Below are 57671 nucleotides of genomic sequence, written 5' to 3' on the forward strand. Positions count from 1 at the left end.
GCTAAGCCCGCCAGCGCCGATGGTACTGCACCCGCCAGGGTGTGGGAGAGTAGGACACCGCCGTCACCCACACCCCGGGTGGGAACACGCAGACACGCTCCCGCCCACCACACAAACCGATATGACGCGACGTATCAGGCCGCACGGCGAAAAAGGGGGGGCTCCCCCCGATTCCGTGCGGCCCAACCACATAAAACAACAACCCGATAAGGCCATATACCCTCCTCTTGCCTCGGCTGATTGTGCAAACCGGTACGAAGTGCGCACAAGGACCCTTCCATACTACGCAGCTCTAGCTCGCGCGCAACGCCGCATTGCGGGCGTCTTTCACTTTCCCGGAATTCCTAAGATTGCGTTTTGGGTCTGCCGCCTTCGGCCGAGGCCCTGCAAGTCCGCCCGATCGCCCACAAGCAAGTAGACTTGACGACGGAGAGCCTTCGCCTGCTGGTTCTGTCAGCGTGGGAACTCCGTTTTGAGCACACGGGTGCCATTGCACCGAGGCGTCAACAGAGAGGAGTTCCTTTTTCGGTTTCACTCATCGTCTCAGATAAAGGATGAGATTGATGGAGATTTATTTCGATATATCGAAATGTGAAGATGCAATGTCGAAATGCGCTTTTAGTCTCCATTTCGTGGATTGTTTTCTCTAGAATTTTCACAGAAAAATGGGACATAGTATGCCTAAATCATCAGTGATTTCTCCTCGTGGGCGCATTGACACTCGTGTTGTGGCTTTTATGCGTGTGGCAGTGAGTTTGTCCACCGGAGCTATACTTGTGTCGGTCGTTCACTATATAGCTGGTGGCAGTGGGTGGATGTTTTCTCTACTTGCCATGCTGTTCGCAGGGTGTGCGAGTTTCTTTGAGATATGGTATGGCGGAATGGCGGCGAGAAGGGAAGAGCGCACTATGCGACGCCGATTGCTCCAAGCGGTTTTCGCTTCGAGTTCTTCTCGGGATGATGAATCTTCGGAATTCTCATCCGGCAATCTAGTCGCACTTCATACCGATAACGTGGAACGAGTTGCGGAATACAGGCAAGCATACTTTGGTTCAGCAATGGCAGCGATAATTATACCTTTTATCGTGCTTTTCTACGTTTCAATTTCTATTGATCTTTTACTGGGAATAACAATAATATTGTTATGTTTCCTAATACCGATATTCCTTTTCCTTTTCATGAAGTTTTTCCGTAAAACTTCGGCGCATTCACGTCGCGAACGCGCCGCGCTGGCCGATCGCTATCTGGATGCGATACGAAATCTGGAAACGATTCGCCTTTTCGGCGCCGGAGCGCGAATTGAGGCCCAGTTACGCGAACAGGGAGAACGCAATCGCGGTGCGGTTATGCGGCTCCTCGCAGGAAACCAATTGGTCATCGTCGTCGTGGACGGGCTTTTCTCACTCGTTCTCATCTGCTGCACCGCTGCGTTGACGATCGCTCGGTTCCGCGCAGGAGCCATCGATCTGCCGGACGCTCTGACAACGATGTTCCTAACGGTGCTCCTCATAGAACCTCTCACCCAGGTGGCTGGATTCTTCTACGTCGGCATGGGCGGACTGGCTTCACAGAAGGCGATTGCAGCCTATCTGGCGTCTCGGGGATCTATCGCATCGCATGGGGGGCTGCCGTCTGGAAGCCGCGAAGGTTCCATTGTCGTCGACAGTCTGAGTTTCGACTATGGGCGGGGAGCCGTTTTTACGAATGTCGGACTGACTGTCCGCCAAGGAACCAAAGCTGCCATAATTGGTCGGTCTGGTGCCGGGAAGACCACTCTTCTGGAAGTCATCAACGGGACTCTGCCAGTCCAGACGGGGAGCGTGAGGATCGCAGGGCGGTCTATCGAAGGCCTTTCACCGGTCCAGACGAGGAGCCTGACGGCGAAGGTCTCTCAGCGCACATGGCTTTTCACTGGGAGCATCGCAGACAACCTTCGTGTCGCGAAGCCCGAGGCCACCGACGACGAAATGTGGCAAGCGCTCCGTCGTGCATATGTCGCCGACGAATTCGCCGCCATCGGACTCCACGCCGACATCGGCGAGCAGGGCGGCCTCATATCGGGAGGGCAGGCACAACGGATCTCCCTCGCCCGCGCTTTTCTCTCCGGCCGAAAGATCCTGCTTCTGGACGAACCCACGTCACAGGTCGATATCGAATCCGAAGCCCGGATCATCGAGGCCATCGAATCCTTGGGGAGCGAGTGGACGCTTCTCGTGGTCACACATGGCCGTGCGATTTTGCGGGTTGTCGATGAAATCTGGCGTTTATCGGACGGTGTCCTGGAGAGAGGAGACCGGCCGTGAGTGAACCGTCTTTGCGAGAGCTTTCCAAGTGGCTGACCTCTGCCACGCATCCCGTCCACGGCTTCCTCTATGTCTCGACATTCTTCAGGATTCTCAGCCTCAGCCTCGATATCTTGCTCTTCGGGCTCGCAGCTGGCGGGGTGGCATTGATCGCCCTCGGTGGGGGAGACGCAGGCAACCTTCTCGTCTGGTTGATCCTCATCGCGGTCCTCAAGGCGATCTGCTACTACGGGGAACAGCTAACCGGCCATTACGTTGCTTTCAAAGCCCTCGAGCTCCTCAGAACGAAGGCTTTCGCGCAGCTGTGGCCGAAAGCCCCGGCGATCGTCAATCAAAGCAGGTCGGGCGACGTATTGGCCAGTTTGACACGCGACGTAGATCGCATCGAAGTCGTTTACGCCCATACTTTCGCACCACTCGTCTCGGCCATCGTCGTACCTCCGGCTTTCCTCCTAGGAGCGGGCGTGCTCGTGGGATGGTCAGTTGTCATCATCCCCGCCATATGCGTGATGTTGGGTCTATTCATCGTCCCTTTCATCGGATTGCGACGCTCGATGCTCGTTACTCGCCGCACACTTCGATTGCGGCGCGAACTCACTCATCATGTCACGGATTCCATATTCGGAACGGAGGAGGTGGTCGGATACGGACGTGTGGATGAGCGTCTGGCCGAGATGGACCGTATCGGGTCGAGAATCGCCGAATCCGCGTGTGTGGCCAGGGCGGGCAACGCGATACGGCGAGCGAGCAACACCGTATTGAGCCTGGCAGCTGTTATCGGCGCAGTGTACGGCGCTAGGCAGGCGAGTCTGTCCATTCCGTTGACTGCGGCACTCGCAGCTGGGACTCTTCGCCTTTTCGAAGGGCCGCGAGGCATTGAGGACGCTGCGGGCTATCTCGATCATTCCCTGGCGGCTGCACGGCGTCTGTGGAATATCAGTACGAGTCCGGAGATCGTCGAAGACGGACAGGAGGTCTATGCGCCGTCGTGTCCGCCTTCTATTGAGTTCGCCGGGGTCTCCTACGCCTATCCGACGGGAGCCTTCTCCTTGAAAGACGTCAGTTTCACGGTTGCCGCCGGAGAGCACATCGCGATTGTCGGGCCTTCCGGATCGGGGAAGAGCACGGCCGTCTCCATGCTTCTCCGATACGACAATCCGACTGCGGGCCAGATCCTAGTCGACGACATGCCGATTCAACGGTATACCGTCGATTCCCTTCGCCACGCGGTAGTCCTCGTCTCTCAAAGATGCCAACTCCTCAATGCCAGCATTCGGGAGAATGTGAATCTCGGCGTCCCCGAAGCCGGGGAAGAGGAGATCTGGGAGGTTCTGGAAACAGTCTGCCTGGCGGATGAGGTCCGCAGCATGCCGAAATCCTTGGATACTTCGGTGGGGCAGTCTGGTTCGAGACTGTCGGGAGGGCAAGCCCAGCGCCTGTGTCTAGCGCGCGCTCTACTCATGCGGCCGCGGGTGCTCGTGCTCGACGAGTTCGCGGCCAACCTCAATCGCAGACTCGAGGATTCAATACGTCGCAATCTGGCTAAGAAGATTCCCGGAGTCACCGTCATTGAGATAACTCACCGCCTTGAGAGTGCGAGAGCGGCAGATCGTGTGCTCCTCATGGATCGCGGAATGCTGGTCGCTTCTGGAAGTCCCGTCGGAATCGAAGAATCGGATGGGATGCTCGCCGACTTCTTCCACCGGAACGTCTAGTTTCCCGACTCGGGGTTCCCCAAACTCGATCACAATAGTAAAGTTGGGGAAGCCTAACCGAATTCCGCCGAGGATCGAACACGGTGAGGATCACGTGGGTCAAGCGCTGTTCACATAATGAAAACCTAAGTAGAGGCCGGCCGGGGTGCGGCGTATGCTTGCACCCTGGGAGGTTCTATGCCACGACTACGATCCGCGACATCGACAACCGGAAGGAACATGGCCGGCGCGCGTGCGCTGTGGCGCGCCACCGGAATGACTTCGCAGGATTTCGGCAAACCCATTATCGCGGTGGCCAACTCTTACACGGGTTTCGTCCCAGGCCATGTTCATTTAAAGGATATGGGTGCTTTGGTGTGCGATGCGATAGCGGAATACGGCGGAATCGGTCGGGAATTCAATACTATTGCTGTAGATGACGGCATAGCCATGGGGCATTCGGGAATGCTCTATTCTCTCCCTTCGAGAGAGATAATTGCAGATAGCGTGGAATACATGGTTAATGCACACACGGCTGATGCGCTTGTGTGCATTTCCAATTGCGATAAAATCACTCCTGGAATGCTCATGGCGGCGCTTCGCCTCAATATACCGACTATCTTCGTCTCAGGCGGTCCCATGGAGTCGGGCAATGCTGTTGACGGCGTCATCGAGCATCGCACCGACTTGATTGACGCCATCGCCCTATCAGCTAACGATGACGTCTCCGACGATCAATTGGGGCTCGTAGAATCGAACGCTTGCCCGACATGCGGATCTTGCTCGGGGATGTTCACCGCCAATTCGATGAATTGCTTAACCGAGGCGCTCGGCCTTTCGCTTCCCGGCAATGGATCGACGCTGGCAACAGCCACACGTCGCAGGGACCTCTTCGTCGAAGCCGGACACCGCATCGTCGATCTTGCCCGCCGTTACTACTCGGCCGATGATGAATCGGTTCTTCCCCGCTCAATAGCGACTAGAGATGCCTTTCTGAACGCAATGTCCATGGATATTGCCATGGGAGGCTCGACTAATACGATTTTGCACACTTTGGCTGCCGCACAGGAGGGGCAAATCGACTTCACCATGCGAGATATCGACGAGTTGTCTCGACACGTGCCCTGCCTGGCGAAACTCGCTCCGAACTCAGATCGATTCCATATCGAGGACTTTCACAGAGCCGGTGGGATTCCAGCGCTTCTCGGCGAGCTGTACCGCGCGAAACTGCTGCAGGACACCGTCCATTCCGTGCACTCTTCGGACTTGAAATCGTGGCTTGAGGAGTGGGATATCCGGAACCCCAGTGCCAGTGAGGTTGCAAGGGATCGTTTTCTCGCGGCTCCCGGCCGGGTGCGGACGACGCGTCCCTTTTCGCAGGATTCACGCTGGGATGGCCCTGACAAAGATTCGATCGATGGATGCATCCGCGACGTCGGACACGCATACACTGCAGACGGCGGTCTTGCGATCCTTTTTGGAAATCTGGCTGAAGACGGCGCAGTGGTCAAAACCGCGGGTGTAGATGAGTCGTTGTTTCATTTCGAAGGCCCTGCCCGCGTCGTCGAATCTCAAGAGGCTGCTATCGAACTGATCCTCTCCAAACAGGTCGTTCCCGGCGATATCGTCGTCATCCAATACGAAGGGCCGCGGGGAGGCCCGGGAATGCAGGAGATGCTCTATCCGACGACCTTTCTCAAAGGTCTAGGGCTGGGCAAAGCGTGCGGGCTCATCACCGACGGACGTTTTTCAGGTGGCACATCGGGCCTGTCGATCGGGCACATATCGCCGGAGGCTGCCTCCGGCGGAGCCATAGGCCTTGTACGGGAGAGGGACAGGATCGTCATCGACATTCCATCCCGCACCATCAGCCTGGCCATAGACGATGCGGAGCTCGACCGCCGTCGGAAGGAGAGAGGTCCGCTCCCCTGGAGACCGGTGTCACGGGTCCGTGAAGTCTCTAAGGCGTTACAGGCCTATGCATCCATGGCCGCTTCAGCGGACAAGGGTGCCGTGCGTATCGTCAGGGAGTGACCCAAAGAGAGAGCATGGGACTCCAGCCCCAGACTCATACATGTCACCTGCGTCATACTTACAGTGGCAGTTTCTCTTTGGTCGATTATGTATCGGTGGCCGTATACGAAGGAGGATTCTAATGACCACCGTCATGGAATATTTGGATGAATATCCAGTAATGTTCATGTTTCTCCTTATGGGTTTGGGAATGCTTTTGGGGCGTATAAAAATAGGAGGAATAGGATTGGAGGCAGCTGCTGTTCTTTTCCTCGCTATTGGAGTATCCGCATTGGGTGCGCATCTTGGAATACGCGTCACTATTGATGAAGAACTTGGAACTGTTGGTCTAGCGATTTTCGCTTTTGCTATTGGTAATAGTGCGGGAAAGAGCTTTTTTCGTTCACTTAAACAAGCTAGTGGACCTATTGCCATGATGATATCAGTCTTCATTGTTGCGGCGGGTGTTGCTTATGTCTTAGGACGATATGTATTTCACATGGATGGAGCCCTTATTGCGGGGACCTTCTCGGGAGGCATAACGAATACACCCGCTTTGGCGGCTGCGGGTGAGGCCTCTGGCAATGAGCCACTGGCAACGGTTGGGTACGCGGTGGCATATCTTTTCGGTGTGGTTGGAATGATAGGAGCGGCCTATTTCGCTCTGCGGAAAGCTGATGACGATCCAGATGAGCCTACCCCCGTCACTCATTTCAATGTGCGAGTCGAAAGAGACGACTGCCCGACGATAGCTCAAGTTTCCGCCGAACTCGGCGGCCCCATCGAGATTTCGCGTTTGCGGCGAGGCGAAACCGGGCCGATTTGGATACCTCACGAGGACGACGTACTGGAGAAGGACGACCTCGCTACGGTTGTAGGCACGTTGGAGAATGTCAATGACGCTCTTCACCATCTCGGCCACCGGTCGAGTCATTCGCTTCGCTCAGACCGCCGTTTTTTGGATTTTCGGCGCATCACTCTGTCGACTCCGGCTCTCGTGGGTAAGACGATCGCCGAACTGGACGAGATTCTAGATGAGCGGTGGAACGCGAAAATTTCGCGTGTCAGGCGCGCCGACGCCGACATGCTCGCGATCCCCGACCTCGTGGTGGAGATGGGAGACCGTCTCCGCGTCGTCGGACCGACGATGAAACTACGGGAAATCTCAAAATGGCTCGGCGACTCCGCCAAGGGAATGACCGATATCAACCCCGTGTCTCTCGGCATAGGCCTTGCCCTCGGATACTTCCTCGGTGAGATCGACATCCCACTTCCCGGCGGCGCCCACTTCGCTTTGGGGTACGCCGCAGGGATCCTGATCGTCGGCCTCATCATGGGCAAGATCGGACGAATCGGTCCGCTGGTGACGGTGCTTCCGAACACCGCCGATTCGGTTCTTGCAGAATTGGGCTTGCTCATGTTCCTCGCTCGAGCTGGCACGAAGGCCGGCGCCCAGATTCTCAACGCTTTCTCCTCTGGCGACTGGTGGAAGATTCTCATACTGGGCGCATTGGTCACGCTCGTTGTCGCCATCGGGCTGTATGCGACTATGCGTAAGATCTTCAAAATGGGCGGGACAAAGCTGTCCGGCCTTCTGGGCGGCGCTCAGACGCAGCCTGCGGTCCTCGCTTTCGCAAACGGCCGCACAAATGCCGACCCACGTGTCGCGCTCGGGTACGCACTCGTATACCCCGTTGCAATGATCGTTAAGATCCTCCTTGCCCACGTTTTGGGCTCCTTCTAAGGATCCCGCTGGCCAAGCGGCCTCCGTCCTAACTCATGAGCCAATTGCGGTCGGTGACCATACGTGACAGCGCCAACCCGACGCCGATGGCGGTGATAGCCAGGCACAGCGTCACGATTTCCGGGATCGCGGCGTTGACTTGGAGCCCGTCATTGAGCGCTGACAGTGCGCGGTAGAGCGGGACGCCGGGGATCATCACGACAACGGCCGGAACGGAAAGCGTCACCCTCGAATACTTCGTCCACTTGGCGCCCAGAGCGGCGAGAAGCCCCGCTAGGAACGCCGCCAGTCCGATGGCCGACATCCGTCCGAGCCCGGCGTCCTGGGCGGTGAGTCGGAGAACGTTGATGACCGTGCCGATGACGGCTGCGATGAAGCTTGCGCGCTGGGGAGCGTTGAAGAGCATGGCGAAGCCGTAGGCTGCGACGAAGCTCGCGAGAATGCGCCCGAGTAGTAGGAGCCAGGTGTTCAGGTGGTACCCGTCAGCGGACGGGTTGACGTTCCAGTTGAGAAGTCCCGTCACCGCCCATACGGAGGCCGCTGTCGAGATCAGAAGCATGACGACGTACACGCCCCGCGCGATTCCAGCGATATAGTCCTGTCGGATGAGATCGAGTATCGAGGTGACGAGAGGGAAGCCGGGGACGAGGAAAAGCACCGAGGAGACGACTCCGGACTGGTGGGAGGCGTCGACGATATCGGCTATATGGAAGACCGACACGATTCCCATGTAGAGGCTTGTGGCGACGAATCCGCACGCCATCCACACGGCGAAGTGATTCATGTGGCGGCGCAACAGCGTCTTGCGGGTCGCCTGGCCTGCCAGAGCAGCGAAGAAGACGACCAGGCACTCGACCCAGCCACCCTGGTTGAGGAATGCGAAGCCTGCGCATGCTACGCCCGAAGCGAGGGCGGATACGGGCATGGAGTACAGAGGGTCTTTGTTCGCGAAAGCGTCAAGCATGTCGTCGGCGTCTTCGACCAACATCTTCCCGGGAAGGTTGTGGACGAAGTCATTGAGGTCGTCTATGCGTTCGGCGTTGATTCCCATGACCCGCTGCTCAACGAGTTCCGTCCGGAACGTCCCGCCGGCGAAGGCGGTGGCGGTGATTTCAGTGTAGGTGACTTGGATGGAGATCTTGTCGATGCCCACTGCATGTGCAATCCGGTCCATGCCGTCTTTGACTCGGAAAGCCGAAGCGCCGGCGGACAACAGCATCTCGCCGAGTCTCATCACGACGCGCAACTGGTCGGCAAGGCGATCGAGGGCGGCAACGTGGTGGTCGTCAGTTTGCTTCACCGTTCCACCTTAGGGCGTGCGGGACTGGGACGGCCGGGAGGCTCGGGCGGCAGCGACTCAAACCACAGTGATAAGCAATTCACTGATTTGTCGAGGGGGCCGAAAGTCCGAGGTGTACAGGTGTCCTCGAATCGCGACCGGGTCGATCGACCTCCCGGTGGGGCGATATGCGCCGCTGGCCTTCTCCGGTGCGTGTCCGAGGACTGGCGGAAGGCGGGAGCGGGAGGGAGAGCGCCGGGAAAGCCCGTTTCGACAATCAAGTGGCTCGCATTGCGAGATCGTGATTCAAATAGTGAGACAAACTCCGACTGGCTTGGCATCTGGCCGGTTCTGCGGCTATGGTCAACCTGTGAGAACTCTTCTGGTACGTAACTGACGCGCTGCACAAGCCGTTGGCGACGTGCCGCGCGCCCCTCGTTCGAGGGGTTTTTTCATGCCTGCCGAAGCACGGCCCCTGGCCTGCGATGCCCGGTGTGCCGCCACAACGAAGGAGGAAGAGATGGCAAAACGGCAAACGCCGACCGACTCGTCGACAGGCGCAGATGAACAGGCCGCCACCCCGCGAGTGATTCGCGAGAAGTCAACGGGGGCGCGGTCGATCATACGCGCGCTCGAGGAGCTCGGCGTCGAGGTCGTCTTCGGCATGCCGGGAGGTGCGATCCTCCCGACGTATGATCCGATCTTCCACGCTAAGCTCCGGCATATCCTGGTGCGCCACGAGCAGGGGGCGGGACATGCCGCCGAAGGATACGCGCTGGCCACCGGCCGGGTCGGCGTTTGCATCGTGACGTCGGGTCCGGGTGCGACGAACCTCGTCACCTCGCTCCTGGACGCGCACATGGATTCAGTCCCGATAGTAGCGATCACCGGCCAGGTCGGCGCTGCCGCCATCGGCACGGACGCCTTTCAGGAAGCGGACATCGTGGGCATAACGATGCCGGTGACGAAACACTCCTTCCTCGTCACGAGTGCAGAGGAGATTCCTTCTCGCATCGCCGAGGCGTTTTACTTGGCTTCGACGGGTCGTCCCGGGCCGGTTTTGGTCGACGTCACGAAATCCGCCCAGGTCGAGGAGGCGGACTTCGTGTGGCCGCCCGTACTCGATCTGCCCGGGTACCGTCCTGTGACTAAACCGAACGCACGGCAAATCCGGGAAGCCGCACGACTCATCGCGACGTCGTCGCGTCCGGTGCTGTATGCGGGAGGCGGGGCGATGCGCGCGGGAGTGTCCCGTGACCTCGTCGAACTCGTCGATTTGTCCAACGCGCCGATTGTCACGACTCTGACCGCGCGTGGCGTGGTGCCCGACTCACATCCGAACAACCTCGGGATGCCCGGTATGCACGGAACGGTTCCCGCTGTGGCCGCCCTCCAGAAGTCCGACCTCATCGTGGCTTTGGGGGCGCGTTTCGACGATCGCGTGACGGGAAAGGTCTCCGATTTCGCTCCCAATGCCAAAGTCATTCACATTGACATCGACCCGGCGGAGATCTCGAAAAACCGCCTGGTGGACGTCCCGATCGTCGGGGATCTCAAAGACGCCACGTCGGATCTCGTCGCCGAATTGCGCGAAGCCCACCGTCAATACGGTGTGCCCGATCTGGAGGAGTGGTGGAAGACGCTGGCCGGTTTGCGAGAGAGGTACCCAGCTGGGTGGGAGGAGGTCGACGACGGCCTGCTCGAGCCGCAGCATGTCATTTCCCGTCTAGCGAAAACCGTCGGGTCTGACAACACCATCTACGTTACCGGCGTCGGCCAGCATCAGATGTGGGCGAATCAGTTCCTGAACTTCGAACACCCACGACAGTGGCTGAGCTCGGGAGGCGCGGGGACCATGGGATTCGGAGTCCCGGCTGCCATGGGAGCCAAAGTCGGACAACCCGACAAAACAGTCTGGGTGATCGACGGGGACGGCTCCTTCCAAATGACTAACCAGGAACTGGCCACTTGCTGCCTCGAGGGGATCGATATCAAGATCTGCATCATCAACAATTCCTCGCTGGGCATGGTCCGCCAATGGCAGTCGCTTTTCTACGGCGAACGCTATTCGCATACGGATCTCAATACAGGTCATGGAACGCGCCGCATACCTGACTTCGTCAAGCTAGCCCAGGCTTACGGCTGCGAAGCATGGCGCGTCGAAGAGGGCGACGACATCGACGCCGCCTTTGAAAAAGCAATGGAGATCAACGACCGTCCGGTGCTGTTGGAGTTCGTCACCTCTCCGGACTCCGAAGTATGGCCTATGGTTCCCGCCGGGGTGTCAAATGACGACATCGTTTACGCTCGTTCCGTTCGTCCCACGACCGATCCGTTCGCGGCCTGAAAGGAAGGAAAAAGATGAACACACGTCACACGCTCTCCGTTCTGGTCGAAAATAAGCCGGGCGTTCTTACGCGTGTTGCCGCTCTATTCGCTCGACGCGCCTTCAACATACACTCGCTCGCTGTTGGGGAGACCGAAGACCCCCAGCTTTCGCGCATCACCGTCGTGGTCGATGCCGCCGAACGCCCGCTCGAACAGGTTACCAAGCAATTGAACAAGCTCGTCAATGTGCTTAAAATCGTCGAGCTCGAACCTGAGTCGACGGTTGAACGGCAGTTGCTCCTAGTCAAGGTGTCGGCCAGTGATTCCACTCGCGCCAATGTCCTCCAGGTCGTCGATCTCTTCAGGGCGCATGTCGTGGACGTCGTTCCCGACACTGTGACGATCGAGGCAACCGGTTCGGAATCCAAGGTCCGGGCATTCCTGTCGGCCCTCGAACCGTATGGAATTCGTGAAATCGTCCAATCCGGAGCGGTGGCGATCGGACGCGGTTCGCGTTCGCTCTCCGAACGTGTCTCTGCCGAATTGTCGCTTCTGCGCGCATAATTGATTAGCGAAAGCGCTGGGCGGCTGACTGGTCCGGGACGCGCGGCACCGTCCGGAAACGGCTGGTGCGCCTAAACTCCATAACCGAAAAATTAAGGAGAAAAACGTGGCAAAAATCTTCTATGATGACGATGCAGACCTTTCCGTCATTCAATCTAAGAGAGTAGCCATAGTTGGGTATGGTTCACAAGGTCATGCCCATGCAATGAATTTACGCGATTCAGGAGTAAATGTAATTATTGGATTGCGTGAAGGCTCAAAATCTATTGACAAGGCTAAAGAGCAAGGTTTTGAGGTGGCGAAAGTAGGCGACGCGGTTCGCGAAGCGGATGTCGTCATGGTCCTCGCCCCTGATCAGTCTCAGCGATCGATCTGGGCCAATGACATCGAGCCGAATCTCAAGTCCGATGCCGCTGTGTTCTTCGCCCACGGATTCAATGTCCATTTTGGTTATATCGCACCGGATTCCGGTCATGACGTCTGCATGGTGGCCCCCAAGGGCCCCGGGCACACGGTTCGACGTCAGTACGAAGAAGGACGAGGCGTTCCCGTCCTCGTGTGCGTCGAGCAGGATGCCTCAGGGCATGCATGGGAGTTGGCTTTGTCTTACGCCAAGGCAATCGGCGGCACCCGAGCGGGCGCAATCAAGACAACGTTCCGGGAGGAAACGGAAACGGACCTGTTCGGCGAACAGACTGTTCTGTGCGGAGGGATTTCGCAGCTCATACAGTACGGTTTCGAAACGCTCGTCGAAGCCGGATACCAGCCTGAAATGGCTTACTTCGAGGTCTGCCATGAGCTCAAGCTCATAGTCGATCTCATCAATGAGGGCGGCCTGACCAAGCAGCGATGGTCATGTTCTGACACAGCTGAATACGGCGACTACATTTCCGGCCCCCGAGTGATCACCCCAGATGTCAAAGACCATATGAAGGAAGTGCTGGGCGATATACAGAACGGTTCCTTCGCTAAACGCTTCATCGACGATCAGGATGCCGGTGCGCCTGAATTCCTGGCCCTTCGGGCCGAGGGTCAAGACCACCCCGTCGAGAAGACAGGGCAGGAGATCCGCAGGATGTTCGCCTGGAACGCGTCGGTGGACTCCGACTACGTTGACGGCGAAGCGGCTCGCTGACCAGCTCTCGATCGACACCCGAAGGAAGTACAGGTAAACTTCTGGCCTACTAGGCGGTTTCGGGTGCCCAGGTGTCTCGGGCACCCGAAACCGTCGGCGTGCGAACTTCCAAAATTTTACGACAGTTTCGTCATCAAATTCGCTATGTGCCTTCAAATGTCAGTGTTCACAACAGTTTTCCGATTTCGACATTGCGACATGTCGGTGGAACGGACGCCGGCGCCCGCCTACAGTTGGACCGTTGGAACAAAGGCATGCGGAGGGAGAGCGCAATGGCCGATGTCGTGGTCGTCTACAATACCGTCACCGGGTTCGCGCAGACATACGGAGAGTGGATTGCCGAAGATCTGGGAGCGCGTCTGTATCCGTGGTCGCAAGCCAAGGGAATCGACCTGTCAGGAGCCGATCTGGTTGTCTACGGCGCTGGCGTGCGCATGAGCAGGATTCGAGGATTCCATGAATTCCGCAGAAAAATCAAGCGGGAGAACCTCATGGGGAAAGTCGTCGTCTGGGCCAATGGCGGTACGCCGGTCCACCCTCAACGTGACTGGAGAGTCCCCGCTGGAACTTTTACGAAGAAAGAACTCGCCAGTGGATGCTATCCCTTCTTCTATTTCCAAGGCGGTGTTCGCTATGAAGGACTCAGCTTTCCGGAAAAAACCTTGCTCAAAATCTTCTCCAAGCGGATTCAGAGATACCGACATCGCGGAGAGTGGGTAGTCCAAGTGGCGGACAACATTGCGCACGGATATGACCACACCTCACGTGCTGCGATCATTCCACTTGTGAACAAGGCCCGAGAGATGCTAGGCGAGTAGTGCCTGTCTCTTTCTTTCGTGGAGAGGATATTATTCTCCTATGAAGTTTCTATTACGTGAGCATAGAAAATGGGGCTGGAAGAAGCGAATCGTGATTACCTTGGGAGTTATCGTCACTTCGGGCTTATTCGCTGTGGGTGGGATTAACATATATGTCACTGTGACGACCAATGATCGTGTCGTTTCGGATGTCGGCGGCATTCGTGCTGAGAAACTTGACTGCATACTTGTTCTTGGAGCGTTGGTACGCTCGGATGGAACGCCTTCGCATATGCTCCGAAAGCGGCTGGAAAAGAGTCTGGAATTGTACAAGCAGAAAGTTGCGCCGAAAATCCTTGTATCCGGAGACAATTCTAGTGTTCACTATAACGAGACAAATGTCATGCGGAAATGGTTGGAAAAGCATGAAGTTCCTAAAGAGGATATTTTCGAAGACCACGCGGGATTTTCAACTTATGAATCAATGTATCGTGCAAGTGCCATCTTTAAAGCACATTCAATAGTCGTTGTGACGCAAAGATACCATTTAGCGCGTTCTATTTATATAGGTCGTGAGCTTGGTCTGGATGTCTGGGGCATTGCTTCGGGAGGGAATAACTACTCACAGCAATTCAAGCGTGATGTTCGCGAGTGGATTGCGAGAACTAAGGATTTCGTTCAAGTCGTTATTAAGCCGAAACCAAAGTACTTGGGTCCAGTCATTCCGATAGACGGCAACGGAACCATCGAAAATCGTTAATTATTTGTCATTAATTGCCATTAACTTCTTTGTATTTCATTACAAATCCCGGAATTCTAATCCAATATATTTATATTATTTAAGTATAAATGAAATCCATAATTTTAGGAAGATCTCGTTTAGCTTGTTGAAGGCCCTCTTCGTATGCTGCTTGAACGCTAACGGCTTTTCGTTCTCCGTTCGAGATGGGCATCTCGTCAGGATAGTAGAGATAAGCCCGTCCTTCGGCTTCGAGGCTCTCCAAACGATCAAGAGAGTCATTGTACTTTTTCGGTCGATTGAGAAGAGCCTCGGCTACGGCAGGATGCTTTCGAAAGATTCCCTTATAAATCGCCGGTGGGATTTTCGACGGGGATTTCCTATATCCACGCTTACGCGTCATAACGACAACGAAACGTTCATATCCGTCGGCTTCCGCGGCGTCAATCGCAAAACCCCCTGTGTCTCCGATGGCTCCGTCCAGGTAGGCCACGCCGTTCAGCCCCACTGGCGGCATGATGATCGGCATCGAGGAGGAAGCTTGACAGTACGTGACGAGTTCTTCCTGCGTGGAGATGTCCTCTCGGCCCCAGTAGACGGTTTGTCCCGTTTCGCAGTTGAACGAGCCGATTTTGAACTGCGTGGCGCTCGCGTTGAAAGTGTCCCAGTCGAAGGGAAGGAGTTCGCCGGGACCAGAGGTGTGCTGGTAAATGTACTCGGAGTTGAAGTAGCCCCTGCCGCGAACAAAGCTGATCGGGCCGCCTAGATTCGGATCCTTGGCGAGTTCGACGAAAGCTGCACGTGCCCTCCACGCGTCGCGGGAGACGAAGTTGCATGTGTGGGTCGCCCCGGCGGAGATCCCGCCGACCCATGGGAAGTCGATACCAGCGTCAATCATTTCGGCGACCAGTGCGGCCGTATATGTGCCACGCATTCCGCCACCCTCGAATATCAATGCGGTTCGTGTGCTCATAAATTCCAAGGATATCTCGGATGCTATGTCAGCGGGGCGACCCTTTCCCCGAGCGAAATCGGCCCAGGCGGATAGCGTCGGCTGATCGATCCGTCACAGGCCACGGCATATAAATTAGGTGCAATCTCGATATTCTTACACAGCGAAATTTTCGAAAGTCGCATTGACTCGCTATATTATGAATAATAACATAAATTATGTGATGTTACATTACAATAAATGACTAATCATTTTCTATTTTCTATTAAAATTCAATGATGGAATTTTCTATTAAGGACATACTCGTGACCTCAGGAAGAACTGGGCGGCGTGTCCGCTGTTGAGTGAGAAACGTTAAGGTGAGTTCCTCTCCTGTCACCGGGAGCAAATCAAAGCTGAGCACAGCGAGTAGGGTGCGTTATCTGATAATTGAGCAAATTTGTCAATCTTGTCATCCGACTCATGTGCTGCCGCACCCATTTTCGTCAGTCAAGATGACGGCAACAAATTTACCGTCCCTATCTGTCATAGGGTAGCAGACTAGTTGAAATTCGAGAGTCTATTCCCACGGAATGATGTCGACCGACATGTTTAACGACATGTCTAACACGTTATTGCAAATTTTTGGTCATAAATTGTCAGAATTAATCAGAAGGTTATATGTAGAAGAATAATGATAAAATAATTGAATGTAATGATTATTATTACGCATAGCTAAGTAAATAACATATTGCAAAATAGACGATTGAAGCATTCGCATTATTGCAAATTAATAATCTGGATAAAAATATATGAGAAAGTTACAAAAATTGATTTGATAGTTGTATTTTTGTTGAAAGTAAAAATATTAATAATAAAATATTGTAGTTGAATTATTACATTTTATTTACTTTTTGTCATTAGTTGATATAATTAACGCTACCATGTCGCGGGACATAAGTTATATATTTATAATAATTATTACTTCACTATGTTAGAATAATATATGTAAAACGTTAATTATGACGATGAAATTGATTTGGACTCGTCATGCTCGGTACGGTCGGGGTGGGGGTGGTCATGGGTTACATCCGTGAGGCGAGGAAGTGGAAGCCTTTGAGTAGGAGGTTGGCGACTGCTCCGATGATGGTGCCCAGTAATGGGCAGGGATACGGTGTACATGACCGCGCAGGCGCCGAGCAGGACGAGGATCATTCCGGTTTTGCGGTTGCCTTTGCCCAGCCAGCGCCACAGGCCGATCAGGATGGACATGGCGCCGAGGACGCGGATGATCCCGCCGGCGTTGACGGCGGCGATGACTGAGGGCAGGTCTTGGAAGACGTTGTGCATGGGGCTCTCCCTTCTCGCGGGTGGGGGCGGGCGCGGCTGCGACTCGCTCGGATAGTGTGCGGACAGCCCCGGGCCGGCGTCGTGGCCCGCCCGGCGGGCGCTTGCCGGGAGGTTGTCAAGGACTGGCTGGAGCGGCTGTGGTCGGGCAGGTCGGGGCCCGGCGGGTGGTGGCGATCATGACTGCTGAGCGCCATAGTTGCTCGGCTAGGGCGGGGTGGGCGCGTAGTAGGTCGACGATCTCGGTTTTCTCCCGGTCGGATAGGTCCCGGCCGTGGAAGGGGGCGAACAGGGCGTCGGTGGCCGCGTCGTCCTGGCCGGTTTCCCATCGGCGGGCGGCGGCCAGGACCCCGCCGGGGGAGGTGTCCATGGTTCGGCGCAGCCCGGTGGCGGCCCGGCGGGGGATGGTCTGAGGGGCGATCGCGCCGGGGAATTTGGCCTGCCAATAGTGCTCGGTCAGGGCGCGCCGGCCGCGGATCGCCTCGGGCGGCTCGAAGCGCTCGTCGGCTCGCCGGTCGGCCTGGGCGGCCCACTGCTCCTCGGCGCCGGGACAGGAGGGGGCCTGGCCATCGGTGAGGTCCTCGTAGGAGTGGCAAGCGGCCACGCCGGTGCGGCGGATGTCCATGGCAGTGCCGGCCCGGCGGGCTTCGATCCGGGCGAGCTGGTCGTGTTCGGCCTCGCTCAGCGGCCGACCCAGCCGGGTCTGGGCGTCGCGGGCGGCCGCGGCGTAGGCGGCCCAGGCGCGCATGAGGTGCGAGTTGCCGCGGCTCATGCGGGTGTGCAGGCTGTCGGTGCGCATGTGGTGGACGTGCCGGGCCCAGGAGCCGTCGATGATCCGGGAAACCTCGCCGGCGGTGATGGTGGGGTGGTCGGGGTCGGCGGCTGTGGCGCGTTCGTAGACGAACTCGAAGGTGTTGGCCTCGAATTCCTCGGCCAGGTCGCGCCGGTCGGCCACGTAGGCCAGGGTGGCGATGCGCCGGGCGCCGGCGGCCCGGATCCGGTCCAGGACATAGGCCACGTCGGCCTCCTCGGCCAGGTCGAGTCGCACCCCGGCCGAGCCAATCCGGCTGGTTCGGCCCCATCGGCCGTCGGGGGTGCGCGGCTGGGTCAGGTAGGCGGTACCGCTCATCAGGGACTCTCCTTGCTGACGACAGTGGTCGCCCGGACAGTGTGCGGACGGGCCAGCCGGCTCAGGCGGAGGGTGGTGGGAGGCCGATGGCGGCGTAGTCCTCGTCCATGCCGGGCCGGCTTAGGTGGGGGGTGGTGTCAGGCCGTCTATGGCCGGGGCGAACAGGTCGGGGGCGTAGTCGGGGTGGGTGTCGTAGACGGTGAAGATCTGGGTGTCCCGGCCGGGCAGAAAGGGTTCGACGAGTCGCTGGTCGTGGGTGGTCTGGCCGTGGCGGACCGCGTCGGGCCGGTGGGCCCAGGCCTGTAGCTCGCTGATCCTGCTGGCGGGCAGGCCGTGGTCGTAGGCGGCGCCGGGCACGAGCGTGGCCCAGGCCAGGCGGACGGCCAGGTTTCGGCGTTTGCCCGCGGTGGGGGCCGACTCGACGCGCCGGCTGAGTTCTTCCACGGCCGGCTCGACGCACCCGGCGTCAAGCCCGGCGTCGAGCCCGGGCGCGGGCGCGGGGGTGTGCTGGTCAAGGGAAACGGGAACGTGGGAGCCGTGCCCGGCGGACGCGTCATCGATGTTGCCGATGCTGACTATTATCTCAGTTGGTCGCGGAGCCAGGACGTGGGCACCCACACGAACTGTCCGATCATGATGGCCGGCACCTGACCCGCATCGATCGCCTTGGCCAGCGTTCGCGGATCGATCCCCAGAAACTGGGCGGCTTCGGTCCGCATCACGGCCAGACGCCCGATAGGTTTAATATCAACTATATAATTTATGTCCCGATATTGCGCGGAGCCGTCCCAAGGCCATGACCAACAGGACGAAACAAGGGTACAATCCGTACACGATTTTCCTGTCAAGGCCGGATTTACGGGGGAATCCGACAAATTCCGTTCGCCCTCCGCGTTAGCGAGGGCGAACGCAGGGTTCGAGGCGATGGCGCCGTGTTATGGCTGGAGATCCCCGCATACGCGGGGAGCACGAGGACAAGCGCTACGCCGACTGGGACCGCGCCGGATCATCCCCGCATACGCGGGGAGCACGGGTGGCCCGCACACCACATCAAGTCGACCATGGGATCATCCCCGCATACGCGGGGAGCACTAGTCCGCGGCGTCGTTGGTTCCGAGCACGGCGGGATCATCCCCGCATACGCGGGGAGCACGCCGGCATCGAGGGATGGATGCTGGCGAGAGAGGGATCATCCCCGCATACGCGGGGAGCACCCCTCCCGGGCGCCGTCGCCGTCTTGCTTTCTCGGATCATCCCCGCATACGCGGGGAGCACGACGGACAGTTTCCGGCTCTGTGGATATCGGACGGATCATCCCCGCATACGCGGGGAGCACGTACCGGTCCAGGGTGAGCTGGGATATTGATCCGGATCATCCCCGCATACGCGGGGAGCACCTGGCCGAGCGGCTCGCCGGGCACGTGGGTGAGGGATCATCCCCGCATACGCGGGGAGCACGCAAGCGACGCTCAGATGGAGGCATTCTCGGCCGGATCATCCCCGCATACGCGGGGAGCACCGCAAAGTCAACGTCATCAGCGTGGCGCGGATCGGATCATCCCCGCATACGCGGGGAGCACGCCAACACGAAGTGAAAGAAACCCCCCGGAGACGGATCATCCCCGCATACGCGGGGAGCACCCTCGCAGCTGCTCGACGGTGGCCGTCAGTTTGGGATCATCCCCGCATACGCGGGGAGCACTGGCTAGGAGGGCCCATATGGCGCAAATACGCCGGATCATCCCCGCATACGCGGGGAGCACTCGACAGGGCAAAATTCGTCGGGCCTAAGCAATAGGATCATCCCCGCATACGCGGGGAGCACTCCATCTCATGGACCTCGATGGTGAAAGCTATGGGATCATCCCCGCATACGCGGGGAGCACCAGGATCCGACGGAACCGAGTCAGGAGAACATCGGATCATCCCCGCATACGCGGGGAGCACTCCCTAAACACCAGATCCGCATTACAAGCGAAGGGATCATCCCCGCATACGCGGGGAGCACGGTGACAACGCGGACTACATGATGAAATCACGCGGATCATCCCCGCATACGCGGGGAGCACGTGAGGGGGGTGAATTTGTTGATCGTGAGCGACGGATCATCCCCGCATACGCGGGGAGCACCAAAACCTCCCTGACCCTGCAGAAGCCCGTCCCGGATCATCCCCGCATACGCGGGGAGCACTCCGTGTACGCCGAGACTTTCAGGGAGTCTTCCGGATCATCCCCGCATACGCGGGGAGCACGTCATGTCCAGCCCCCTCCGGTGGTAGGGGGCAGGATCATCCCCGCATACGCGGGGAGCACTGCCGCTCGGCGTCGGGGACGAATACCCGGATCGGATCATCCCCGCATACGCGGGGAGCACGCCTTGATAGCGGTGATGGCCGTGACGGGATCCTGGATCATCCCCGCATACGCGGGGAGCACACACCTCCGACGACGCCGTTTTCGCCAATCAAGGGATCATCCCCGCATACGCGGGGAGCACGTGGACCCGATCACGATCGGGATAGGTCAATGGGGATCATCCCCGCATACGCGGGGAGCACATCCAGGACACGCCGCTGACAAATGTGACGCCAGGATCATCCCCGCATACGCGGGGAGCACTGTGGGGTCTTCGCCAGATGCGGGTCACGCGGTGGATCATCCCCGCATACGCGGGGAGCACGTGTGGGCGTCGTTGCCTCGCTCGATCTCGGCCGGATCATCCCCGCATACGCGGGGAGCACTCACCAACTCACATGTTGGCTTTCCGCCAGGCCGGATCATCCCCGCATACGCGGGGAGCACCGCAAGAAGTCCGTGCAGATATCCCTCAACGGCGGATCATCCCCGCATACGCGGGGAGCACCAGCGGGCGCCCGTCTGCGACCTACACCAGGTCGGATCATCCCCGCATACGCGGGGAGCACGCCGGCCGTGGTTCATCGACTGCCGCGGGTGGCGGATCATCCCCGCATACGCGGGGAGCACTAGGGGATGGGCTTCTGTAGGGTCAGGGTAGTCGGATCATCCCCGCATACGCGGGGAGCACACCGCCGCCCTCATCGGCCCCGCAATCGCCGGCGGATCATCCCCGCATACGCGGGGAGCACGAGGCCGAGTTCACCGGCATCGGCGGCCCAGCCGGATCATCCCCGCATACGCGGGGAGCACGCCCCCCAGTGTGACGCTGGGGGGCTCTTGCCGGGATCATCCCCGCATACGCGGGGAGCACCCGCGCTCGACATAGGCAGTGCGTAGCCGGACGGGATCATCCCCGCATACGCGGGGAGCACGACGGCTGGCCCTGCTAGAAGCTGATAGGTGCCGGATCATCCCCGCATACGCGGGGAGCACTCACCAACTCACATGTTGGCTTTCCGCCAGGCCGGATCATCCCCGCATACGCGGGGAGCACCGCAAGAAGTCCGTGCAGATATCCCTCAACGGCGGATCATCCCCGCATACGCGGGGAGCACGGTAGTCGACCGAGGCGGCGATCCGCGAGTCGAGGATCATCCCCGCATACGCGGGGAGCACTCGTGCAGCCTCTACCCATGGGTGGCGCAGGGTAGGATCATCCCCGCATACGCGGGGAGCACATCGTCCAATGCGCACCGAACGGTCAAGGGCAGGGATCATCCCCGCATACGCGGGGAGCACGCCCCCCAGGAGACCGGCGACCCGGGGTGGAACGGATCATCCCCGCATACGCGGGGAGCACGCGTCGCTGGCGTGCCGCAAGTGGGATCGAGCCGGATCATCCCCGCATACGCGGGGAGCACGCCGGCCTCGGCGCCGGCAATAGCAGACCGCAGGGATCATCCCCGCATACGCGGGGAGCACTATCGATAAAAATGTTCAGATACAAGCTCGAGCGGATCATCCCCGCATACGCGGGGAGCACGTGGGTGTGCACATGATTGTCGTGGACGGGCTGGGATCATCCCCGCATACGCGGGGAGCACTGATCCCCGCTTCAGCTAGATGAAGACGGATAAGGATCATCCCCGCATACGCGGGGAGCACGATTCCCAGGTGATGGCGGCGGAGGGCCGGACGGGATCATCCCCGCATACGCGGGGAGCACCGTCACCTGAGTTCTCCGAATGTCAGGTTTTCAGGATCATCCCCGCATACGCGGGGAGCACGCGCAGCTGTTCGGGATTGACCTGCTCGACCGGGGATCATCCCCGCATACGCGGGGAGCACTCATGATGAATGACCATGAGGTTTGGGTTGATAGGATCATCCCCGCATACGCGGGGAGCACTGCCCGTGTGACCGAACAGCGGGCGCTGATCGGGGATCATCCCCGCATACGCGGGGAGCACGCTGGCGGCGCTTGTCCCTTCGTGGGCGCGTACGGATCATCCCCGCATACGCGGGGAGCACGCCACGTCCTGGGGCGGGCCAGAGTCCGGCTGCGGATCATCCCCGCATACGCGGGGAGCACGCCACGTCCTGGGGCGGGCCAGAGTCCGGCTGCGGATCATCCCCGCATACGCGGGGAGCACGACGAAGACGCCAAAGAACAGATTCGCAGAGCGGGATCATCCCCGCATACGCGGGGAGCACGGTTTTATTATCTGCCAGAGATTTTTACGTGTCGGATCATCCCCGCATACGCGGGGAGCACTACCGGGGATACGATGGGCAGGTGTTCCGAACGGGATCATCCCCGCATACGCGGGGAGCACAACGCTCATCGCGTCGTCTTTTCGACCGGGGCCGGATCATCCCCGCATACGCGGGGAGCACTTGGGCCCGGCGCACGAGCGCGGGGTCAAGCCAGGATCATCCCCGCATACGCGGGGAGCACGTCCTCAGACTTATGTAAGATATGAGGTATACGGGATCATCCCCGCATACGCGGGGAGCACTCGAAGAGTGATAGGCACTCTACCAAAACCGGCGGATCATCCCCGCATACGCGGGGAGCACTTTCGGTCAGGGCTGTAGCCAGTCGCGTGGCTGGGATCATCCCCGCATACGCGGGGAGCACTCCAGGCCGGTTTTGATCGAACTCGTTCCGTGGGGATCATCCCCGCATACGCGGGGAGCACCATGCAAACCGCGGCGGCGTAGGGGACAGGGTAGGATCATCCCCGCATACGCGGGGAGCACGCCAAATATTCTCAAAAGCGACTTGCGGTTTTAGGATCATCCCCGCATACGCGGGGAGCACGCCGGACTCGGCCTGGGCGAGGCGGCGGCACGCGGATCATCCCCGCATACGCGGGGAGCACGTGTGGGTATCGGGGATCTTCTTCCCGACGTCCGGATCATCCCCGCATACGCGGGGAGCACGCTTTACGTGGTGCGATGCCCGAACGGCATTGCGGATCATCCCCGCATACGCGGGGAGCACGTCCCGGTAGATCTCGCGGATCTGCTGGACCCAGGATCATCCCCGCATACGCGGGGAGCACTGTGGCCGGGTGCTTTGCGGCGAAGGTGGAGAGGGATCATCCCCGCATACGCGGGGAGCACGTCCCGGTAGATCTCGCGGATCTGCTGGACCCAGGATCATCCCCGCATACGCGGGGAGCACACCCCGGTAATGGTCTATCCTCATTCGCAGAACGGATCATCCCCGCATACGCGGGGAGCACCCTGATGCTCGAGTTCAGGACGCGACGAATGTGGGATCATCCCCGCATACGCGGGGAGCACGGTCCGATGTCCAGCCTAGTAGGCCAGCGACTGGGATCATCCCCGCATACGCGGGGAGCACGAGGCGCGTCCGGGGCGCGGATCGTTCGTGGAGGGATCATCCCCGCATACGCGGGGAGCACGCTCGGCCTGAGCGAGCTCGGCGTCACTGGCGGGGATCATCCCCGCATACGCGGGGAGCACTCGTCGCGGAGATCGGTGATGCGGCCGATCGGCGGATCATCCCCGCATACGCGGGGAGCACGTGGTGGTGTCCGGGCGGAGGAATCCGTCCACAGGATCATCCCCGCATACGCGGGGAGCACGGAGATGCGGGCGTCGATCATGAGGGCGCCGTCGGATCATCCCCGCATACGCGGGGAGCACCATTTCTTCGATAGCGGTGTTGGTGTTGGAGCGGGATCATCCCCGCATACGCGGGGAGCACGTGACGTCACGGAAGGCCATTCCGTCCGGGGCGGGATCATCCCCGCATACGCGGGGAGCACGGCGTCTCCAACGGAGAGCTCCTGCAGGTCGCCAGGATCATCCCCGCATACGCGGGGAGCACCGCCCCCGATTTGGTTCGCGACCCGGAGAGCCCGGATCATCCCCGCATACGCGGGGAGCACCAATTTGACCTCGCTCGTGATGCGGAGCTGCTGGGATCATCCCCGCATACGCGGGGAGCACCGGCCTGTGCAATCTCGGCCCCGAGGCGGTGCCGGATCATCCCCGCATACGCGGGGAGCACCCTCCTCAGGAGCCGGCGTCTCGTCCGGCTCGGGGATCATCCCCGCATACGCGGGGAGCACCCTCTTCGAGGATGAACTCATCGAAGACGAGCGGGATCATCCCCGCATACGCGGGGAGCACCCTGCGTCGGCCCTGAGGGGGCCGGGGCGCCGGGGGATCATCCCCGCATACGCGGGGAGCACCACTTGCAAACCTGGAAAGGGTGGAGCGGAAACGGATCATCCCCGCATACGCGGGGAGCACCGCTTGAAACGCGCGAGCGGGTTGGTCCACGAGGGATCATCCCCGCATACGCGGGGAGCACCGCGGCGGCGCGAGTGGCACTGACGACATTCCGGGATCATCCCCGCATACGCGGGGAGCACGGCGCAAATACCAGCAAGACAAGGCGTGGCGCAGGGATCATCCCCGCATACGCGGGGAGCACCTCTAGATCCTCCGCCATCTGCTTTTGCTGCACGGATCATCCCCGCATACGCGGGGAGCACTGAGGGCGGTGCACCTGCCGACAAGAGCACCGGGGATCATCCCCGCATACGCGGGGAGCACCTGCGTCGGCCCTGAGGGGGCCGGGGCGCCGGGGGATCATCCCCGCATACGCGGGGAGCACGTCCAATTCTACGGCACCCAGAAGGGGGATGTCAGGATCATCCCCGCATACGCGGGGAGCACATCACTCGCGCGGGGCGGCTTCGGCCGCCCCGCGGATCATCCCCGCATACGCGGGGAGCACGACCGCTACGGCGTAACGTGCCCCCTCGCCCTCGGATCATCCCCGCATACGCGGGGAGCACTTCGCGATCGCGCGATTCGCCGCCACTCATCAAGGATCATCCCCGCATACGCGGGGAGCACAAACGCGCCTTCAAGAACGCTAGGATCGTCATCGGATCATCCCCGCATACGCGGGGAGCACGTTCTCACCCATTTGGACGCGCGAGAAGTCCAGGGATCATCCCCGCATACGCGGGGAGCACGGATCCTCATCCTGGACCGACGCCACCCGAACCGGATCATCCCCGCATACGCGGGGAGCACCGAGTGGCGCCGGCTGGTGGCCGAGCGATGCGCGGATCATCCCCGCATACGCGGGGAGCACCGCAGCGCTGGCGTCTCAGGCGCACTCGATTGCGGATCATCCCCGCATACGCGGGGAGCACGCTACCGCGAGATAGGCTTCGAGACGATCGACAGGATCATCCCCGCATACGCGGGGAGCACACGATGGGCAGCAACATGTTGCCGAGCTTGGCCGGATCATCCCCGCATACGCGGGGAGCACGCCGCCACCAAGGATCCCGGCGCCCGGATGGCGGGATCATCCCCGCATACGCGGGGAGCACGTCGGCGCCATCCACCTCCACCGGATGCTGGCTGGATCATCCCCGCATACGCGGGGAGCACTTCCTTGGGTTGTTCGGGTAGCGGGTTGAGGCCGGATCATCCCCGCATACGCGGGGAGCACGTCTCGCCGTCGTCCCGGATGGCGACGGCCCGCGGATCATCCCCGCATACGCGGGGAGCACCGGCGACCGCGACATCTACAATCGTCCGCTCTCGGATCATCCCCGCATACGCGGGGAGCACAGACTCCAAAGAATGCCCGTCCGCCCCGATCAGGGATCATCCCCGCATACGCGGGGAGCACCGCATGCTGTGGGCGGTGACGAGGTAGGCGATGGGATCATCCCCGCATACGCGGGGAGCACTGCGGGCGTTCTCATTTCAGGAGTCCTATTCTCGGATCATCCCCGCATACGCGGGGAGCACCTGTAGCGGGCGACGGCGGCGTCTTTCTTGCGCGGATCATCCCCGCATACGCGGGGAGCACGAGAGAGAGTCTCCCTTATGGAGACTCTCTCCCGGATCATCCCCGCATACGCGGGGAGCACTCCGGGAACGACGTCCGCGAACTCGAACCTCGCGGATCATCCCCGCATACGCGGGGAGCACGCCTTCCGTGTACTCGGCGACCGTCAGACTGTCGGATCATCCCCGCATACGCGGGGAGCACCCGAGCAACCCTCTACGAAGTCTCCGTGGTACCGGATCATCCCCGCATACGCGGGGAGCACGCCGACGGCGCCCTCACCCAAATGTCGATCGGGGGATCATCCCCGCATACGCGGGGAGCACGCCTCCCCGTCGTCCCGCACGACGATCGCCCGCGGATCATCCCCGCATACGCGGGGAGCACAAGGATCCCAGGTCCCGTGTGGCGTTCTTCGAGGGATCATCCCCGCATACGCGGGGAGCACGCCAAGCAGGCCCTCAATACGGTCTACGGCAAAGGATCATCCCCGCATACGCGGGGAGCACTTTCCTCGGGGGCCGGCGCTTCGTCCGGCTCGGGGATCATCCCCGCATACGCGGGGAGCACTGCGTGCGGGTATCGGTGCCGCGCACCGTCCAGGGATCATCCCCGCATACGCGGGGAGCACAAAATCGCCCAGAAAGGCAAAGGGATGGCCGCCGGATCATCCCCGCATACGCGGGGAGCACGTCCTCCGCGATGATGTCTTCGAGGGTCAGGGAGGATCATCCCCGCATACGCGGGGAGCACTCGACCGCTACGGGACGGTCTGCCCGGTCGCGCGGATCATCCCCGCATACGCGGGGAGCACCCCCTGGACCTCTTTCGCACCCTCGCCGTACGCGGATCATCCCCGCATACGCGGGGAGCACGCCCTCGGGAGTCATCGTCTTGTTGGCGGCGTCCGGATCATCCCCGCATACGCGGGGAGCACACGTCGGTGACCAGTCGCCGCAGCTGCGCCTGGGGATCATCCCCGCATACGCGGGGAGCACACGTGGATCACCCTACCATATCTGCAGGACGGGGGATCATCCCCGCATACGCGGGGAGCACAACCACGGCCTTCTAGGCCAGTGTCCGCAAGGAGGATCATCCCCGCATACGCGGGGAGCACACTTGGAAATCCCTGCAATACCAAGGATCGCCGCCGTGATTATACCAGTTTTCCTTTACCCGTCACCCACCCCTCAGGAGGAGGCGGATCGTAGTATGGTTTTGCTAACATTGTCCTGAAAGGGGTACGGAGATGCTGTCCACTGGTTCACGCCGAGCATGGGCCAAATCGGGGTACGACCCGGAGCGGCGATGTTGGTCGCCGCTCTGGCTTCATCTTTTGGACACGGCAGGCGTCGCTCGGCTTTTGGCGAGGAATTGGCTTACGCCGACGATTTCGAATCTGATTCAAGTCGAGTTCGCCGAATCCGAATCTGGATTAAATCCAGAAGATGAGTTCGCCTTGCTCGCGTCTTGGATCGCGGGCGCTCATGACATAGGCAAAGCCACTCCCGCTTTCAGTTCCCAGGTCCCCTATTTGGACGATCGCATGCGCGAAGGCGGCCTTGATCATACTCCCATTGATCCTGAAGAACGCCGCAGAGTCCCTCACGCGCTTGCTGGCCAGTTGGTTCTTGAACGATGGCTTAAGGAACTGGGCTGGGGTATCTCGACGGCGCGGGCTTTGGCGTCGATAGTCGGCGCTCACCATGGAATCCCGGCGCTGGAAGGCCATCTAAATGATGCTCGGGGCCGTGAACCTCTACTAGGAGACTATGCGTGGCAAACTGTTCACGCTGAACTTCTCGATCTCGTGGCAGAACGTACCGGCGCTAAGGACAATTTGCAATTTTGGGCGCATAAATCAGAGTCCAAGTCGTGGTCTCAACCTTTTTTAGTTGAATTATCAGGTCTGGTTATTCTAGCTGATTGGCTGGCGTCCTCTGAAACATATTTTCCTCTTCTATCCATTGACGATGACGGCATGTCTCTTTTCGATTGCGACGTGCATGAAAGGCGCGTCGAAACGGGCTGGTCCCGCGTGGAGTTGCCTTCCCCATGGCATCCCCGCGATGGCGGAGAAAGCGCCGACTTCCTGTTGAACGCTCGATTCGACCTGCCTGACGGCACTTCGGCGACGGCTGCTCAGCGCACTGCCGTCAAGAGAGCCAGGGACATGAGTTTGCCTGGGATGCTCATCGTCCAAGAGACCACTGGATCGGGCAAAACCGAGGCCGCGCTTATGGCCGCCGAGATCATGGCGGCGCGTACCGGACGGTCTGGAGTTCTGTTCGCGCTGCCGACTCAGGCGACCACGGACGCTATGTTCTCTCGTGAATTGGATTGGTTGGGCAAAATCGAATCTTCCTATCGTGCGGATGGGGCTGCCTCGACTTTCGCAATCCAGCTCCAGCATGGCCGGGCTCGTCTGAACAAAGAAGCGGGTAGCTTGCGAAAGAGGGGGTACGAGATACGAGACCGGCTCCTCGGCAGTTTGGGAGAAGCTCAAGAAGACCCGGAGAAACACAGGCCGTCGCGTCCATATGACATAGGGCGGGATGAAGATAATTTACAAACCGCTAAACAACATCATGAGTCCGTAAAAAATGATGATAGAGCGCAGAGAGATCTTGCGATCATGACATGGTTCACAGGCCGCAAGAAGTCCATGCTATCCGATTTCGTTGTGACTACCGTCGACCACGTTCTTTTCTCATCCATGCGCGCTCCACATCTTGCCTTGCGGCATCTCGGTCTCAGCAGAAAGATAGTAATCGTTGACGAAGTGCACTCTTATTCCACCTACATGAACAACTATCTGGAACGCGCTCTCACCTGGTTGGCATCCTACGGGGTGCCGGTGATTTTACTTTCCGCAACGCTCTCGGAAGCGCGTTGCGCGAGCTTTGCCGACGCCTACCGTCGCGGCTTGCGGCTCATGGCCGGAGAGAAAGTGCCGAAGAAGCCGTCACCGAATGTTGCCAGCATGCCCTTCCCCTCCCTGGCCGCTGTCGGCCGGGATGGTATGGACGTGACGCCCGTTGAGGCGACCGGTCGCAGCAGCCGTGTACGCATTGAGCGTCTGGCCAAAGACGACAGTCTCACGGCGCTTTTGGGCAATGCTCTGGTCAACGGCGGTTGCGCCCTCGTCGTGCGGAACACTGTGCGCCGGGCACAAGAAACCTACGAGCAGTTGCGGGAGGCCTTCGGCGAGGACGTGAGTCTCAACCACGCCCGTTTCACCATTTCCGATCGCCTCGCCAGGGACGCCGATCTTCTTCGCCGTTTCGGATCGCCGCGCCGGCGGCCGGAGCGTCCTCATCGGGCGATCGTCGTGGCCACTCAAGTGGTCGAGCAGTCCCTCGACGTCGACTTCGACCTGCTCATCACCGACCTCGCTCCCATCGACTTGATCCTCCAGCGGATGGGACGCCTGCACCGTCATCGACGAACCCGGCCGAAAGCCTTAAGCGCTCCTGTGTGCTATGTCGATTGGCTGCCGAGCGCTTCGAACCCCGATCCCCGAGTGGAGCCCGGGTCCGAGATGATCTATGGAGAACACGATATGCTCCTCACCGCTGCGGCCTTGAACAGAGTGCTTGCGGACGACGCCTTGGTCACGGTCCCCGACGACGTCCGCGACCTTGTCGAAGCAGTGTACGGTGCGGGATCTGAAGCCCCCGCATCGTGGGCCGAGGCCCTCGAACGAGCACGGGGCAAGGCGTGTAAAAAGCAGAAGGACAGCACGAAGGCATCGAGGGGTTTTCTATTGAATGAGCCTGCCATGCGAGGGAAGACCGCATCGCTTGTCGGCTGGCTTGAAACGATCGCCGATGACTCCGAAGAAGGCAAGGCCCAAGTCCGCGACGGCGAGGATTCCTTGGAAGTCATCCTCCTTGAGCGACGTGATGAAGGAGGGCAGGAGGAATTGCGCACTCTTTCCACTGCACCAGGAGCTTCTTCTTCGGTTATACCCGTCGATCGGGTACCCGATCGGAATGTTGTGCGTGCGATGGCGATGTCTGAGGTCAGGCTTCCTCCCCGATTCACGAACTCAAGTATGATTGATAGAGTTCTCGACGAACTCGAAGAGAGTTGTTTCGTTCCCGCCTGGCAGGCCTGCCCTGATCTGCGCGGCCGACTCTTCCTTCCACTCACCGACGGACGCGCTCAACTGGCCGGCGTAACCGTTGAGTACACTTCTACAACCGGCCTTATGGAAGTAAATGAAAATGACACAGAGCTTCAATCTGCTTGACGAGCCCTGGATTCGCGTGACCTGGCTCGATGGGGAACCCGGTGAAGTCTCTCTCCTGACCGCATTTCGAGACGCCGTCCGAATCTCGGGAATTCACGGCGAAATCGCGAGTCAGGATATGGCGCTCCTACGGCTTCTGCTAGCCATTGCACACCGAGCCACCGGTGGTCCTGAAGACCTGGACGACTGGAGGGCCTACTGGGCGAATCCAGAGAAGCTCAGAGCCGATGCCGGCGACTACCTCGAACGATATCGCGATCGTTTCGATCTGCGCGATCCTGAGGCACCCTTCTTTCAAGTTGCCGGAATCCACGCCAAATCGGGAAAGATCTCGGACCTAGAGTCACTGATCGCGGACGTTCCCAACGGAGAGCCTTTCTTCACGACGCGGATCGGCCCCGGGCTCGACCGCATGGGGTGGGCGGAGGCCGCCCGCTGGCTCGTTCATGTGCACGCCTTCGACCCCTCGGGAATTCGATCGGGCGCGGTCGGCGACCCCAGGGTCAAAGGCGGAAAAGTATACCCCATCGGTCCGGGGTGGACCGGCCAGATCGGCGTCGTGGCCGTCGAAGGGAGGAATCTGGCTGAGACGATCCTGCTCAATACGGTAGTCACCGAGAGCCTTGCCGACCTTGCCGAAGTCGAACACGAAGCCGACCTACCGCCATGGGAGAAGAAGCCCGATGGCCCGGCGGGTTCCATGGACCTCGAACCGATCGGACCCGTCTCATGCTACACGTGGCAGACTCGCCGCGCCTTGCTTCACGGAGACGAAAAGGGCGTTACGGGGCTGTTCCTCGGCAATGGCGACAAAGCGACGCCGCGGAATCGCTATCTCGTGGAGCCCATGAGTGCATGGCGTTATTCGGAGCCTCAAACTAAAAAATTCAAAGAGATCGTTTTCATGCCGCGTAAACATGACAAAGATCGTGCCATGTGGAGGGGGTTATCCAGCCTCATCCCTCAACTCATTCCGAAGTTAAAGATCAAGGGCAAAGGAGAATTTACCCGATATAGAATTCCAGGAGTCATTTCTTTTTACGAAAAGCTTCTCGCACAAGAGATCGTCTCCCACCGAGGTGTCATTCCGGTTCATGCCGTCGGCATCGAGTACGGGGCTCAAGAGGCAGTGGTCAGCGAGCATTTCGACGATGTCCTCAACCTTCCAGCTGGTTTGTTGGCGCCGGACAATAAGCGGCTTGTGACGCTTGTCCGTGATGCGATGGAGAAGACGGAGGAAGTCGCCAAAGTGGTGCGGCAACTGGGCGGTGACCTCATTCGCGCCCGAGGGGGCGATCCCGATGACGTGTCCTCCGCCAGGGAGAAAGCCGGAGTCGCCTTCTATTTGGCCATCGACGAGGGGTTCCCTCGGTGGTTGGCCTCCTTGGACGGCATTGAGCCCGAGGCGGCCCGAGACGACTGGCGGAACCGGCTTCGAAGTGAGGCGCGCAGGCAGAAGGAAAATCTGGTGGATTCGGCTCCGCCGGCAGCTTATGCCGGACGCGGTGAAGGGAGGAGCCGCATCGATGTCGGCCTCGCGATGAAATGGTTCGACACCGCCCTAAGCAGAGCCCTTCCTATATCTATCATTTCCCAACAAGCGAAAGAGAAAGATCAATAGTGACCACAGTTAATGAAATAATAAAAGATGAAAAGCCTTTACGTAAAAGAAAACGACGTAATCTAAGTCCGATCGGACAGAAGATCGATTGTAAGATTTCATGTTTGCAGAAAGGATATCTGTCCGAGGATTCTCGGAAACAGGCTCGGGCGCGGGCGGACTTGGCCAACCTGCGCCGCGGCCTCACCGCAGGGCCCGGCGAGCGTGTGGAGATCTGGCATCTCACTCAGGTGGACGTTTCCGACAATGCGCCGGACGAGCCCACACGTGAGGAATTCGCAGTCCACGTCTCCATGACTCTCTATGCGGCCCATCAGCAATCTCGAACCAAGCCTATGCATCGACCGGCGGAAGGACTCGGGCATGCGGCTCACAGCGTTGTAGGATACGGTGACGATGAAAACCCATCGGCTCGTGCCCGTTTCGATGCTCTGGTAATGTCCTCGACTCCGAGGGAATTGCGTCGTCATCTTCGATCGTTCGTTTCGCTGTTGCGCGCCAAGGAAATACCCTTGGACTATGGCATGCTGGTTGACGACATCGTTTGCTTCCAGCGTCCTGGAGGGGCGAAGGCGGTGCGACGGCATTGGTCACGCCAGTACTACGATTTTTCTTCGACAGATGGCGAGTCCAGCGAGACCGATTCCACAGCAGAAGACATCTGCTCGGAAAACTCACTACACAACAGTTTGAGAAATACAAAGGAATAAAATAATGAATACATATGTTGACATTCACATTGTTCAAGATCTTCCGCCCAGCTGTGTCAACAGAGATGATTCCGGCTCCCCTAAGTCGGCCATCTACGGAGGTGTACAGCGTTTACGCATATCCAGCCAATCATGGAAGCGTGCGACCCGTCATGACTTCACCGATTATTTGGATGCCTCCGAGCTGGGCACACGCACCAAGCGGGTGGTCGAGGTCCTCGCGAAAGAGATCGCCAGGCAGGCAGAAGACCTCTCCGACCAGGCTCAGAGCTTGGCGGAGCAAGTCTTCCAAGCCGCCAAGATCAAGCTCGTCGATTCACGGGCGAAGAATGGGGAAGAGTCCCTTAAGTCTCAGGAATCCGGTTATCTGATCTTCCTCTCGCACAGGCAGATCGCCATGCTCGCGGAATTGGCCATAGCCAGTGACCGTTCGGGCAAGGCGCTCGACAAGAAAGCCGTCAAGGCGATTTTCAAGTCCGGCAATTCCATCGACGTCGCCCTCTTCGGCAGGATGGTCGCCGACGACGCCGATCTCAACGTCGATGCCGCATGCCAGGTCGCCCACGCCATCTCCACCCACGCCGCCGAAAACGAATTCGATTTCTACACCGCCGTGGATGACGAGAAAGCCCGATCCGAGGAGAAGGAAGACGCAGGGGCGGGAATGATGGGCACCGTTGAATTCTCATCGGCGACGATTTATCGATACGCAACGATAAATATAGGTATGCTTTTGGAGAATTTAGGAAATAATGAGGCGACGTTGCGTGCTTTGACTGCTTTTATTAAAAGTTTCATTAGATCTATGCCGACAGGCAAGCAGAATACATTCGCCAACCGCACGCTGCCAGACACCGTCGTCATTCACATCCGTGAGGATCAACCGGTCTCGTTCGTCGGCGCTTTCGAGAAGCCCATTGCCCAAGATCTCACTGAAGGCTATGTCACGCGGTCGGTTAGACAGCTGGCCGACCACGAGAGAAAGCTCGAAGAGACATATGGATTCAAGCCTCTGCACGGATTCGCTGTGAGCATGGAGAGCCCCGAAGCCGTCGAATCGCTAGGCGAACGCATCTCCTTCGCCGATTTGGACGGCAGAGTGCGCGAGGTCGTCGCCCGCCGCTTGCCCGGCGCGGAGTCCGAGTGATGACCGTCCTGCTTCTGCGCCTGGCAGGTCCCCTGCAGGCCTGGGGCGTCAAATCGAAATTCTCCATTCGCGCTACCGAATTGGCGCCGACCAAGAGCGGCATCCTCGGAATGCTGGCGGCGGCTGTCGGCCGACGCCGAACCGACCCCGTCGAGGACTTGCTGACTCTGCGTTTCGGAGTGCGCAAAGACCAGCCGGGTACGGTCATCCGCGATTTCCACACTGCTCATACGCTGGACGGGAAGAAGTCGATGCCGCTGTCTGACCGGTACTACCTGTCCGACGCCGTCTTCTTGGCCGGAATCGCAGGGGAGAGATCGATGCTCGAGACGCTCGATCGAGCGGTGCGCTATCCGGCGTTTCCGCTTTATCTCGGACGGCGATCGTGTCCGCCTGCGCTTCCGGTGTCTCTGGGATTGCGTGAGGCACCGTTGCTTGAGGCCCTGAAAGAGGAGCCTTGGCTGGCTTCGGAGCGGTTTCAACGTCGTAACGGCTGGGATTTCCATGCGGAGATCCTCATCGACAAGGAAGCCGTGCGGGACGGAGAGCATTCCGATGACGTGCGCGGAAGCCGGGACGTGCCCCTTTCCTTCGACCCTCGACATCGCGAGTACTCCTTCCGCGACATCGAACGTCATAGGATTTGCCTGGGCGGTATGCGCGGGGTCGATCACCACGATCCGATGGCCGAACTGGAAGATTGACGAGGTGACCGATGCACTTGACGAAAATCGAACTCGACCTGCACAGAAGATTTGCTCGAAAACTCCTGAGCTCGCCCCAGGTTATGCACGCTGTCGTGATGAAAGCGTGCCAGCCCGGCGGCGAATCGGGGCAGTCAGATGCCACTGACGGCTTTCCCCCTGGGCGCGTGCTGTGGCGCGTGGATTCGGGGAGCTTTGGCGTGTCCCTGTACATCCTCTCCCCAAGCCCCCCGGAACTGACACAGCTGGAATCCGAGGCAGGCCTCAGCGACACGGCCCGCACATTGGACTATGAGGGGTTCCTCGACAAGCTGTCGAACGGCCAGCACTGGGCATTCCGTTTGTCGGCCAATCCCATTCACTCGGTTCCTGGTAAGCCCGGTACTCGCGGTAAAAGATACGGACACGTCACTGTCGAGCACCAAAGGAAGTGGCTTCTTGAGAGGACCGGCAAATACGGGTTCTCGATTGCGGGCGCCGATGCCGAGCGTGACGGGACGGCAGAAGACTCCGATGGCTCTTCCCCGCTGGACGCTTCCTCTGTGCTGATCGTCCGAAGGGACAGACCCGTCTTCTATCGCAACCGTCGCGATGGGCAGCGTCGGGACAGAGTGACCATCAGCCGAGTCGTATACGAAGGCGTGCTCCGTATCGACGACGCCGAGCCGTTCAAGAGAATGCTCGTCGGCGGACTGGGGCCCTCGAAAGCGTATGGCTGTGGTCTCATGACCCTGGCCCGGCCCAAGCGATCCTGAAGGTGCGTAACTTCGATGGCGCGCCTGCTTCCCGTCCCTGTGACTGCGCTTCCCAGAGCCGCGGACCGTATGTCCTTCCTGTACCTCGAGCACTGCGTCGTCCATCGCGAGGACGGTGCGTTGACGGCGCGCAACGAACAGGGGATGATGCGCGTTCCCGCGGCGTCCCTGCTCGCTGTCTTCTTAGGGCCGGGGACGTCCATAAGCCACCAGGCTATGATGCTGCTCGGAGAGTGCGGCACCACCGCTGTGTGGGTGGGCGAACGCGGGGTGCGCTACTACGCCCATGGACGCTCTCTGGCCACGTCGACCCGGCTGCTGGTCGAACAAGCCGCTCGTGTCTCTTCGCCCCAGAAGCGTTTGGGTGTGGCACGCCAAATGTACCTCATGCGTTTCGCGGGCGAGGACGTGACCGGACTCACCATGCAGCAACTGCGTGGCAGAGAGGGCGCGAGAGTCCGAGCCGTATACCGTGAGAATTCCCGCCGTACCGGAGTGCCATGGCAGAGGCGCGAATACCAGCCGGACGACTTCGACTCGTCAGATCCCGTCAACCAGGCTCTGTCCGCCGCGCACGCCGCGCTGTATGGCGTCGTTCACGCCGTCATCGTCTCACTGGGGTGCTCGCCGGGGCTGGGTTTCGTCCACACCGGCCATGAGAGGTCTTTCGTCTACGACATGGCCGATCTGTACAAAGCCGATGTGACCATACCCGTGGCCTTCGACGTGATCAGTGAGGGCATGGAGGACATAACCGGGACGACGCGACGGCGCGTCCGCGACAGGGTGTTCGAATTCAAAGTCATCGAACGCTGCGTGCGCGACATCCAAAGACTCCTGGAAGTCGATGAGTCGGAGGACCTGAGCGTCAACGTCGTCTCTCTGTGGGACTATCAACGCAAGATCGTCGCTGGAGGGACCAATCACGCCTTCGCCATGGAGGCCTCCGAGGGAGGGGATCCCCCATGGTAGTCATCGTCCTGTCGGCGGCACCCGCAGGACTGCGCGGGGCCCTCACACGATGGATGCTCGAGGTGTCCGCAGGGGTGTACGTCGGGCACCTTTCCACGCGGGTGCGAGAGCAGGTCTGGGAATTGATCCAGGCCAACATCGGGCAGGGAAGGGCGTTGCTCGTTTACCCGGTCAAGTCCGAACAGAGATTCGCAATCCTGTCTCTCGGCCATGAACGCATTCCTGTCGATGTCGAAGGGCTTTTGGTCATGCAGGCTCCATCTGTTCCCTCCGCAGGAGTGGAAAGGCTTCCCGGAGCGGTGTCGCCTCCGAAGGAATCCTGGTCGATCGCCGCTCGCCGGCGCCGTTATCGTAACTCCGCTGAGAGGGCGCTCCGGCGAGACTGACCTCCGGGGACGAGACAGACAGCCGTGAACGATGGTCGGCCGATCCGAGGCTTGATCTCCGGGCCTGAGACGGACACAGGACCATCGCATTCACACTCCCGACCTTGGATTGTCGACGTAGGACGGGCACCGGTTCCCCTGTGGACCATTACCCGTCATCCGATGGTTAATTTTCCGTCGAGCCGGTGTCAGAATTGGACCAGCAAATCGGATCACAGTACATATAGCGAACGCGAAGGAGAATCGAGACATGCCCCAACGTTCCGATGTGTCCCGTCATCGGGACAGCTCTGCAGGGATTTGGTCGGATGAAACCGCTTATTGGCGAGGAATGACGTACAGTCCCTCTTCCTCCGAAGGAGGTGGGGATTCGCGGCGAGCCGATGCCGTCCATGAGAGGGCTTCCAAACCGGAGCCTCGGGAGTCTCGGCTTTCGCCGTCCGCCGGTTCTCGGGACGATGCCAGGATTGCCGCCTCCTGGTATTCAGGGGCATCGACGTATCGCGCTGCCAACGCATGCCCCGCTCCAGCCAGGCCTATCGACACCGTGTCGGCCGGTTATCCTGCATCACGGCAGTCTGAATATGATATACGGCATACTTCTCGACGTCGCTCTCACGCGAGTGGTCAGCGCATAGCGCAGGTCTCCACGCATCCGCGTACCCTTTGGCCGGCGCGAAGACGCGAGTTCCTCATGAGGCCGGGCGGAATCCTTATGCTGGCCACGGCAATCGCCTCAACTCTGGCCTTAGGATGGCTGGCCATCTTCCTCGGGCAGTCCTGAGCCGATCTCTTCTTCTCACTCCTCGCCGGTGGATCTACTGCGGAGCGGTGTTGTATTTGTGGCAAGGCGGTTGTGCAGAGATAGAATGCCAGTGCTGTCGCAACATGCACTATACTGTAAGGAGAGTTGCACATGGTCAGGCGCTTCAATCCGCCGCCCAATTGGCCGGCTCCGCCCGAAGGATGGGTTCCCGACCCGTCGTGGCGACCGGACCCCGCCTGGGGGCCGGCTCCGGAGGGATGGAATTTCTGGCTTGACGATGAGGATGAGCGGCATTTGCAGGCTGCCGAGTCCGGAAATGCCGCATCGTCCGACGAGACGGTCTTCTCCGCCTCGAGAGCAGCCGAAGTCTTCTCGTCCTACTCGGCCTATTTCAATGAACAGCCGCCCGACGGGCTGTCAGACGCCGGGCATGGTCAGTCGTGGAATGCCGGTAGTCCGGGAGGGTATCCGGTCGGCGACGTTCCCGGTCCGATCGGCGCGAATCCAAGGCCTGTTGGAGAAACCGGTACTCTCGGACCAGCGATTGACGGCACTGCACCGTCGGCCCCCTCGGCGGCGATGCCGCAGTACCAGGCCATGCCCCAATACCAGGCTATGCCGGCGTCGGCCGCTCTTCCGCCGGTGCTCGGCGGGCAACCCTTCGCGGATGCGGGATCGGGGCAGTCGGATCAGAGGCCTAAGAAAAAGGGCTTCTTTACAAGGCCGATAGGCGTGATCCTCATCCTTCTCATCGTCATAGGGCTTATTGTCGGGGGATTTTTCGCGGTCAAGAGTCTTTTGGACGATAAGAACGATGAGTCCCTGGGAATGAATATCACTCATGAAATGAAATATGTGGAATACTATATTGACTAACGCAGTTCAATTTTATTGAAAGGATTTATTTTATATTGTACATTACATTTAAATGGTTAAAGTCGATTCGCGATACTGTATTTAAATATTTAATAGTATAACACGACAAAACGCTTAGTATGTATTGAATAATCTTTTCGTTTTCTTTTGCGTTCGACGAAAATGACCAAATGCCGAGACGACAGTCACGGGTTTCCGGTACTCGCTATCATGGAATCCATGACTCGCACCATCGACATCGCGGTGATTCCGGGTGACGGCATCGGTCCTGAAGTCGTCCGCGAGGCTTGTAAAGTCTTAGAGTCTGCTGTAGCATTATGCGACACAATCGGAAATGAAAGATTACATATTCAGTTTACCCGCTACGAACTTGGCGCTGAACGCTACCACAGGACGGGCGAGATCCTCCCTGACGCCGAGCTCGAAGAGATCAAGCGACATGACGCAATCCTCCTCGGAGCGGTAGGCGATCCGTCAGTTCCCTCCGGACTGTTGGAAAGAGGTCTGCTCCTCAAACTCCGCTTCGCCTTGGACCACTATGTCAATCTCAGACCCAGCAGGCACTATCCGGGTGTTCCGACTCCGCTCGCAGCCCCCGGCGCGATCGACTTCCTCGTCGTGAGAGAGGGGACCGAAGGGTTGTACTGCGGCAACGGCGGGGTCATGCGGCAGGGAACCCCTCACGAAGTCGCCACAGAGGTTTCCGTCAACACCGCTTACGGAGTGGAACGAGTGGTCCGCTACGCTTTTTCGAAAGCTGTGTCACGTTCTCGCAAAAAGCTGACGTACGTTCACAAACACAACGTCCTTGTCAATGCGGGAGGCTTGTGGCGAAGGATCGTCCAAGAAGTGGGCGCCGAATACCCCGATGTTGCGGTCGACTATCTCCACGTGGACGCCGCCACGATATTCCTGCTCACCGATCCCGGACGATTCGACGTGCTTGTAACCGACAACCTTTTCGGTGACATTCTCACCGACGAAGCCGGCGCAGTGACGGGCGGCATCGGCCTGGCGGCCTCGGGCAACATCAATCCCGAAGGCTCCTACCCGTCGATGTTCGAGCCTGTCCACGGGTCGGCTCCGGACATCGCCGGGCGGCATAAGGCCGATCCCACCGCGGCGATATCCTCCGCGGCTTTGCTTCTCGACCATTTGGGGCATCCCGGCCCCGCACGTGCCATCGAGACAGCAGTCGAGGCCGATATGGCGGTGCGGGCGGAGGCAGCGGCTTCAGGAAACCCTCTTGTGCGTTCAACTCCGCAGATAGGCGACGACATCGCAGCCCGTCTCCGAGGCTGACTACCCGACCGGGAAGCAGGCGGTCTTCAACCCTTGGGCGGGCGATGCCTCGGCACGTCCTCCGGCTACAATCGGTCTATCGTCAAGAAAGAAAAGAAGTGACACAATGACGTATACGAATCTAGAACTCGCTTCCATGGGAAAGGTTCCACTCGCCGACGAATTGCTCGGCTCCTGGGAAATCGTTCCCAATCCGCATTCGACGAGCCAGGCAGAGCGCAGCGCGGCTCTCGTCGATCTCGGCTTCGGCAAACGGTTCTCCGACCACATGGCCCATGCGACATGGACCGCCGAGCGGGGATGGCATGATTTCAGGATCGAACCGTACGAAGCTATTGCCATGAGCCCGGCTGGCGCGGTTCTCCATTACGGGCAAGAGGTCTTCGAAGGTCTGAAGGCCTATCGGCACGCCGACGGCTCCATCTGGACGTTCCGGCCCACCTACAACGCAGCGCGACTCAACCATTCGAGCCGCCGCCTGGCCATTCCCGAATTCGAGCATGAAGCCTTCATCGGATCGATCGTCAATCTCGTCCGTCAGGACGCCGCATGGGTGCCCGATGCGCCGGGGTCGTCCCTCTACCTCCGTCCCTTCATATTCGCATCCGAAGCCTTTCTGGGTGTGCGGGCCTCGCATCGCTACGAATACATGGTCGTCGCCTCCCCATCCGGAGCCTATTTCGCGAATGGATTCCAGCCCATCGACGTGTGGGTCGAACGGGAGTTCCACCGTGCCGGAACGGGAGGCATGGGCGACGCCAAGACCGGCGGCAACTATGCATCCTCGTTGCTGCCGAAGACGGTCGCTCACGACGCGGGGTATGACGAAGTCATGTTCCTCGACGCGACGATGGGGACCGATATCGACGAACTCGGCGGCATGAACGTCTTCGTGGTCATGTCGGATGGATCGATCCGCACGCCTCGGTTGACGGGCAACATCCTCGCGGGATGCACCCGTTCCTCCATCCTTCAGCTCTTGCGGGACGAAGGACGCGACGTCAGGGAGGAGACTCTGCCCATTGCGGACGTTCTAGCGGGAATCGACAGTGGTGCGGTGACCGAGATGTTCGCATGCGGGACTGCCGCCGTCGTCACATCCATCGGGTCGCTTTCGAGTCGGGATTTCCACGTCGATCTTCCGGGACACGAAACGACCAAAGCGATATACGACCACTTGACGGGTATTCAGCTCGGAACGGTTGAAGACACGCACGGTTGGCTGTACCGCTTGGCATGAGGCGGCCTCGGATACGCAGAGGAACCTGTGGATTCGGGCAGCCGGGCTTCGATCGGTTCCCCGCCTTTGCCGGTGGCATCGCCGCGTTCGGAAGGTTGCGGCCGGTCTTGCCGGGAGGCTCACTGCGCCGTCTTGAGCTGGGATGACGGTCGAGACGAGCTCATGGCGGTCGCAGCTGTTCCGGCTTGACACCGGAGCTCGCGGAGTGAGGAGTGCCCAGAGGAGAATCGTGGGAGTTCGCGCATACGCCGACGTTGACGCACTTGGCCGCGGCGATGGCGAACTCGCTGCGGGAGCGGAGCATCGTGCGCGAAGGGGAATGCCGAGGAACTGAGAACCCCTGAGGGCCTCAGGGGAGTCTCGGGACTCAGCGCTGGTTGGAGTTATCCGAGCTTCTTGGAGCCGGAGCGGTCAGCGTTCTTGGTGCGAGGCGGCGATGGCAATGACGTGCGCAGACGCCGGCGCCTTGGGGGCCGGACCCGGCAGAACGGCGAGGCTATGGTCGGCGCGCTAGACATCCTTCACAGGAGGCCGTGCAGCGCCGTCGGACCCGGAGGTTTATCGCGTAGATGTCCGAAGGAATGGGCGAGGGCCGAACACCGCCGTGCCCACTCGCACCTGGGTGGAGCCCTCCTTGACGGCTATCTCCATGTCGTTCGTCATGCCCATCGACAATTCTGCGCAAGAACTCACCCCGGCCGCCCTAATGGCGTCGCGCAGCTCGCGCACGCGCGCATGCGAAGCTGCGACAGCCGTGACGTCATCCGTATTCGCGCCGATGAGCATGAGCCCCGTCAGACGCAGATTGGGCAGCTCTGCGATCTCCCCCGCCAAGTCCACGACCGCCTCCGGCGGGGCTCCATACTGGGATTCCGATCCGGCGGAGTTGACCTGGATCATGACATCGAAACGACCGACCGGATCCCCCCACCGGTCGCATTCGCCCGACGAGATGCGCCTCTCCTGAATGCGGTTGAGACGAGAAGCCAGCTCGAAGGAGTCGACCGTCTCCACGCAATCGGCCGCGCGCAGCGCCTTGCCGGCCTTGTTGGCCTGGACGTGGCCGATCACGTGCACTCGGTGGGACGGCGCCCCCGAGGATCTCAATTCGGACTCACTCTGTGTGAGCTGTTGGATGTAGTTGTGGCCGATCCTGGACGCACCGGCTCGCAGCGCCGCTGCCACGCGTTCCGGTTCTTGGAACTTCGCGGCCAAGAGAATGGCGACGGCGTCCTCGGCACGCCCCGAGGCGATCGAAGCGGCCGCCACGCTCTCGCGAATTCGAGTGAAGCGCGTGGCGATCTCGGTCACATCCGGGCGGAGCACGCCGTCGAAGCTGGTTTCCTGCCCCGACCAGTTGACGCCGTTCGTCTCGATTCGTCCGCGCTGTGCCATTCCCTTTGGGTTGTCTGGTTCGTTGCTCATCTCGACCTCGTATGCCGGCAGTGACAATTGCAGTGTAGCCGCGTCAGGTCAACTCCAGAGTTTCCCGACGCGAACGACCCGCAGACGCACCGCGCCCGCCTCGTCGCATTCGTCGAGGTCCACGAAAGCGTGGAAACCCCAGTCGCCGTCGCCTACGCCGTCATCGAAGACCTGTGTGACGACCCATAGGCGGCCGGGTTCTCTTCCGTCCATGAGCGCTTCCGCCACGTCGCCGGGAACGCCCACTTCGATGAGATCCGCCGCTTCGGCCCGTTCCCGGATACGGAAGAAATCCGCTCCACGCGCCTGGGAGCCGATGCCGATCGCCTCGTATTCGTCGTAAAACGGGTCGGTCGCTTCTAGCCAGGCCTCGCCGTCCCAGGTCGGCCCCTGCGGGTAAACGGTGCCGTCCGGTGCTGTTCCCGGAGACCACGATGGGTCGCCGTCCAGACGGTCGAGGGCCTCGCCGTCCTCGAACTGGACGGCTTCGACTCGTCGGAAGGCCGCGTTGCGGACCGCAACCCTGAAGGCATGTCGATTGCGGGTCAAAGCCGCCGTGCCGCCTTCTGCGACGCCATAGGCGACTTCGTCGAATCCGGACTCCGCACCCGTAGCGGGGCCTTCGGCTTGCTGGGCCGTGGCTCTCCCCTCCGCGAGGGCCTCCCATTCGTCGATCAGCGAGGAATCGACGGAACGGATGAGCGAGCCGAGCCAGACTGTGATGTCGTCGACTTCGTCTGTGCGCGCCTCGAGGGGAACTGTCTGCCGGAGCGCCTTGTAGACGTCGGTGAGATAGCGCAACAGGACCCCCTCACTGCGAGCGAGGTCGAGACGCGAGACGAACTCGGAGAAAGTCTCCGCATGCTCGATCATCTCCCGTACGACGGACTTCGCAGTGAGCTCGTAGCCGTCGACCCAGGGATTCGTCTGCCGGTAGACGTCCAGCGCTCCGTGCAACAGTTCGCCGAGAGGCTGAGGCCACGTGATCCGGTCGGCCTCGGCCATTCGCTTCTCATACCCGATCCCCGCAGCCTTCATCTTCCCGATGGCCTCGCCGCGGGCCTCCCGCTCCTGTGCATAGAGGACCTGCATGGGATTCTCCTGGACGGATTCGACGACGCTGACGACGTCCAGCGCATAGTCCTGCGATTCGCGGTCCAACAGATCGAGACCCGCCAGCGCGAAGGGCGCGAGCGGCGAGTTGAGCGCGAAATCGCCGGGGACTTCGCGGGCGAATGCAATGGCGGACTCTCCCGGGTGAGCGTCCTGCCACCGACGGTCGTGGTGGACGAGGATGCCCGCGGACCGAAGGGTCTCGTATATCTCCACCGCCTTGCGAAGGAGCGGATTGGACGGCGTGGCGGGCTCGTGGTTGTCGGTCAGGAGGCGGATGGCGGCTGCGACGGCGTCGCCCGGCCTCTGAAGGACGTTGAGAAGCATCGCATGGCTCACCCGCATGTGCGAGACCAACGTCTCCGGCTGGGCTCTCTGAAGATGCGCGAAGGTCTTGTCCGACCACAGCACGACGCCCTTGGGCGCCTTCTTCTTGACGATCTTCTTCAGTTTCTTCGGGTCATTCGCGGCCTTCTCGAGGGCCTTCGCGTTTTCGATCTCGTACTCGGGCGCCTGAACGATGACGTCGCCTCGGGTGTCGAAACCGGCGCGTCCCGCGCGCCCCGCGATCTGGTGGAATTCCCGGGCGGACAGATGCCGCGAGCGCGCGCCGTCGAATTTCGACAGGGAGGTGAGGAGTACCGTGCGGATCGGCACGTTGATGCCGACGCCCAGTGTGTCCGTTCCGCAGACGACCTGTAGGAGCCCCATCTGGGTGAGTCGTTCGACGAGCCGTCGATAGCGGGGGAGGAGCCCTGCGTGGTGCACGCCGATTCCGGCGCGCAGGAGTTTGGAGAGGGTCCTGCCGAATCCGGGGCCGAATCGGAAGTCGCCGATCGCCGCCGCGATCTTATTCCTCTGCTCTTTCGCGAGGAGATTGATCGGCAGGAGCGCCTGGGCCTGGGCCACCGCTTCGCGTTGGGAGAAGTGGACGACGTAGACGGGTGCCCGGTGTGTGTGGACGAGTTCGTTGACGACTTCGCCCAGAGGCTCGCGTGAGTAGGAGAAGTTCAAGGGGACGGGGCGTTCGGCGTCGTCGACGGTGGTCACGCTGCGGCCGGTGCGGCGCTTCATGTCCTCGGCGAGGAATGCCGTGTCGCCGAGGGTTGCGGAGAGGAGTACATGCTGGGTCGAGGTGAGTTCGAGAAGCGGTACCTGCCACGCCCAGCCGCGCTGGGGATCGCCGTAGAAGTGGAACTCGTCGGCGACGAGGACGCCGATGTCGGCGTCCTCGCCCTGGCGCAACGCCATGTTCGCGACGATTTCCGCCGTCGCGCAGACGATGGGTGCCGATGCGTTGATCGATGTGTCGCCGGTGATCATTCCGACATTGTGCGCTCCGAAGGTCGCGATGAGTTCGAAGAACTTCTCCGAGACGAGCGCTTTGAGCGGGGCCGTGTAATAGGCGGTGCGGCCTTCCGCCAGTGCGGTGAAGATCGCCGCCAGGGCCACCATCGACTTGCCCGAGCCCGTGGGAGTGGAGACTATGAGATGCTCGCCTTCGACGGCGGCGAGGAGGGCTTCTTCCTGATGAGGGTAGAGAGGTCGACCGGTCGATTCGGCCCAGGAGACGAATTCCTCATAGATCGCTTCATCCGGTGGAATCAGGCCGTGTGCGTCCTCGATGCGGTCGAGGGCGGCGTTCAGAGGCGAGGGTGCGGCGGAAGCCTCAGCGGGCACGGAGGAAGTCACTCAACAAGGGTGCCATATCCGTGGGGTCACGCGTTGCCGGCGTCGGCGAGGCGAGGGACGCCGTGCTGGTCCGCAACGATCGCGAAGCCCGCCGAGGACGGCGATCCGGGGTCTCCGTCGTGCTCGTCATTCCCTGTGCGTGAAGGCACATCCGGGGCCGACGGCTCCGACTTGCACGGAGGCGTCGACGGCGGTAAGCTCAATGCGTTCGCATCGCTAGCTCAATTGGTAGAGCAACTGACTCTTAATCAGTGGGTTCTGGGTTCGAGTCCCAGGCGGTGTACTGGCTGAGGCCTCCGAGGTATCGGAGGCCTCTTCGCGTGGATGGTCTGTATCGAGTCGAAGTCCGGTGGGTATTCTGGGCTCATGACAGTTGCCAAGGCCAAGTCGCGTGCACAGACCTTTACGATCAGCGACCTCGTCGACTATGCGAGGGAAGGCGCGCTCCGCATCCCTGAGTTTCAGCGTTCTTTCCGGTGGGGGCAGAAGGACATCTTCGATCTCTTCGACAGTATCCGGCGCGGCTATCCGGTGGGCAACGCGCTTCTGTGGAGGCGCGAGGCGCCCGCGGGGAACGTGCGCTTCGGCGAACTCGGCATCGTCGCCCCCGAAAGGCACGACGCCCTCTGGGTCGTCGACGGGCAACAGCGCATCACGAGCCTCGTCAACGCCGTGGCCGAGGAGATCGACGCGAATTCGCAGTTCGCGGTCGTCTACCTGCCCAAACACGAGCGTTTCACGAGCCTGCGCAATGCGCGCGGGCAGGTGGCCGTTCCGGTTCCGACTCTGTTCAGCATCCCTCGGCTTTTCATGTGGTTCCAGGAGAACCCTGACGGACAGCAGTATGCGGAGCACCTGCAAACGGTCACGACCGCGTTGCGGGACTTCGCATTGCCGACCACCGTCCTCGAACGGGCGGACGAGGACGAGCTCCGGCGGATCTTCGACAGGATCAACAATGCGGGCAAACGTTTGAAGAAGTCCGAAGTCTTCAACGCCATCAACGGCGCCAGCGGATCGGGCGCCGAGATCGTCAACGTCACCACGATCGCCGACAGCCTCGCCTCCAGCACCACGTTCGGACGGATGCCCGATGACATGGTCTATTCCGCGCTCCTCGTGCGCAGGCATCCCGACCTCACTCGCAGCCCCAACGACGAGTTCACGCCCGACAGGAGAAAACTGTCGGACTTTCCGGACGAGGACGAGGCTACGAGTTTTCGCCGGACGGAGGATTCCCTTCACGCCACTGTCAAGTTCCTTCAGGATCGGGTGGGGGTTCCCCATATGACGTTCCTGCCGCAGCAGTTCCTTCTACTCATCCTCAACAGGTATTTTTCCCTTTTCCCCGACCCGGACAGACGCACTCGCAGGCTTCTCGTCCGATGGTTTTGGAGAGCCGCCGCGAATGCGGTGCTGCTGTCTCTCTCCAGCAGTACGTCTGTGCGTAAGCTCACCAAACTCATTGTCAAAGGCGATGAGCACGGGTCGATTCAAAGGCTTCTGGATGCGGTTAAAGTCGAGAACACTTTCACCACTCCCGATCTGGAAGTTTTCAGAACCAATCAGGGGGCGAGCAGAATAGCCCTCTGCACGATGTGGGCGCGCCATCCTCGTTCGCTCGAGACGCGGAAGCGGCTTGAGTTCAACGACCTAGCTGCGAGCGTCGAAGAGATCGGCTCGCTCAACGACGTCGTTCGACGGGTCGTCTCCTCGAATGACTGCGATGAGCGACACCGCAATTCCACGGGCAACCGTGTGATCCTTGGTTTCGAGGATCCCGACATCGCAGACTGGATGGCCATGGTGTACGACTCGATTCGCGACCGCGAGATCGATGAAGTGCTCGCCTCTCATTTCTTCACTCCGGACGACGTCAGGCTATTCGGATCGGATCCGCAGACGGTGATCGAGAGGAGAACTCAGCGCATCGTCGACGAAGTCCACCGCTTTCTGGATGTCCAGACCGGGAGGGACCCCGACGCCTCGGCCCCGGCCGCACCCAGCCCGGACGACGAGCTGTAGGGTTTCGCCGAGGCGATGCCTTGGCGGGTGGACGAACGTGGGCGAAGCGGGAAGCGCTCTGGTCCGCCGTAGGCCCGCCTCGCCTCGGTCCGTTCCGGTACAGTTGAAGACGTGTCTGCACCACTCGTGACTCTGGCCACCTGCGCCGATCTGCCCGATCTCGACCCCGACGAGGCTGGACTGCCCGACGCGCTGCGGGAAAGAGGCCTCGAACCCCGTATCGCCGTGTGGAACGACCCTTCCGTGGACTGGAATGCGGCGGGGGTCGTCGTCGTGCGGTCAGTGCGCGACTATGCGGTCAACCGCGAAGCTTTCCTGGCGTGGGCGCGTTCCGTTCCCCGGCTGCTCAACCAGGCGGGTCTCATGTCGTGGAATTCGGACAAGCACTATCTGGCCGAGCTGGCCAGGCGCGGTCTGTCGACCATTCCGACGACGTGGCTCGAACCCGACCACAAGTATTCGAAGCATCAGGTGCACACGCGCTTTCCGGCCTTCGGCGATTTCGTCGTCAAACCCGCCGTGTCGTCGGGAGGGCGGGGGACCGGACGCTACACTGCCACGGACCCGGCATCGCGCGGGGCGGCCATCCGCCACGCGATGCACGAGCTCTCGCGCGGCCGTTCCGTCATGGTGCAGCGATACCTTGAGGAAATCGATCGCTCAGGTGAAATATCCCTCATCTACCTCAATGGGCTGCCCGCATACAGGGTGGAGAAAGAGGCTATGCTCCACCCGCGCTTTCGGTCGGAAGACGAGCTTCACGAAGAGGTGGTGCGCTCGGCCGACGCCAACGAAAACGAATGGCGTTGGGGCGAGGAGATCCGCAAGGCCGTCCACTCCTTCACCATCGACACACACGGGCGCGACGAGCTCGCCTTGTTCAACCGAGTCGACATCGTACGCGGCGGACCGGCAGACCAGCACGAGTTCTACGTCATGGAGATCTCGCTGATCGACGGTTCGCTCTACCTCTCTTCCGATCCCGGCCATCTCGCCAAGTTCGCCGACGCCATAGCCATGAGGGTCGGCTGGTGATGCGGTCGACCGTCCGCCATTGGCGAGGACCGTCGAAGGGAGACGGTCAGTCGGCCACGTAGACAGTCTTGCCGCGGGCGTGCCGCGTCGCCAGGTGAGCCAGGGCCGCTGGGACGTGGGCGAGGCTCACGGTCTCGGTGAGCATGGCGTCGAGGGTTCCGTTGGCCACACGCCTCATGATGGCGGTGAGCATGGTGACCAGGTCTTTCCGGGCGGCCGGGTTGCCATAGGCGTGTACGGCCCCGAGCGAGATCTCGTGCACGGACGGAGACGTCGTGAAAGGCCGGACGGGGTTCGTCTCCGGGCGTCCGGCCACGGCGACGAGCCCTCCTCCGTAGGCGACGAGCTCAAGGTTGTCGCGAGCTGAATCCGGGCCGATGGTGTCGATCACGCCGTCCACGCCGTAGCCGTTCGTGAGTTCGCGGACGCTGGTCGGGACGTCGTCGGTATGGTAGTCGAAGACGATGTCGGCTCCGAGTCTGCCGACGTACATGAGATTGGCGGGCGAGGCCGTGGTGAAGACGCGCGCCTGGCGCGAGCGGGCGAGCTGAATGGCGAATCCTCCGACGCCACCCGCTCCCCCCGTGACGAGTATGGTGTCTCCGGCGTGCAGGTGAAGTCGACGATTGATCGCCTGGTAGGCGGTCATGCCCGCACACGGAAGTGCGGCGGCCCTCTCGAAGCTGAGTCCCTGAGGCATCGGGGCGACCGTGTCCGCTGCTGTGACGGCGAACTCGGCGTACCCGCCGTTCCTACGGAGATCCCCGTGATAGGCCACCTTGTCTCCGGGAACGAAACCGCTGACGTCCTGGCCCACTTCTTCGACGACCCCGGCCACATCCAGGCCGAGGATGTGCGGCCACGTCCACGCCGGGTTGCCGGACTGGGCGACGCGATAGTCGACGGGGTTCAAACCACACGCTTTGACGCGGACGACGATTTCCCCGGGGCCGGCGTGAGGGGCCTGCGCCTCGCCGAGCCGGAGGGTCTCGGGAGGACCGGGGGCATCGAGCAGTAGGGCTTTCATGAATTCCTCCTCATGATGCGTAGATGCGTCGACTGCACAGGATGCGTCGACTTAGGCAAGCGACACGAGACTAACCGCGGGACATGCGCATTGGCTGTAAAACACGCGAATGTCCTCTTCCGGCGAAGCGCGCCGCGCGGAGGAGGGCGAGTCCTGACGTTTGCTGCGTTCCGGCGGATCCACGCGGACGCCGCCGCAGAGAGCCGACGGCGAATCGACTGACTGTGACCGAAAATACAGCGATGCCGGAACCGCGACGCAGTCTCACGAGAACGCCGGGCAGGTGTCCGGCATCACGGGACACCGATTCGGCGGCGCGCTCGCGGCGACGTTAAACTCGTCTCGTTGCCGCTCACAAGGCGGTGCACGCGGTGGCTGTAGCTCAGCTGGTAGAGCTCCTGGTTGTGGTCCAGGCGGTCGCGGGTTCGAGTCCCGTCAGCCACCCCAAGGGTGGATGTGGCCCGTCGGTGAAGGCTGTTCTGGAGGGGAGTGCCTCCCGGTGGGGAACTCATCGATGCGTTCACCTGTTTTCGGGCTCAAGGTGGCGATCTGGCGCACTCCTTCGTCGAATTTGCGAGGATAGGGAACGACAGATGCCGGTTGTCCGCCCGGCAGGGAGTGAGGCTGAAGCGAGGCGATGACCATGCACGGTTCCCGACGGGAAGACGAATGCCAGCAGTCGGGGGAGCCGGCTCTTCTCCGCCAACCACAGCCGGGCGGCGAGGGGCCGGAGATCGTCACGGTCTGCGCCCCTCTCATCGAAGTGGAGGGTCGGATTTTCAAGGACTTGGCCCGTACCGGTGAACTATTGCCCTATGAAGACTGGCGATTGGACGCCTCAACTCGCGCCGCCGACTTGGCCGGCCGGCTGAGCGTCGAGCAGATAGCCGGACTCATGCTCTACTCTCCCCACCAGACGGTTCCCGCCCTGCCGGACGGTCCCTTCCCCGGAACCTACGGTGGCAAGGATTACGACGTCTCAGGCGCTCGCCCCTGGGATCTGACCGACCAACAGCGTCGTATGCTCGCCGACGGCGTCCGCCACGTCCTTGTCATGAATCTGCAGGACGCGGCGACCGCCGCCCGCTGGAACAATGCGATGCAGGCGTTCTGCGAGGCCCTTCCCCTCGGAATCCCAGTCAACGCATCCTCCGATCCGCGCAACGGTGCAGCCGAGGCGTCGGCCGAGTTCAAGGGCGGAGCCGGTGGCGTCTCCCGCTGGCCCGAGGGACTGGGCATGGCGGCGCTGTTCGACCCGGAACGCATGCGCGAATGCGCTTCTATAATCTCCCGCGAGTACAGGGCGTTGGGCATCGTCACCGCTCTAGGGCCCCAAATCGACTTGGGAACCGAACCGCGCTGGATGCGCCTGGAGGACACCTGGGGTCCGCATTCCAGGCTCGTCACCGACTATGCGGCCGCCTACTGCGATGGCATGCAGACGAGCCAAATCCCGTGTGGCGAATGCGTCGGCGAGGCCGGAACTGTTTCGCGCACCGACCCTGGCTGGGGTCGGCATTCGGTAGCGGTCATGGTCAAACACTGGCCGGGCGGCGGCAGCGGGGAGGCCGGACGAGACGCTCACTATGGTTTCGGCAAATTCGCCGTCTACCCCGCGGGAAACGAAGCCGAACACCTGCAGCCTTTCACCGAAGGGGCCTTTCGCCTGCCCGGTCCCACAGGATGCGCGGCCGCCGTCATGCCCTACTACTCGATCGCGTGGGGGTACGAAGGCGGCAATGACGGCCGGGACGGCCAGACTCCGCGAGGCAACTCGTACAACCGCTACCTCATACACGGGTTGCTGCGCGGCCATTGCGGCTATGACGGCGTCGTGTGCACCGACTGGGGTGTCACCGCCGACCCCGACCCGGAGATCGGCGAGTTCGGCAAACGCTGTTACGGGGTCGAGGACATGAGCGTCGCCGAACGCCACCTGCTCGCCATCGACAACGGGGTAGACCAATTCGGCGGCAACAGTGACATCGGCCCGATCCTAGAGGCCTACCGACTCATGGCACGGCGGGACGGACAGCGGATGGCCCGCGATCGATTCGAGGCGAGCGCCACAAGACTGCTGCGCACGTCCTTCCGGTGCGGCCTGTTCGAAAACCCCTACTTGGACCCTGAGAGCTCGACGGCCACGGTGGGCAGGGCCGACTTCACCTCCACGGGGAAGGCCGCGCAGCGCGACTCTCTCGTCCTGCTGAAGAACAGACCGGTCGGCGTCAGCGGGGTAGCGGGGTCGAGAGCGCCATCCGCTGACAGTGCTGCGAACGTTTCGGAATCGGCCGTGCACCCGACGTTGCCGCTCACCTCAGACGCCACGGTGTATGTACCGACCCTTCACCGTGAGGACTCGCTGTCCTTTTTCCGCACGCCGGTGGCGGCGCATGACGTCGACCCTCTCCGTGTCGACTCCTGTCCCCTGCGGCGGACGCACGATCCGCGGAAGGCCGATGTCGCCGTCGTCTTCATCGAGAGCCCTCTGTCCAACCCCTACTCCGTGGACGACCGGGAGAAGGGCGGCAACGGCTACCTGCCGTTGACCCTTCAGTACCGACCCTACACGGCGCGGACCGCTCGCCAACGGTCCATCGCCTCCGGGGATTTCCGCGAGAGCGCCGACCGGGGTTACAGGGACAAGACCAATCGGGCCGTCAACGCCTCCGATCTCAACGCGGTTCTGCAGGCGCGGGCGGACATGGAAGAGAAGCCCGTCATCGTGGTGGTTCGCATGCACAACCCCGCCGTGCTCGCCGAGTTCGAACCGTACGTCGATGCCATCATCGTGGATTTCGGCGTGGAGCAGGATGCCGTATGGGAACTCCTGACAGGCGCGTTCGCACCGTCGGGACTGCTGCCGTTGGCCCTTCCCACAGACATGGAGGCTGTTGAGGCCCACTGCGAGGATCTCCCCTTCGACTACGAGCCATACGCCGACACGGAAGGCAACGCCTACGACTTCGGCTACGGCATGAGCTTCGGAGGCGTCATCGACGATGATCGCACCCACCGCTATACGATGAAACGGGGAGGCGAATAGGGCGAAGGGCACTTTCACCGTTACGGGAGGGAGCGGTCTCGACGCTATTCGGAAAGCGAGTATTCTCGCATCGAAGAAGCAATTCGGAGCGGCAAAGCGATGGAATTACGAATCGATATGATGCAAACCGTTCCTATAAGCATAAATAATAGCCTGTGCCCTATCGCGGAAACTGAGCTTGGAGAAGATACGATTGACGTAGGTTTTGACCGTCGCCGGAGAGAGGAAGAACCGATCAGAGATTTCGGGATTCGACAGTCCCTGGGCTATGGCGTAGAAGACCTCCCGTTCACGCGGGCTGAGTGAGTCGATGTCTCGGCGGGGCTCCTCCTTTTCCGAATCCGTTTCGGGCATTGGAATGATGCGTCGGGTATACATGTCGATCAGCTGTCTGGTGATGCGCGGCTCGACCACGGCTTCGCCGCTGGCGACGATCCGCACCGTACGGATGAGCGCTTCCGGTGAGCTGCTTTTCAGAATGAAAGCACTGGCGCCCGCGTCCAAAGCGCCGAAGGCGTATTCGTCGAGGTCGAAAATCGTCAGGGCGATCACCCTGATATCGGGGTGGGCGGACACTATGCGTCGAGTGGCGTCGATTCCTCCCATTCCGGGCATAAGGATATCCATGAGCACGATGTCGGGTTTGGCTTCCGCAATCGCGTGAAGGGCTTCTTCGCCCGTGTCGGCCTCGCCGACGACCACGATGTCGTCTGTCGCGTCGAGCAGGAGCGCATTGCCTTCGCGGTATAGTTCTTGGTCGTCGACGAGGACGACACGGATGGCTTCTTTCATCGGTGCGTTGCCGTCCCTCCGTTATCGTCGACGACCAGGAAGGCGTGCGTCCGCCATCCTCCGTCCGGTCGTGGGCCGGCCGTGCTGCCGCCGTCGTACTTCGCTGCGCGGGCGGAGATTCCGCGAAGGCCTCGACCCGAGCCGACCCTTGTCACGTCATGAATGGGTGCGTCGTCGGTGATTGCGATGTCGATCCGGCCCTTCTCGATTGTGATCTCGACTTCCACGTACTGGGCGCCGTGAGCGTAGCGCAAGGCGTTCGTCAAACCTTCCTGCACGATCCGAAAGACGGTCGTTTGCAGCTCGGGTCTATTTGCCGGTAGTTTTCCGCGTTCCGTCAATTGCACTGGGAGGCCGGCTGAGCGGAAGACCTCCACGAGGTCTTCCAGGGATTCTCTGCCTGCATTTTTTTCGGCGTCACCGCTGCCGACGTTATCATCGCAGGGAAGGAGGCGAAGGATGTGCCCCATGTCCACTAGGGCGGTGCGTCCGACTTGCGAGAGGCTGTGGAGGGCTCGCGTCGATCGCTCGGGATATTTCGACCATGCCGACGCTGCTCCATTGGCTAAGGCGATCATGGTCGAAAGTGAGTGCGCCACGACATCGTGCATGTCGGCGGCGATCCTGGCGCGTTCGGCGGTCTTGGCGTGCTCTATGCGCTCTTTCCACAGTTCAGCCAGTAGCGCGTGTCGCTGCCGATGTCCGCGGATGGCCGTTCCGGTGGCCAAGGCGGCTAAAGCGAAGGGGGAGAAGACCGTGGGCGAGTATCTCGCCTGCGTGATCGTGCACTGCATGAGCGCCGTACCCACGGGTAGAAGCACGCCTACGGCGTAGCCGAACAGCCCCCGGCGATACCCTTGAAGGCTGGCGACGGCGTAAAGCGCGAAAGCGAACGGGAAATCGCGGAAATCGGTGAAGTCGATGGCTGAAACGACGCTGCTGAATGCGACTGCGGCGATGAGCGTCCCAAACGGGAGTCTCCTCCTCCAGAAGAGCACGGCGCTGATCCCAAGAGCCGGAAGGCTCAATTCCCTCCCTGAGAGCTTGACGGACAGGACTTGGATTGAGACGCAGGTGACGACCGCGAGCCAGTCAGCCGACCTCGGGTGCCGGGACATCCATTCTCGGACGGGCCAGATCCGACGAGCGATGTCCCGCCAGCTCTCTTCGTCTTCGATAGTTTTGCCTGACATAGTGTCCTCAATTGTTTGGAAATAGTTCGGTAGTTTCTCTATTTGAGAATGCTGAAGTTATAATGGCCGTATTTTATAGCACATTGATATATGACTATCGGATGCTTTAATCGTGCGGTGAGCTGTAAGGCGAATGACTCGTACATCCCGTCCGTGACATCGGCTTCCTCTTCAAATTCAAGCGAGAAGCCAGAGACGGAAAACAGTTGATGTATTCGTGGTGAAGCGATAGGGTCGTACCCTCGACGGAATCATTTTACCTTGATGCGGAACCGGCTGTGTGTGCGGATGGGCGTCTCTTCGCCCACGGCGTGCAGGCGCCTTCCATCCCGTGAGCGGACGGATCCTTGTGATGAGAGGGGATTCCACGGGTCCGCCTGTGCGTTCGCAAGCTGCTCGTCGCCTGACGGGCTGCCGTGTAAAACCGGTGTGCCCGTCCCGTTCGGAGCCTCCCGGCCGCGATCGTGCGCGGCGAGCTTCACTTCGCGACGATGGCCTGCAGATAGCGTCCCGTGACGAAGGCGCCCAAGCGGACGAGGGCTGTTCCCGTTCCCAGACAGGCAAGGGCGATCCCGAAGGACCAAGGCGACGTCACCACTGAGATCGCCACCAGCGGGAACAGGGCGACGACGGCGAGCGCCGCCGGCCCTACCACGGAGACGGCCAATGGCGCCATCACGCGTCTCAGGTGTGCATCCTTGAGGAGGCGAACGGGCGCCCCCATGTAGGTGAGAGCGAGGTACAGGTCGCGTCGTTCGGCGATCCCGGCTATCTGGTAAACGACGCTTGAACACGCAACGAGGATGAAGGCTGAAATGGTCACCAGAAGCACAACCCATCGTACGTCGTCGAACAGGATCAGCTCTCTGTGGGTCAACTGTGTCGGTCCTCGGGTCACAGCGTTGAGAAATCCCAGTATCGAACACGCCGGAACGACGAGGAAGCTCATCAGCGCCAGCGGCGAGACCTGGCGCCATGCGGCGGCGGGGTCTTCCAAGAGCGCCCGCGCCGTGACGAGTTCCGCGGGAGAGTAGTCTTTGAGCAGGAGGCGGTTCCCCCTTCGTCGGACGAGGTACGGGCCCAGCAGATTCCATATGGACATGAGAACGAGCATGGCGAGGATAAGGACCAGTACGATCACCACCACTCCCCAGCTCGCGCTCGCCAGATGCATGGCGCTCAGGCATGCCGTGAGCGCCACGATCGCCACAACTACTCGCGTTCCCCTCACGATCGGAGGCCTGTCCCTCGCGCTGACGCTCATCGGCGCGTTCACTGCGCGGTTGAGGCGGTGTATCCCGCTGAGAATGGCCGCGAGGACCAGACCCGACGCTACGACCGCCGTTCCCTCCCAGGAGGGTCGGACATCGATTGGATGGGGTGTCCCCTCGTCTTCTCCGAAGGAGATGAGGTCCATGATCGGTGCGACGAGGAGGGAGCCGCACCAGCCGATCGCGACTCCGATGCACGAGGGGATGGCGACTTCGCAAACCACCAGCAGACGGGATGCGGCCGCAGACATGCCGAGCAGTCGCAGCGTGGAGACTTTGCCCTCCTGCTGCCTCGACTGCATTCGCGCTGAGGCCGCGCTCACGGCCGTCACTGGGACGAGCAGGCAGGCCAGGCTCATGGCGGCGAGGACCATGTAGGCCTCGTGCCGGTCGCCCAAATGCCAAAGCTTCCATGCGAGTCCCGCGATGGTGAAGCTGACGAATCCTGCGACGGCGGACGTGGCAGCCGGAGTCGCCGAGGCCATGGCGCTCTGCCTCGACGGACGTAGAAGCCAGGCGAATGCGCGGGGGTTCATCGTTGGCTCGGCCTTCCCTGGATTCTGGCGTCGTGGATTTCGGCGACGCGGTCGCAGCGTGAGGCAACAGCCGGATCGTGAGTGACCATGATGAGCGTCCGCCCCTGTTCGGTCGTCGCCTGCAACAGTTCCTCCACGACGGCTTCAGCGGTGAGGGAATCGAGGGAGGCCGTCGGCTCGTCGGCGAATATGATCTGCGGGTCGGTCGCCGTGGCACGTGCGATGGCCACGCGCTGGGCCTCCCCTCCGGAGAGCTCTCCCGGCCTCTGGCCGCTGTAGGCGGACAGACCGACGCTCGTCAGCCGATCCATGGCGACCTTCAAAGCCTCCTTCTTGGTCATTCCGTCGAGGAGGCATGAGAGGGCGACGTTCTCGCCCGCCGTCAGGTCGGGGAGAAGCATGTCCCTTTGGAAGACGAAACCGAGGTGACGCCGGCGAATCCCGGTCCGCTCCCGTGCGGACAGAGCCGAGACCTCGACGTCGCCGCGGTCGGATCCGTAGACGACGCTCCCCGAATCCGGAACGTCGATTCCCGAGATGAGATGGAGAAGGGTCGACTTGCCGGAGCCGCTGTGCCCCATTATCGCCAAGGACTCGCCTGCTCGAACGCTCAGCGTCGCTCCGGCGAGGATCGTGCGTTTGCCGAACGATTTCCAGAGGTCGACGACGCCTACCTCTCCCGTGAACGCCATCCGTTCCTGCGATTTCATCCGCCCTCCTCGGTGGTACCAGTCCAACCGATGATAGGGACGCCGCCTCCGCGGAACTGCCAACCAGGGGTTGATGTACGCCACTCTTGTCGATTTCTATTCTCTGGAGACAAGCGTCCGCAAGACGCTGACCGTCGCAACCGCGACGGTCGAGAAAACCATCCAAGAAAAGAGGAATATCATTTCTCAGGATGTTTACGAGGCTCCGGCCATGCTCAAGGTCGGCGGCTTCGACGAGCTCACCAACGCCACCCGCAGGGGCTACTGGGTTGACTTCCTGGGCGGTTGGTGGTTCTAACCGCCGTTGCCTGTGAAGGCATTTCGGAGGTGGCCGTCTCCCATCGCGACCGCGAAGCAGACGGCCACCTCTCCACTGGGAAAGGAATCGTGCGTGGACGTCATCGTGCTTCCCGACACCGAGAAGACCGCCGGCATCCATGACGTCATCCGGCGTCATGGATACTCATGCTCGATCCACCACTCCTCGGGCAGACCGTGGATCCTCGGAAGATGGGGGAGCCGAGAAGCGCGGGAGGCGACGGCGTCGAACTGCCGGATGGCGCTACTCGGGCTCGTAGGCGCACACGATGACGCTCTAGACCGTGCGGTCCGCTCCATCCGTTCGTTTCGGGACGTCGACGCCCTCTACGACAGAGTTCCCGGCTCCTACATCACAGCGGTCGCTTTCAACGGGTCCACCAGGGTCCACGGCACGCTGGCGGCCACCCACGAGATCTTCTACGCGGATGTCGACGGCATCGTCGTCGCGGCGAACAAGGCGTCGATCCTAGCGCGCATCGCAGAGCGCGCGATTCGAAGGGAAATGCTGGCGACGACCCTGCTGGCGCCCC

General features: G+C 60.8%; 38 protein-coding genes, 2 tRNA genes and 1 CRISPR repeat array (1 of these 41 running past the window's edge). Of the genes, 28 read left to right on the top strand and 12 right to left on the bottom strand.

Features of this window, described 5'->3' with window-relative positions:
* Window positions 1–815 precede the first annotated feature (815 nt).
* The 4 genes from HMPREF0043_RS00680 (at window position 816) to HMPREF0043_RS00695 (ending at window position 7754) form a co-directional block, all read left to right on the top strand.
* Window positions 816–2303, top strand: coding sequence for an ATP-binding cassette domain-containing protein (locus HMPREF0043_RS00680; protein ID WP_269528490.1), 1488 nt, complete (start codon window positions 816–818; stop codon window positions 2301–2303).
* Window positions 2300–4018, top strand: a complete 1719-nt coding sequence (locus tag HMPREF0043_RS00685; protein WP_040317506.1) for an amino acid ABC transporter ATP-binding/permease protein — start codon at window positions 2300–2302, stop codon at window positions 4016–4018. Before HMPREF0043_RS00680 ends, HMPREF0043_RS00685 begins: the two co-directional genes overlap by 4 nt.
* Window positions 4019–4237: 219 nt before the next feature.
* Window positions 4238–6031, top strand: coding sequence for a dihydroxy-acid dehydratase (gene ilvD / locus HMPREF0043_RS00690; RefSeq protein WP_232205965.1), 1794 nt, complete (start codon window positions 4238–4240; stop codon window positions 6029–6031).
* A gap of 121 nt (window positions 6032–6152) precedes the next feature.
* Entirely contained in the window at window positions 6153–7754 is a 1602-nt protein-coding gene (locus HMPREF0043_RS00695) for an aspartate:alanine exchanger family transporter (RefSeq protein ID WP_040317508.1), read from the top strand.
* 28 nt (window positions 7755–7782) lie between these two features.
* Here HMPREF0043_RS00695 and HMPREF0043_RS00700 read toward each other — a convergent pair whose 3' ends face one another.
* The gene (locus HMPREF0043_RS00700; RefSeq protein ID WP_021600817.1) at window positions 7783–9054 is read right to left on the bottom strand and encodes a threonine/serine ThrE exporter family protein; all 1272 of its coding nucleotides are present in this window, start codon (window positions 9052–9054) and stop codon (window positions 7783–7785) included.
* 499 nt (window positions 9055–9553) lie between these two features.
* Between HMPREF0043_RS00700 and HMPREF0043_RS00705 the strand changes: the two genes are divergently transcribed.
* The 5 genes from HMPREF0043_RS00705 (at window position 9554) to HMPREF0043_RS10470 (ending at window position 14617) form a co-directional block, all read left to right on the top strand.
* Window positions 9554–11380, top strand: a complete 1827-nt coding sequence (locus HMPREF0043_RS00705) for an acetolactate synthase large subunit (protein ID WP_040317509.1) — start codon at window positions 9554–9556, stop codon at window positions 11378–11380.
* A 14-nt stretch (window positions 11381–11394) separates the two neighbouring features.
* Window positions 11395–11925 (top strand): acetolactate synthase small subunit, encoded by a 531-nt coding sequence (ilvN, locus tag HMPREF0043_RS00710; protein WP_021600820.1) that lies wholly within the window; start codon window positions 11395–11397, stop codon window positions 11923–11925.
* Window positions 11926–12031: 106 nt separating this feature from the next.
* On the top strand, window positions 12032–13060 hold the full coding sequence (gene ilvC, locus HMPREF0043_RS00715) for a ketol-acid reductoisomerase (protein ID WP_040317510.1): 1029 nt from the start codon (window positions 12032–12034) through the stop codon (window positions 13058–13060).
* 272 nt (window positions 13061–13332) lie between these two features.
* Window positions 13333–13878, top strand: coding sequence for a flavodoxin domain-containing protein (locus HMPREF0043_RS10465; RefSeq protein WP_021600823.1), 546 nt, complete (start codon window positions 13333–13335; stop codon window positions 13876–13878).
* 40 nt (window positions 13879–13918) lie between these two features.
* The gene (locus HMPREF0043_RS10470) at window positions 13919–14617 is read left to right on the top strand and encodes a SanA/YdcF family protein (RefSeq protein WP_084431919.1); all 699 of its coding nucleotides are present in this window, start codon (window positions 13919–13921) and stop codon (window positions 14615–14617) included.
* Window positions 14618–14696: 79 nt separating this feature from the next.
* Here the strand turns inward: HMPREF0043_RS10470 and HMPREF0043_RS00720 are convergent, their stop codons facing one another.
* The 4 genes from HMPREF0043_RS00720 to HMPREF0043_RS00735 all read right to left on the bottom strand — a co-directional run bounded on the left by HMPREF0043_RS00720 (window position 14697) and on the right by HMPREF0043_RS00735 (window position 18447).
* Window positions 14697–15569 carry a patatin-like phospholipase family protein gene (locus HMPREF0043_RS00720; protein ID WP_040317511.1) on the bottom strand — a complete coding sequence of 291 codons (873 nt, stop codon included), beginning with the start codon at window positions 15567–15569 and terminating at the stop codon, window positions 14697–14699.
* 978 nt (window positions 15570–16547) lie between these two features.
* Window positions 16548–16877, bottom strand: a complete 330-nt coding sequence (locus HMPREF0043_RS10890; RefSeq protein WP_021600828.1) for a hypothetical protein — start codon at window positions 16875–16877, stop codon at window positions 16548–16550.
* 115 nt (window positions 16878–16992) lie between these two features.
* Window positions 16993–18003: a hypothetical protein gene (locus HMPREF0043_RS00730; protein ID WP_021600829.1), complete on the bottom strand. Its 1011-nt coding sequence runs from the start codon at window positions 18001–18003 to the stop codon at window positions 16993–16995.
* Between the two features lie 120 nt (window positions 18004–18123).
* Entirely contained in the window at window positions 18124–18447 is a 324-nt protein-coding gene (locus HMPREF0043_RS00735) for a hypothetical protein (protein ID WP_021600830.1), read from the bottom strand.
* Between the two features lie 498 nt (window positions 18448–18945).
* Window positions 18946–27338: direct repeats of the CRISPR family, unit length 28 nt; unit sequence GGATCATCCCCGCATACGCGGGGAGCAC.
* Window positions 27339–27470: 132 nt separating this feature from the next.
* Between HMPREF0043_RS00735 and HMPREF0043_RS10475 the strand changes: the two genes are divergently transcribed.
* From HMPREF0043_RS10475 to HMPREF0043_RS00790, 11 genes are all read left to right on the top strand, one after another.
* A complete protein-coding gene (locus HMPREF0043_RS10475) occupies window positions 27471–30476 on the top strand; it encodes a CRISPR-associated helicase/endonuclease Cas3 (protein ID WP_084431924.1) in 3006 nt (1001 codons plus the stop codon).
* Window positions 30451–32097: a type I-E CRISPR-associated protein Cse1/CasA gene (gene casA, locus HMPREF0043_RS00750; RefSeq protein WP_051317367.1), complete on the top strand. Its 1647-nt coding sequence runs from the start codon at window positions 30451–30453 to the stop codon at window positions 32095–32097. The genes HMPREF0043_RS10475 and casA overlap by 26 nt, the downstream gene beginning before the upstream one ends.
* Window positions 32097–32807, top strand: coding sequence for a type I-E CRISPR-associated protein Cse2/CasB (casB, locus tag HMPREF0043_RS10480; protein ID WP_232205967.1), 711 nt, complete (start codon window positions 32097–32099; stop codon window positions 32805–32807). Before casA ends, casB begins: the two co-directional genes overlap by 1 nt.
* Window positions 32808–32811: 4 nt before the next feature.
* Complete coding sequence (gene cas7e / locus HMPREF0043_RS00760) at window positions 32812–33954, top strand: type I-E CRISPR-associated protein Cas7/Cse4/CasC (RefSeq protein ID WP_040317516.1); 1143 nt, start codon at window positions 32812–32814, stop codon at window positions 33952–33954.
* Window positions 33954–34658 carry a type I-E CRISPR-associated protein Cas5/CasD gene (cas5e, locus tag HMPREF0043_RS00765; RefSeq protein ID WP_021600849.1) on the top strand — a complete coding sequence of 235 codons (705 nt, stop codon included), beginning with the start codon at window positions 33954–33956 and terminating at the stop codon, window positions 34656–34658. Before cas7e ends, cas5e begins: the two co-directional genes overlap by 1 nt.
* A gap of 11 nt (window positions 34659–34669) precedes the next feature.
* Window positions 34670–35413, top strand: coding sequence for a type I-E CRISPR-associated protein Cas6/Cse3/CasE (cas6e, locus tag HMPREF0043_RS00770; RefSeq protein ID WP_021600850.1), 744 nt, complete (start codon window positions 34670–34672; stop codon window positions 35411–35413).
* Between the two features lie 15 nt (window positions 35414–35428).
* Window positions 35429–36385, top strand: a complete 957-nt coding sequence (gene cas1e, locus HMPREF0043_RS00775) for a type I-E CRISPR-associated endonuclease Cas1e (RefSeq protein WP_040317517.1) — start codon at window positions 35429–35431, stop codon at window positions 36383–36385.
* Window positions 36379–36771, top strand: a complete 393-nt coding sequence (cas2e, locus tag HMPREF0043_RS10485; RefSeq protein WP_084431929.1) for a type I-E CRISPR-associated endoribonuclease Cas2e — start codon at window positions 36379–36381, stop codon at window positions 36769–36771. Before cas1e ends, cas2e begins: the two co-directional genes overlap by 7 nt.
* Window positions 36772–37687: 916 nt before the next feature.
* Window positions 37688–38413, top strand: a complete 726-nt coding sequence (locus HMPREF0043_RS10490) for a hypothetical protein (protein ID WP_084431931.1) — start codon at window positions 37688–37690, stop codon at window positions 38411–38413.
* A 219-nt stretch (window positions 38414–38632) separates the two neighbouring features.
* On the top strand, window positions 38633–39715 hold the full coding sequence (locus HMPREF0043_RS00785; protein ID WP_040317518.1) for a 3-isopropylmalate dehydrogenase: 1083 nt from the start codon (window positions 38633–38635) through the stop codon (window positions 39713–39715).
* A 106-nt stretch (window positions 39716–39821) separates the two neighbouring features.
* Window positions 39822–40955: a branched-chain amino acid aminotransferase gene (locus tag HMPREF0043_RS00790; protein WP_021600856.1), complete on the top strand. Its 1134-nt coding sequence runs from the start codon at window positions 39822–39824 to the stop codon at window positions 40953–40955.
* Window positions 40956–41513: 558 nt separating this feature from the next.
* On the opposite strand, the gene HMPREF0043_RS00795 is transcribed toward HMPREF0043_RS00790, so the two are convergent.
* Both HMPREF0043_RS00795 and HMPREF0043_RS00800 read right to left on the bottom strand, forming a co-directional pair.
* Window positions 41514–42380, bottom strand: coding sequence for a YggS family pyridoxal phosphate-dependent enzyme (locus tag HMPREF0043_RS00795; RefSeq protein WP_051317368.1), 867 nt, complete (start codon window positions 42378–42380; stop codon window positions 41514–41516).
* A 48-nt stretch (window positions 42381–42428) separates the two neighbouring features.
* Window positions 42429–45185, bottom strand: coding sequence for a DEAD/DEAH box helicase (locus HMPREF0043_RS00800; protein ID WP_232205970.1), 2757 nt, complete (start codon window positions 45183–45185; stop codon window positions 42429–42431).
* Window positions 45186–45205: 20 nt separating this feature from the next.
* On the opposite strand from HMPREF0043_RS00800, the gene HMPREF0043_RS11830 reads away from it, so the two are divergent.
* The 4 genes from HMPREF0043_RS11830 (at window position 45206) to HMPREF0043_RS00815 (ending at window position 48245) form a co-directional block, all read left to right on the top strand.
* Entirely contained in the window at window positions 45206–45328 is a 123-nt protein-coding gene (locus HMPREF0043_RS11830; RefSeq protein ID WP_021600861.1) for a hypothetical protein, read from the top strand.
* Window positions 45329–45395: 67 nt separating this feature from the next.
* Window positions 45396–45468 (top strand) — tRNA-Lys (locus HMPREF0043_RS00805).
* An 83-nt stretch (window positions 45469–45551) separates the two neighbouring features.
* Window positions 45552–47210, top strand: a complete 1659-nt coding sequence (locus HMPREF0043_RS00810) for a DUF262 domain-containing protein (protein WP_051317360.1) — start codon at window positions 45552–45554, stop codon at window positions 47208–47210.
* Between the two features lie 111 nt (window positions 47211–47321).
* Window positions 47322–48245 (top strand): ATP-grasp domain-containing protein, encoded by a 924-nt coding sequence (locus tag HMPREF0043_RS00815; RefSeq protein ID WP_040317519.1) that lies wholly within the window; start codon window positions 47322–47324, stop codon window positions 48243–48245.
* Window positions 48246–48291: 46 nt separating this feature from the next.
* On the opposite strand, the gene HMPREF0043_RS00820 is transcribed toward HMPREF0043_RS00815, so the two are convergent.
* Window positions 48292–49272, bottom strand: coding sequence for a zinc-binding dehydrogenase (locus HMPREF0043_RS00820; RefSeq protein WP_021600864.1), 981 nt, complete (start codon window positions 49270–49272; stop codon window positions 48292–48294).
* Window positions 49273–49643: 371 nt separating this feature from the next.
* Between HMPREF0043_RS00820 and HMPREF0043_RS00825 the strand changes: the two genes are divergently transcribed.
* Together HMPREF0043_RS00825 and HMPREF0043_RS00830 are read left to right on the top strand one after the other, a co-directional pair.
* Window positions 49644–49719 (top strand) — tRNA-His (locus tag HMPREF0043_RS00825).
* A 196-nt stretch (window positions 49720–49915) separates the two neighbouring features.
* On the top strand, window positions 49916–52318 hold the full coding sequence (locus tag HMPREF0043_RS00830; RefSeq protein ID WP_084431953.1) for a glycoside hydrolase family 3 protein: 2403 nt from the start codon (window positions 49916–49918) through the stop codon (window positions 52316–52318).
* Window positions 52319–52423: 105 nt separating this feature from the next.
* Here HMPREF0043_RS00830 and HMPREF0043_RS00835 read toward each other — a convergent pair whose 3' ends face one another.
* From HMPREF0043_RS00835 to HMPREF0043_RS00850, 4 genes are all read right to left on the bottom strand, one after another.
* Window positions 52424–53110, bottom strand: coding sequence for a response regulator transcription factor (locus tag HMPREF0043_RS00835; protein ID WP_021600867.1), 687 nt, complete (start codon window positions 53108–53110; stop codon window positions 52424–52426).
* Window positions 53107–54303 carry a sensor histidine kinase gene (locus tag HMPREF0043_RS00840; protein ID WP_021600868.1) on the bottom strand — a complete coding sequence of 399 codons (1197 nt, stop codon included), beginning with the start codon at window positions 54301–54303 and terminating at the stop codon, window positions 53107–53109. The genes HMPREF0043_RS00835 and HMPREF0043_RS00840 overlap by 4 nt, the downstream gene beginning before the upstream one ends.
* Before the next feature lie 478 nt (window positions 54304–54781).
* Window positions 54782–56110 (bottom strand): FtsX-like permease family protein, encoded by a 1329-nt coding sequence (locus HMPREF0043_RS00845; RefSeq protein ID WP_084431933.1) that lies wholly within the window; start codon window positions 56108–56110, stop codon window positions 54782–54784.
* Complete coding sequence (locus HMPREF0043_RS00850; RefSeq protein WP_021600871.1) at window positions 56107–56820, bottom strand: ABC transporter ATP-binding protein; 714 nt, start codon at window positions 56818–56820, stop codon at window positions 56107–56109. Before HMPREF0043_RS00850 ends, HMPREF0043_RS00845 begins: the two co-directional genes overlap by 4 nt.
* A gap of 73 nt (window positions 56821–56893) precedes the next feature.
* Between HMPREF0043_RS00850 and HMPREF0043_RS00855 the strand changes: the two genes are divergently transcribed.
* Together HMPREF0043_RS00855 and HMPREF0043_RS00860 are read left to right on the top strand one after the other, a co-directional pair.
* Window positions 56894–57118 (top strand): lasso RiPP family leader peptide-containing protein, encoded by a 225-nt coding sequence (locus tag HMPREF0043_RS00855; protein WP_021600872.1) that lies wholly within the window; start codon window positions 56894–56896, stop codon window positions 57116–57118.
* A gap of 93 nt (window positions 57119–57211) precedes the next feature.
* On the top strand, window positions 57212–57671 hold the 5' end (the start) of the coding sequence (locus HMPREF0043_RS00860) for an asparagine synthase-related protein (RefSeq protein WP_040317520.1). 1340 nt of this gene lie beyond the right edge of the window; the window shows 460 of its 1800 coding nt (coding positions 1–460); its start codon is at window positions 57212–57214; its stop codon lies beyond the right edge, outside the window.

The organism is Actinobaculum sp. oral taxon 183 str. F0552, from assembly GCF_000466165.1.
Classification (GTDB): Bacteria; Actinomycetota; Actinomycetes; order Actinomycetales; family Actinomycetaceae; genus Peptidiphaga.

Excerpts from the sequence above, each read along its gene's own strand:
- cas1e (WP_040317517.1), top strand. The coding sequence starts at position 35,429 with ATGGCGCGCCTGCTTCCCGTCCCTGTGACTGCGCTTCCCAGAGCCGCG.
- cas6e (WP_021600850.1), top strand. The coding sequence starts at position 34,670 with ATGCACTTGACGAAAATCGAACTCGACCTGCACAGAAGATTTGCTCGA.
- HMPREF0043_RS00855 (WP_021600872.1), top strand. The coding sequence starts at position 56,894 with ATGTACGCCACTCTTGTCGATTTCTATTCTCTGGAGACAAGCGTCCGC.
- HMPREF0043_RS10475 (WP_084431924.1), top strand. The coding sequence starts at position 27,471 with ATGCTGTCCACTGGTTCACGCCGAGCATGGGCCAAATCGGGGTACGAC.
- HMPREF0043_RS00840 (WP_021600868.1), bottom strand. The coding sequence starts at position 54,303 with ATGTCAGGCAAAACTATCGAAGACGAAGAGAGCTGGCGGGACATCGCT.
- HMPREF0043_RS00705 (WP_040317509.1), top strand. The coding sequence starts at position 9,554 with ATGGCAAAACGGCAAACGCCGACCGACTCGTCGACAGGCGCAGATGAA.
- ilvD (WP_232205965.1), top strand. The coding sequence starts at position 4,238 with ATGGCCGGCGCGCGTGCGCTGTGGCGCGCCACCGGAATGACTTCGCAG.
- HMPREF0043_RS00790 (WP_021600856.1), top strand. The coding sequence starts at position 39,822 with ATGACGTATACGAATCTAGAACTCGCTTCCATGGGAAAGGTTCCACTC.
- HMPREF0043_RS00820 (WP_021600864.1), bottom strand. The coding sequence starts at position 49,272 with ATGAAAGCCCTACTGCTCGATGCCCCCGGTCCTCCCGAGACCCTCCGG.
- HMPREF0043_RS10490 (WP_084431931.1), top strand. The coding sequence starts at position 37,688 with ATGGTCAGGCGCTTCAATCCGCCGCCCAATTGGCCGGCTCCGCCCGAA.
- HMPREF0043_RS00810 (WP_051317360.1), top strand. The coding sequence starts at position 45,552 with ATGACAGTTGCCAAGGCCAAGTCGCGTGCACAGACCTTTACGATCAGC.
- HMPREF0043_RS00680 (WP_269528490.1), top strand. The coding sequence starts at position 816 with ATGTTTTCTCTACTTGCCATGCTGTTCGCAGGGTGTGCGAGTTTCTTT.
- cas5e (WP_021600849.1), top strand. The coding sequence starts at position 33,954 with ATGACCGTCCTGCTTCTGCGCCTGGCAGGTCCCCTGCAGGCCTGGGGC.
- HMPREF0043_RS00785 (WP_040317518.1), top strand. The coding sequence starts at position 38,633 with ATGACTCGCACCATCGACATCGCGGTGATTCCGGGTGACGGCATCGGT.
- HMPREF0043_RS00830 (WP_084431953.1), top strand. The coding sequence starts at position 49,916 with ATGCACGGTTCCCGACGGGAAGACGAATGCCAGCAGTCGGGGGAGCCG.
- casA (WP_051317367.1), top strand. The coding sequence starts at position 30,451 with ATGACACAGAGCTTCAATCTGCTTGACGAGCCCTGGATTCGCGTGACC.
- HMPREF0043_RS00845 (WP_084431933.1), bottom strand. The coding sequence starts at position 56,110 with ATGAACCCCCGCGCATTCGCCTGGCTTCTACGTCCGTCGAGGCAGAGC.
- HMPREF0043_RS00695 (WP_040317508.1), top strand. The coding sequence starts at position 6,153 with ATGACCACCGTCATGGAATATTTGGATGAATATCCAGTAATGTTCATG.
- HMPREF0043_RS00730 (WP_021600829.1), bottom strand. The coding sequence starts at position 18,003 with ATGAGCGGTACCGCCTACCTGACCCAGCCGCGCACCCCCGACGGCCGA.
- HMPREF0043_RS10890 (WP_021600828.1), bottom strand. The coding sequence starts at position 16,877 with ATGCACAACGTCTTCCAAGACCTGCCCTCAGTCATCGCCGCCGTCAAC.
- cas2e (WP_084431929.1), top strand. The coding sequence starts at position 36,379 with ATGGTAGTCATCGTCCTGTCGGCGGCACCCGCAGGACTGCGCGGGGCC.
- ilvN (WP_021600820.1), top strand. The coding sequence starts at position 11,395 with ATGAACACACGTCACACGCTCTCCGTTCTGGTCGAAAATAAGCCGGGC.
- HMPREF0043_RS00835 (WP_021600867.1), bottom strand. The coding sequence starts at position 53,110 with ATGAAAGAAGCCATCCGTGTCGTCCTCGTCGACGACCAAGAACTATAC.
- HMPREF0043_RS00720 (WP_040317511.1), bottom strand. The coding sequence starts at position 15,569 with ATGAGCACACGAACCGCATTGATATTCGAGGGTGGCGGAATGCGTGGC.
- HMPREF0043_RS00795 (WP_051317368.1), bottom strand. The coding sequence starts at position 42,380 with ATGAGCAACGAACCAGACAACCCAAAGGGAATGGCACAGCGCGGACGA.
- HMPREF0043_RS10470 (WP_084431919.1), top strand. The coding sequence starts at position 13,919 with ATGAAGTTTCTATTACGTGAGCATAGAAAATGGGGCTGGAAGAAGCGA.
- HMPREF0043_RS00850 (WP_021600871.1), bottom strand. The coding sequence starts at position 56,820 with ATGAAATCGCAGGAACGGATGGCGTTCACGGGAGAGGTAGGCGTCGTC.
- HMPREF0043_RS10465 (WP_021600823.1), top strand. The coding sequence starts at position 13,333 with ATGGCCGATGTCGTGGTCGTCTACAATACCGTCACCGGGTTCGCGCAG.
- cas7e (WP_040317516.1), top strand. The coding sequence starts at position 32,812 with ATGAATACATATGTTGACATTCACATTGTTCAAGATCTTCCGCCCAGC.